This window comes from Nocardiopsis endophytica, assembly GCF_027706725.1.
In the GTDB taxonomy this organism is placed as follows: domain Bacteria; phylum Actinomycetota; class Actinomycetes; order Streptosporangiales; family Streptosporangiaceae; genus Nocardiopsis_A; species Nocardiopsis_A endophytica.
The window spans coordinates 1-44,384 of record NZ_JAQFWQ010000056.1; the positions used below are offsets into that span (position 1 = coordinate 1).

A 44,384-nucleotide genomic window follows, 5' to 3' on the forward strand; every position below is an offset into this window, starting at 1 on the left:
GGCGCCACGAGCGCGGGCGAGCACGCGTCCACCTGGTCGCGTTGCCGCCTGGACCACGAGGGGCCCGCCGGACGGCAGGCAGCGCCGGGGAACCGCCTCGCTCACCCCGTCGCCGCCCTCCACGGTGACCATGCACACGCGCCGCGCCCGACAGCGCTACCCAAAGGGCCGCTGACCTCCGTCGTCGCTGCCCTCCGACCCTGCACCCTGTTGGGCCGCCGGCCGGCTGGGGCCCTGAAGCGGGGTACCGGCCGTGCCGCCCGCCCGCCGACCTGCATCGCGCAGAGCCGAAACGTCAGGGGGCCTTCTCGTCGTGGTCGGTGTCGGTGTGCTCGCCGAGATATAAGCAGTGCTTCGGTGAAAGTGAAGGAGAAATAAGTGGTGCTTTCGCTGGTGCAGTGGCAGAGTACGGGGCATGAGCGAGACCACCGCTCCGGACACGGTTCCGGAGACCGCGACCCTGCACGTGCTGAGCGTCTTCCTGGGCGGCGACGAATCCGCCCCGACCGGCGGCAACGCCCTCGGCGTCTTCCTGGACACCCCCGGCCTTCCCGCGCCGCTGCGCCAGCGGATCGCCGCCGATCTGGGATTCTCCGAGACGGTGTTCGTCGAGGACGCCTCCACGGGGCGGCTGCACATCCACACCCCCGCCATCGAGCTGCCGCTGGCCGGGCACCCCCTCGTGGGCACCTCCTGGCTGCTCGGCCGCCGCGGCGCGCGCCCGGCCGCGCTGCTGCCGCCCGCGGGGCCCGTGCCGACCTGGGCCGACGGCGACGTGACCTGGATCCGCGCGGACCCGGGCACGGCGCCCGAGTTCATCGTGCGCCGCTTCGACACGGTGGCCGAGGTGGACGCGCTGGACGGCGGCGAGGACGGGGAGAACACGCGGGTGTGGGCCTGGGAGGACGAGGCGCGCGGCCTGGTGCGCGTCCGTGTCTTCCCGCGCGCGATGGGGATCGAGGAGGACGAGGCCACCGGGGCGGCCGCCCTGCGCCTGGGCGCCGAACTCGGCCGCCCGCTGTCGATCCGCCAGGGCGTCGGGTCGCGCATCGAGGTCCGACCGGCCCCCGACGGGCTGATCGACGTCGGCGGCCGCACGGTCGCACTGGAGGAGCGCGAGTACCGCCTCCCCGCCGTCGGGTAGGCACCCGCTCCTATGGTGCCCACCGGTGCCCGCCGTCCCGTCGGGATCACCGGGGAGCGGGCATCCTCCGTGGTGGAACCGCCACTGGACCGGAAGAGAGGTGGCGGTTCCACCGCGCGGGACGGGGCGGCGAGGGCGGACGTCCGCTCGGCGGAGTCAGTCCACCAATCGGCCGAAGACGATCAGGTTCTCCTCGTAGTGCCCGGTCGTGGGGTCGAAGGCGCCCGCGCAGGTGATCAGGCGGATCTCCGGGTGCGGCGTAGCGCCGTAGACCTGCTCGGCCGGGAACCCGTCCTTGTCCGCCCGCCGCGTGCGCTCGACCTCGAACTCGGGCGCGCTGCCGTCCTCGCGGGCCACGGTGAACCGGTCACCCGGCCGCAGTTCCTCCAAGCGCATGAACACCGACGGGCCGTCGCTGGTGTCCCGGTGGCCGGTGATCACCGCGGGCCCAGCCTCCCCGGGCGTCGGCCCCAGGGCGTACCAGCCCGCCGACCCGGCGTCCTCCAGCGGCGGATCCTCCAGGGATCCGTCGTCGCGCAGGCCCATCTCCAGCAGCCGCGCCCGCACCCCGATCGCGTCGATGGACAGGGTCACCGGTGCGGCACGGGGGAGGGGCTCGGGTGCGGCCCCTTCGTGGTCGGCCGGCCGGGGCTCGGAGCCCCCGGCCGCCCCGGACGCGGGCGGGCGGTCGGGCGGCGGCTCCTGGGCCCCGGAGAGCACCAGGGCCGCCGCCGCTGCGGCGGCCGCCGCCACCAGGGCACCTGCGGTCCGGAGCTCACCCGGCATTGCGGCGCAGGCGGTGGTGGGCCACCGCGCCCAGCAGGGCGAGCGCTGCCAGGACGCCGAGGGCCGCGCCGACCGGACCGCGCGCCGCGTCGGCGGCGCTCATGGCGATACTCCGGTCGGCGGTGCCCCCTCCGCCGGTCTGCGGCGCTCCGGACGGGGTGGGTGCGGGGCCGTCGGTCACCGTGACCGTCCCCTCCACCGTCTCCCTCCCGGTGGCGGATCCCCCGGTGCAGGTCCCCGTCACCGTGTACGAACCGGGCCCGGCGTCCCCCCGAACCGTCGCGGTGGTGCTGCCGAACGTGTTGACCAGGGGGGCCTCCGCCGGTTCGGCGAAGGCGCCGGAGGTGAACTCCAGGCGCTCGGCCGGGCCCTCGCAGGAGGACTTGACGGTCACCCCGTCTCCCGGGGCGGCGGACGCCGGGAACACGACGACCTCCTCCCCGGCCGCGGCCGGGGAGGGCGCCCCCAGGGCCAATGCGCCCGCCGCCAGGAGGGCGGCGGCGGGTCCGGCGGTGGTCAGTGTCTTCATCTCGGTCGACCCCTCGGCAGGCGGTGCGGGACCGCTCCGTGTGCGGGTACTGCGCTCGGGCCGCACGGGGAACGGCAGATAAGTCACTGCATGTATTGACTATGGTTACCGTAAGTAATCAACCTCTGTCCTCTTTTTCCCGGAACGCGGCCGGTGCTTGACCCGCACGCCCCCGTGCCCGCCCGGCCGCGGGTGGGCGCCGCCGCCCCGGAGAACACCGCCATCTGCGTCGGAGGAGGTCACAAGTGCCCTATCGGGATTAGTGGTGCTACGGTCGTGCCCCAAGATCCACTACAGTTCCGGTTCACTGGAAAGAGTTCCCGACATGCCAAAAGCACACCGCGAGCAGTGGGCGACCCGATCAGGGTTCCTGCTGGCGGCGATCGGGTCCGCGGTCGGCCTGGGGAACATCTGGCGCTTCCCCTACGTGGCCTACGAGAGCGGCGGCGGGGCGTTCCTCGTCCCCTATCTGGTCGCCCTGCTCACGGCGGGAATCCCGCTGCTGATCCTCTCGTACTCCATCGGCCACCGCTTCCGGGCCTCGCCCCCCGTGGCCCTGCGCCGCCTGTCCCGCCCGGCCGAGGCGATCGGCTGGTGGCAGGTCCTCATCAGCTTCTTCATCGCCATCTACTACGCCGTCATCATCGCCTGGGCGATCCGCTACGCCGGGTTCTCCATCGGCGAGCAGTGGGGCGACGACCCCGACGGCTTCTTCGGCGGGACCTTCCTCGGCGTCACCGAGGCGGGCGACTTCGGCACCTACAACGTCGGCGTGGCCGTCCCGCTCATCGCGGTGTGGATCATCGTGCTGCTGCTGCTCGGCTTCGGCGTGCGCCGCGGCATCGAGGTCGCCAACAAGATCTTCATGCCGCTGCTCCTGGTGCTCTTCGGCGCGCTCGTGGTGCGTGCGGTGACCCTGGAGGGCGCCGGCGCGGGCCTGAACGCGCTCTTCGCGCCGAACTGGGCCGCGCTGGCCGACGGCTCGGTCTGGGTGGCCGCCTACGGGCAGATCTTCTTCTCGCTGTCCATCGGCTTCGGCATCATGATCACCTACGCCTCCTACCTGCGCCGCAAGGCCGACCTGACCGGCACGGCGCTGGTCGCCGGGTTCGCCAACAGCTCGTTCGAGCTGCTCGCCGGGATCGGCGTGTTCTCCGCCCTGGGCTTCATGGCGGTGCAGCAGGGCGTGGCGGTCGAGGACGTGGCCGCGGGCGGGATCGGGCTGGCCTTCGTCGCCTTCCCGCAGATCATCTCCGAGATGCCCGCAGGGCCGCTGTTCGGCGTGCTGTTCTTCGTCTCGCTGGTCGTCGCCGGGCTCTCGTCGCTCATCAGCATCGTTCAGGTGGTCGTCGGGGCCGTGCAGGACCGCTTCGGGGTCGGCCGGGTGCCCGCCGTGGCCGTCGTCGGCGGCGCCACCGCCGTGGTCTCCATCGCGCTGTTCCCGGCCGGGCAGGGCCTCATCCTGCTCGACACCGTCGACCACTGGATCAACCAGTACGGCATCGCCCTGGCGTCCCTGGTGCTGGTCGTGGCCGTGGCCTGGGCCCTGCGCGCCCTGCCCGCGATGCAGCGCTACACCGACGCCATCTCGTCGGTGCCGCTGCGCGGCTGGTGGGTCGCCGCCCTGGGCGTGATCACCCCGCTCGTGCTGGGCTGGATGATGTACGACAGCCTCAAGGCCGAGTTCAGCGCGCCCTACGAGGACTACCCGCAGTGGTTCCTCAACGCGGCCGGATGGGGCGTGGCGGGCGGCGTCATCGTCGTCGCGGTCCTGCTCACCGCCGTGCTGTGGAAGCGTGACGTCGGAACCGCCGAGGACGACCTCGAACGCGAACGGCAGGAGGCGGCCGCCGGAAAGGCCGCCGGGGAAGGAGACGCCTGATGTCGACCGGAGCCGTCGTCATGCTGGTCGTGGCCATCGTCATCATCTGGGGCGGGCTGGCCGCCTCTGCGCTGTGGCTGCGCGCCCACCCCGACGCCGAGGACGCGGCCCGCCGCCAGGCGGGCTGACGACCCCGCGCGCACACGGAGGCGCCCGGTCCCGGACGGGGCCGGGCGCCCTTGCGTCCGGCCCCCTCCCGCCTTCCGATCGCAAGGCGCGCCCCGGCGTGCCCCGCCTCAGGGCGGTGCCACCGGCCGCCAGGGCACCGGGGTGGACAGCACCATCGTGCTGGACGGCCGCCCGTGCTCGGCCAGGCGGTCGATCAGGTCCTCGAACCGCTCCATCGAGCGCACCGCCACCAGCAGCACGCAGCAGGCGTCCCCGGTGACCCGGTGCAGCTGCAGGATCTCGGGCCAGGCCATGGCCTCCTCGTCGCGCAGCAGGCAGCGCGCCCCGAAGCACTCCATGCGCACCAGCGCGGTCACCGCCAGCCCGGCCGCCGCGGGGTCCACCCGGGCGTGGTACCCGGTGATGATGCCCCGGTCGGTCAGCCGCCGCACCCGCTCGGCCACGGCGGGGGAGGACATCCGCACCCGCCGCGCCAGCTCGTTGTAGGACAGCCGCCCGTCGGCCTGGAGCTCGGCGAGGATCCGCCGGTCGACCCCGTCCAGCATCGCCTTCCCTTCGCCAAGGTGGACGCCGGAAATCCATTATGACCGCAAAGTCGGACACCGTGGTCGATAGGCGCCGTCCATTCTCATTCCGTGTGATCTGCTGCATGCTGAGGGCTCGGGGACGCCCCCGGCGCCGGGCCGGGGCCTGAGCAGCGAAGAGGTGGGCGACGATGCCGATCCCGTCCGCGGCCGAGCGCAGACGCGAGGAGCGGGCCGCACGCACCGGCGGCGAACCGGAACTCGAGATCGCGGGCACCACCCCCTACGCCCGCTACGGCGCCATCGACACCCTGCTCGACCTGCAGCGCCCGCGCACCGACGAGCCGTCCGAGACCTCCTTCATCATCGCCACCCAGGTGATGGAGCTGCTGTTCACCCTGCTCGCCGGGCACTGGGAGCGGGCCCGGGACGCCATGGAGGACGACGACGTGCCCGCCGCCCTGGCCGAACTGCGCCGGGGCGCGCACGTGCAGGACGTGCTGGTCTCCTCCTGGGACCTGCTCGCCGACCTGAGCCCCACCGAGTTCTCCCGCTTCCGCGACGCCCTGGGCGACGCCTCGGGCTTCCAGTCGCACACCTACCGCAGGCTGGAGTTCCTGCTCGGCAACACCTCCGAGCCGATGCTGCGCCCGCACAAGGGCTCCCCGCGCGCCCGCGCCGAGCTGGAGCGCGCGATGTCCGAGCCCGGCCTGTACGACGCGGCGCTGCGCCTGCTCGCCCGGCGCGGCCTCCCCGTGCCCGGCGAGGCGCTGGAGCGCGACCGGACCCGGCCCTACGCCGAGCACGACGGGGTGCGCGCCGCCTGGGCACGCGTCTACGCCGACGACACCCCGGGCAACGACCTGTTCACCCTGGCCGAGGCGCTGCTGGACACCGCCGAGCGGGTCACCCGGTGGCGGCAGCGGCACCTGGCGGCGGTCAAGCGCTCCATGGGCGCCAAGCCCGGGACCGGCGGCTCGAACGGCCTGCGCTGGCTGGCCGACAACGCCGCCCAGGACGTCTTCCCCGAACTGTGGTCGCTGCGCACCGAGCTGTGAGAGCCACCACCGGAACCCGTGAGCGGAAACGAGAAGGGAACCGCCGCATGGCGCCCGTGACCAGAGAAGAGTGCGCGAAGCGCGACGCCGAGGACCCCCTGGCCGCGTTCCGCGGCGAGTTCCGGCTCCCCGAGGGCGTGATCTACCTCGACGGCAACTCGCTGGGGGCGCTGCCCGCCTCCGTGCCCGGACGCGTCGCCGACATGATCGAGCGCGAATGGGGCCGGGGCCTCATCGCGAGCTGGAACGACGCCGGGTGGTGGGACAAGCCGCGCGAGCTGGGCGCCCTGCTGGCCCCGCTGCTCGGCGCCGCCGGGGACGAGGTGGTGGTCGGCGACGGCGTCTCCGCCAACATCTTCAAGACCCTGGTCGCCGGGCTGCGCCTGAACCCCGGGCGCACCGTGCTGCTCGGCGAGGACGGCAACTTCCCCACCGACCTGTACATCACCCAGGGCGCCGCCGAGATCACCGGCGCCGAGGAGCGGCGCGCCCCCGCCCGCCCCGACGCCCTGGAGGAGGCGCTGTCCGGGGGAGACGTGGCGGTCCTGCTGCTCAGCCACGTGGACTACCGGACCGGTGAGCTGCGGGACATGGCGGCGATCACCGAGATCGCGCACCGCCACGGCGCCCTGGTCATATGGGACCTGTGCCACAGTGCGGGCGCGCTCCCGATCGACCTGGACGGCTGCGGGGCCGACTTCGCGGTCGGCTGCACCTACAAGTACCTGAACGCGGGCCCCGGCGCCCCCGGCTTCGTCTATGCCGCCCGGCGCCACCAGCCGCACCTGCGCCAGCCCCTCAGCGGCTGGCACGGGCACGCCCGCCCCTTCGGCTTCGAGCCCGACTACCGGCCCGCGGACGGCGCCTCCCGCCTGCTCAGCGGGTCCCAGCCGCTGGTCGCCGACGCGGCGCTGGAGGCCAGCCTGCAGGTGTGGTCGCGGGTGGACATGGAGCAGGTGCGCGCCAAGAGCCTGGCCCTGACCGACCTGTTCATCTCCATCGCGGCGCCGGGCGGCACCGGCCCGGACGGGCTGCGCCTGGTCACCCCCGCCGAACCGGAGCGGCGCGGCAGCCAGGTGTCGCTGGCGCACCCGGACGGCTACCCGATCGTCCAGGCGCTGATCGCGCGCGGCGTCATCGGCGACTTCCGCGCCCCCGACGTGCTCCGGTTCGGGTTCACCCCGCTTTACCTGGGGTACACCGAGGTGTTCGACGCGGCGACCGCGCTGGTGGAGGTCATCGAGAGCGGCGAGTGGCGCGATCCCCGCCACTCCAGGCGTTCCCAGGTCACCTGACCGGTCAGGGGCGGCCTTCCGGCGGCCCTGCGGAGGGCGCCCGAGACCAGGGCCGCACGATGGTGTGACGAGCACCGCTTTTTTACCCGATCGAGATGCGAGAGCCCCTGCGGCGCGGGCGGTCCCGACGCCGCAGGGGCTTCACTGTGGCCTCGTTGACCTGCGTTTTTACCATCAGCCCCATCGCGTTTTACTTTTTCGTGGGTTACAGTCCTTCGTGACCGGTTCGTGACCTGGGGGTCGCGGACCGGTGCCCGTCCCGGCCGCGCCCCATCGCGGGCCGGGCAGAACGAGGCCCCCGATCTTCTCGGGGACCGGAGTGGCCGGCGTGCGAGCCGGACTCCTCAAGGCGGCGCCGCCCCCGCGGCGCTCGGGGTCCCAACCCCCGCAAAACGCCGGTCCCCACCCACGCGACCGCAACGCGGGCCGCCCGGCCCGTGTCCGGTCCGCATGCCCCGGATCCGCCGCGCCCTTGATCCGCCGTGCCCGGATTCGCCTGTGCCTCGTTCGGTCCTGTCTCCGACCCACAGTGGTTTCACTCAATGAGCTCTGACAGTCCGATCCAGTACGGCAAGGTGAAGGCGTCCTACTTCTGGGACGACGGCTCCGGTATCAACGGAGACACCGGTGCCCCCGCTTCCGGCGAGCCCATGCAGAAGGGCCTCGCGGCCAGCCCGAGCTGGCCGCTGGGCACCGAGGGCTACGTCCTCCACGACGGCAAGAAGGCCGAGTTCTTCATCGGCGACCGCGGTCCCGGCGACCCGGCCGAGGGCTGCAACGTCCTGCTCGACCTCGATGGCAAGACCTTCGCCGAGCTGACCGGCGAGTCCTGGAACGACTCCAGCTACACCGTCTCCGGCGGCAACGGCCACATCGACGTCGAGTACGTCATCACCAAGTGGGGCGACGGCAACGGCACCGAGGGCGCCCCGCGCCCGATGAGCGGGTCCACCGTCTGCGACAGCGCGGTCTCCTCCATCCCCGACGACCTCCGCTCCGATGAGGAGAAGAAGGCCGACGAGCAGAAGAAGAAGGAAGAGGAGGCCAAGAAGAAGGAGGAAGAGGCGCAGAAGAAGAAGGAGGAGCAGAAGAAGCAGGAAGAGGCCCAGAAGAAGGCCGAGGCCGAGGCCGCGAAGAAGAAGGCCGAGCAGACCGACAAGGAGCTCGCCGCCCACAGCCAGGGCGACTCCGGCGGCGGTTCGGCCACGGGCACCGAGGCCCAGACCGCGGCCAACAGCATGAACGGCTTCACCCTGGCCGGCGCCGACCTGCCGCTCGCGGCCGGCGCGCTGACCCTCGCGGTGCTTCCGGCGCTGCTCATCGCGCTCTTCTTCGCCCGCCGCCCCGCGGCCTCCTACGCCTCCGAGGGCAGCGGCCTGCTGTCCCGGGCCGCCTCCCGCCTGCCCGAGTCGTGGGTGGCCAAGGCCACCGACATGGGCACCCGGGTGAAGGAGTCCTCCGCCTACGCCAAGGCCGCCGACCTGGCAGCCAAGGCCGGCACCGCCGCGGGCGCCGCCCGTGACGGAGTCGTGGAGCGCCTGCGCTCAAAGGGCCGCCACGGCGCCTGACGACCCTCCCGCCCCCTCACCGCGGCGGGTTCCTGCTCCATCCCTCCGGAGCGGGAACCCGCCGCTTCCTCGTTCCTCCCTCGCGATGATCTCGACGAAAGTGCTGTCAAAACCGACGAGGTGGCAGCACTTTCGTCGAGATCATCACGGAAGGGGGAGGGCGCTACAGCTCTCCGAGGAGCAGCTCGGGGGACTCCACGCAGTCGGCGACGAAGCGGAGGAAGCCCCCGGCGGTGCCGCCGTCGCACACACGGTGGTCGAAGGCCAGGGTCAGCTCGGTCACCGGGCGCACGGACAGCTCGCCGTCCACCACCCAGGGGCGGTCGATGATGCGCCCCATGCCCAGGATCGCCGCCTCCGGGTGGTTGATGATCGCCGCCGAGCCGTCGACCCCGAACACCCCGTAGTTGTTCACCGTGAAGGTGCCGCCGGCCATGTCCTCCGGGGACAGGCCGCCGTCGCGGGCCGTGCGCGCCGTATCGGCGATCGCCGCCGACACCTCCCGCGCGTTCATCGCCCCCGTGTCCCGGACCACCGGCACCACCAGGCCGCGCGGCGTCTGCGCGGCCACGCCCAGGTTGATCCGGGAGAAGCGGACCAGCTCCCCGCGTTCGGTGTCGACCCGGCTGTTCAGGTCGGGGAAGCGCTGGAGTCCCAGCGTGCAGAAGCGCGCGAGCAGCCCCAGCAGGCTCACCGGCCGGTCGGGGGCGGCCGCGTTCAGCCGGGACCGCAGCCCCACCAGGCCGGAGGCGTCCACGTCGACCCACACCGTGGCCTCGGGGATCTCCCTCCGCGAGCGGGACAGCCGCTCGGCCATGGCCGCACGCGCCCCGCGCATCGGGATCCGCTCCTCGGGGCCGCGCGGCCCCGAGGCGGTGCCGGCCACGCCTGTGGGCCCGCCGTTACCGTGGGCGCCGTCGGCCACGGGCGACCCGGCGGCCGCGTCGGCGGTGCTCGTCGCGCCGGCGGCGGCCGCCACGCCGGCGGTGCCCGCCGCGCCCGACCCGCGCCGGGCGCGGATCGCCGCCTCAACATCGCGCCGCAGGACCAGACCCCCCTCGCCGCTTCCGGCCAGGTGCGCCACGTCCACGCCGTTCTCCCTGGCCAGCCGCCGTACCAGCGGGGAGACCACGGGGGGCACCCGGCCCGCACGCGGTTCCGGGCCGGAGGGCGGCGCGGCGGCCGGGGACGCCGTCGTCCCCTTCCGGCGCCGCCCCCGGCGGGGCCTGCCTGCCCCGGTTCCGTACCCCACGAGGACCGCGCCCGAGCCCTGGCCCTGCTGCGCGGCGCCGTTGCCGTGCGGACCGGTCTCGGGGGAGGTGCGGGCCTCGGGGACGACGGTCCCCGGTTCGGTGAAAGCCTGATGGTCGGAGGGCTCAGCGGCGGAGGAGCGCCCGGAGTCCGCGGTGTCAGCCGCCGCCGGTTCGGCGGTGCCCCCGGCGCCCCCCGCGGCAACGGTGACCAGCGGCGCTCCTACCGGCACGGTCTGCCCCGGCTCGGCGTGCAGCGCGGTCACGGTCCCCGCGAAAGGGCAGGGCACCTCCACCGCGGCCTTGGCGGTCTCCACCTCTGCGACCGGCTGGTCCACCGTGACCGTGTCGCCGACCGCGACCCGCCACTCCACCAGCTCGGCCTCGGTCAGCCCTTCGCCCAGGTCGGGCAGGGCGAAGTCGCGCCCGCTCACCGGTGCGCTCATGCGCCCACCTCCGCCGGGGCGGGCGCGGAGGTCCAGGTGCGCTCCCACTGGAGCCGGTCGAAGGCGTCCAGGATGCGGTCCACCGACGGCAGGTGGTGCTCCTCCAGCACCGGCGGCGGGTAGGGGACGTCGAGCCCGCACACCCGCAGCACCGGCGCCTCCAGGTAGTGGAAGCACTGCTCGGTGAGGCGGGCCGCCACCTCGGCGCCGTACCCGGCGAAACCGGAGGCCTCGTGGACCACCACGGCGCGGCCGGTGCGCCGCACCGAGGCGGCCGCGGTGGCGTCGTCGAACGGGGACAGGCTGCGCAGGTCGACCACCTCCACCGAGGTGCCCTCCTCGGCGGCGGCCGCGGCGGCCTCCATGGCGGTCTCCACCATCGGCCCGTAGGCGAGCAGCGTCACGTCGTCGCCGGACCGGCGCACCACCGCCCGGTCCATGGGGGCGGTGCGCACGGGCAGCACCGCCTCCTCCTTGGTCCAGTAGCGGCGCTTGGGCTCCAGGAACACCACGGGGTCGGGGGAGTCGATCGCCTCGCGCAGCATCGAGTACCCGTCGGAGGGGGTGGCCGGGGTGACCACCCGCAGCCCCGGCGTGTGCGCCCAGTACGCCTCGGAGGAGTCGGCGTGGTGCTCGACCGCGCCGATGCCGCCGCCGTAGGGGATGCGGATCACCATCGGCAGCTCGAGGCGCCCGCGGGTGCGGTTGCGCATCTTCGCCACATGCGAGACGACCTGCTCGAAGGCCGGATAGGAGAACGCGTCGAACTGCATCTCCACGACCGGCCGCAGCCCGTACATGGCCATGCCCACCGCCGTGCCGACGATCCCGGCCTCGGCCAGCGGCGAGTCGAAGCAGCGCTCCTCGCCGAACTCGGCGGTCAGCCCGTCGGTGACGCGGAACACCCCGCCGAGTGGGCCCACGTCCTCGCCGTAGACGACCACCGAGTCGTCGGCGGCCAGTGCATCGCGCAGCGCCCGGTTGAGCGCCTGCCCCAGGGAGACGGTCCCGGCCATCGTTCAGCCCTCCCCGATCTCGGCCAGCAGGTCCCGGCGCTGGCGCTCCAGCTGTGCCGGGATCGAGTGGTACACGTGCGCGAACAGGTCTTCGGGCGCGGTGTCGTCCTCGCCGGAGTAGCGCTCCCGGACGGCGGCGGCCAGGTTCTCGGCCTCCTTCTCGAAGCCGTCCATCGCCGCGTCGTCGAGGGCGTCCTCGGCGCGCAGCAGCGCCTCCAGGCGGGCGAGCGGGTCGCGCTCCTCCCAGCGCGCGCGCTCGGAGTCGTCCCGGTAGCGGCCCGGGTCGTCGGAGTTGGTGTGCGGGTCCAGGCGGTAGGTGCGGGCCTCGATGAGGGTCGGTCCGCCGCCGTCCCGGGCCGATGCCAGCGCCTGGGAGACCGCCGCGTACACGGCGGCGGCGTCGTTGCCGTCGATGTGCACACCGGCCATGCCGTAGCCGACGGCCTTGTGCGCCAGGGTGGGCGCGGCGGACTGCTTCTCCACCGGGACGCTGATCGCCCACTGGTTGTTCTGCACCAGGAACACCACCGGCGCCTTCCACACGGCGGCGAAGTTGAACGCCTCGTGCGCGTCGCCCTCGCTGGTGGCGCCGTCGCCCATCATCACCAGCGCGGCGGCGTCCTCCCCGGCGCGCCGGGCCGCCCAGGCCAGCCCGACCGCGTGCGGGGCGCTGGTCGCCAGCGGCGTGCACTGCGGGGCGCACCGGTGGCGGCGGGGGTCGTAGCCGCTGTGCCAGTCCCCGCGCAGCAGGGTGAGCACCTCGACCGGGTCGACGCCGCGCGCGACCAGGGAGACGCAGTCCCTGTAGGTGGGGAAGAGCCAGTCGCGGTCCGCCAGGGCCAGTGCCCCGCCCACCTGGCAGGCCTCCTGGCCGCGGGAGGAGGGGTACACGGCCAGTCGGCCCTGGCGGGCGAGGGCACCGGCCTGGCGGTCGAAGCGGCGGCCGATGACCATGCCGCGCAGGAGGGCGAGGAGGGTGCCCGGTTCGGGAGTGTCGTAGGCGGCCCCCTCGGTCCTGCGGCCGGTCGGGTCGACCAGCCCGAGGGGCTCCACGGAGGGGAGGGGTGGAGCCGATCCGCGTGCGTCATCGCTGCGCTTCATGTCTTGAATATGTGCTTCGTCACCCCATACTGTCCATATCCGGCGGGCGACCGCGGACGAACGGGCGGCACGGGCGGTGTTCGGCGGCCGGACGTCCAGCCGGTCCACGATACGGACGGTGTGAGGTGAGACACATGGCCGCGGCCCTCGACGACGTGGACCGGAGGATCATCGCCCTGCTGCGCGAGGACGGCAGGATGTCGATGCGCTCGGTGGCCGAGCGTGCGCACATCTCGCGCGCCAACGCCTACGCGCGGCTGGACCGGCTCCGCTCGGAGGGGGTCATCAAGGGGTTCACCGCGGTGGTCGACCCGGAGAAGTGCGGGTACGGGCTGGCGGCCTACGTGTCGGTGGGCATCCGGCAGGAGTCGTGGAAGGCGTTCCGCGACCTGCTGCGCACCATCCCGGAGGTGCACCACGCGGCGCTGGTGTCGGGCGACGTGGACCTGCTGCTGCTGGTGCGGGTGGCCGACGCGGCGGCGCTGCGCACGTTCGTGCTGGAACGGCTGCAGCGGATCCCGGAGGTGGTGAGCACGCGGACGCTGTTCGTGCTCGACGAGATGGACGTGGCCCCGGCGCTGTGAGTCAGCGCTGTGTGACACGGGGCGGGGGCGCCCCTTGGTCAGGGACGCCCCCGTGGCTTGCAGCCGGATGGTGGAACGACGTGGATCAGTGGAAGACCCTGTAGCTCCGAGTGGGGAAGCCGGCCTCGTTGTCGGACTCCAGGAAGAACACGGGGCCGGTGCAGTCGGGGCCGATGTGCAGAGCCACGGTGTCCACGGTCTCGTTTTGGAAGACGGCCGCCGGGGCGGCGTCTCCGGCGGCGATGGTGTAGCAGCCGGGGGCGGGGTTGACGTGGTCGTGCCACTCCGCGCCATTGAACGTCCACCTGAGCTGTCCAGGGGCGGCCGACGCCGGGGCGGCGGCGGAGAGGGCGAGGGCGGCGGACGCGGCGACGGCGGCGGCGACCAAGGGGATGCGCTTCATGGCACTCCGATCCGTGTTCATTCACTGACGGTGCTTTGACCGGAACGGTTCGTGTCCGAGGGTGGTGGCGCGAAAACCCGAGTCACGCAGCGAATTCGTCGACGACGCCGAGATGTGCCGATTGATACGTGTATGGCCTGCGAGTTCGACCATCGAATCGCTCGTGAAAGGCCGGTTCCTCGATCGATAAGTCGAATCCGGCGTGGCCGGTCGACGGTCCGGGGCAGATCCCAAAAGGCGCTCCTTGACTTCGAGTTAACCTGAAGTTCGAGGATGGCGCCATGGCGAACACACACGACGACGTGGTCCTGTTCCACAACACCATGCGCATCCACGACGGGCACCTCGAGGACTACCGGCGCGCGGTCGACCGCGCCGTGGGCTTCGTCCGCGAGCACGGACCACAGCTCATGGTCGAGGTCTTCATCGACGAGGAGCGGATGCTCGGCCACTCCTTCCAGCTGCACACCGGTTCGGAGTCGATCCGGAGGCACATGGCGATGTCCGACCCCTACATCAAGGACGTCATGGAGTACTGCGAGGTCGCCGACTTCCGGGTCTACGGCGACGTCGACGACGACATCGCCGCCCTGCTCCCCGAAGGCGCCACCGTCCTGCCCCGCTTCACCGGATTCACTCGCATGCCGGTCGGCTGACCCCCCGCCACCTGCTCGTTGATCTCGGGAGAAACGACGCTACCGGCGCTGTTTTAGGGGCGTTTCTCCCGAGATCAACGGGGATCCGCCCCGGCGGCACCGCCCGCCGGGGCGGCGATGCTCCCCGGGTCCTCCGGCAGGGCCGCCTCCAGGGCCGGGGCCAGCGACCGGGAGAACGTCGCGGTCATGTGGTCGTCGTCGCCCATCACCAGCACATTGCCCATCACCGACGGGCACCGCCCCTCCGGGCACAGGTGCCCGGTCATGTCGACCGCCGCGACACCGGGCGGCAGGCGCCCGCCCAGCTCCTCGAGCGGGGAGTGCGGCGCCAGCGTCTCCCCCTGGTCCACCCCGCAGGCCGCACGGCCCTCGGTGTCCACGCACTCGGGGGCGTCGAAGTCCAGCCGGGGCGTGTCCCGCACCGCGATCACGCCCACGCCCAGGTCGCCCATCTCCTCCCAGCGCGCCAGGTACCCCTCCGGGACCCGCTCGGCCCCCGGCTCCCCGGGCACGACGCTGCGCGTGCCGTTGGTGAACACCGCGTCCGGCGGCGCGCTCCGCAACTCCTCGTCGACCTGGGCCTTCCACTCCTCGCAGGACCCGGCCGCCTCCCCGCCGCCCGGACGCGGCTCGGTGCTGAACGCGCACCCGTTCTTGGTCATCACCTCCAGGCGCCAGCCCCGCCGCTCGGCCACCTCGAGCAGCGCGGGGAACCACTGCCCGACGTGCGAGTCGCCCACCATCGCCACCGTCCGCCCAGCCGACTCCGGGCCGAATCCGCACACCACCAGCTCCCGGTCGGTCAGCTCGGCGTTGCAGCCGTTGGTGTGCGTCAGCCACGGGTCGACCGGGTCGGTCAGGTCCGGGTAGACCGGCAGCTCCGGCAGGGACGCGGCCAGGCGCGCGTCGTCCACCACCCGGGCGCCCGGGTAGGAGCCGAAGTCCGCCGCCTGCTCCGCCAGGCGCTCCTGCCCGGCCGCCAGCCGCGCCTGCCACACGGGCACCAGCGCCAGCACCGGCACCAGGAACGCCGCCCCCGTGGCCGCGGCGAACCCCGGTCCCGGCCGGGCGGGCAGCCGCCGGAGCACCCCGCCGTCGAGCACGCGCTCGGTGGCCGCTGCCAGCGCGTAGGCCAGCACCAGCACGAGCGCCCCGCCGAGCGGACCGGCCTGGTCGCGCCCGGTCGCGGCCAGGAAGAAGATCAGGACCGGCCAGTGCCACAGGTAGAACGGGTAGGCCAGGGCGCCCAGGCGCCGCAGCGGCGGCAGCTCCAGGAGCGCGCCCGCACCCCGCGGCGGCGCGCCCCCGGCGCCCGCCACGACCACCAGTGCCGCGGCCAGGACCGGCCACAGGGCGATCCAGCCGGGGAACATGCGGCCGGCGTCCAGCACGGCCCCGCAGGCCACCAGCGCCGCCACCCCGGTCCACCCCATCACCGCGCGCAGCCGTGCGGGCGGCCGCACCCACGGCAGCACCGCGGCCAGCAGCGCCCCCAGGGCGAGCTCCCACAGCCGGGCGCCGGTGTCGAAATAGGCCCACCGCTGGTCGGCCGCGGTGGCCTGCACCGAGTAGGCCAGCGACGCGGCGAACACCACCGCGGCCGCGCCCGCCATCAGCGGGCGCGCCCCGATCCGGGCGCCCGCCCGGGTGCGGGCGGCGGCCAGCGCCGCGAGCGCCGCCACCACCGGCCACAGCAGGTAGAACTGGCCCTGGACGGCCAGCGACCAGAAGTGCTGCACCGGGCTCGCCTGCGACACCGACCCCAGGTAGTCGACCGCGTTGGCGGCCAGCTTCCAGTTCTCGAAGTACAGCGCCGAGGCCGCGACCTCCTCGGACACCTGCCTCCAGGCCGGGCGCGGCAGCAGGACAGGCGTCGCCGCCGCCACCGCGAGCAGCACCGCCCCGGCGGCCGGGGACAGCCGCCGCACCAGCCGGGACCAGAACCGCGCGAACGGCACCCGGCCCTCCCGCTCGATCGAGCGCAGGAGCGAGGCGGTGATGAAGAAGCCGGTGAAGAAGAGGAAGACGTCGACGCCGCCGGACACCCGGGTCGACCACACGTGGTAGACGGCGACCAGCAGCGCGGCCAGGCCGCGCAGGCCGTCGAGGTCGGTGCGCCGCTCGGGGGCGGGCGTGCGGGCGTCGGTCATGGCGGGTGCGCGTGGAGAGGGGAAAGGGGCGGAACGGACACGGGCCAGCCTACGTGGCGCGGGACGCGGAGGGCGCCCGGCCCCGGACCGCGCGCCCTTGCCCTCCAGTGCACTCGAGGAATTACCGTCGGTGGCATCCGGCCGCAGACGGCGGCACGACGGACAGGAGGCGGAGCATGGCCATCGAGCTGAACCACACCATCGTCCTCTCCAGCGACAAGGAGCGGTCCTCCCGGTTCCTCACCGAGCTGTTCGACCTGCCCCCGGCGAAGCCGTTCGGCCCGTTCATGGCGGTCGAGGCCGCCAACGCGGTGACGCTCGACTACATGGACACCGCGGAGGCGATCGTGCCGCAGCACTACGCCTTCCTCGTGGGCGAGGACGACTTCGACCGGATCTTCGGGCGCATCCGCGACCGGGGGATGGAGTACTGGGCCGACCCGGGCAAGAGCCGGCCCGGCGAGATCAACCGCAACGACGGCGGGCGCGGGGTGTACTTCGACGACCCCGACGGGCACCGCCTGGAGATCATCACCCGCCCCTACGGCAGCGGCGGCTGACCCGCCCCGCCCGGCGCCTCACCCCACGATCGGGCGCTCCTGCGGGTACTCGAACCGGCGGCTGCGGCGCCGCAGCGCCAGGGCGGTCGCCACGGTGATCGGCCCCAGCCGCCCGGTGAACATCAGCACGATGACGATCACCTCGCCGGACGGCGGCAGGTCGCCGGTGATCCCGGTGGACAGGCCCACCGTGGAGAACGCCGAGATCACCTCGAAGAGGACCTGGTCCAGGGTGAACGGGGTGATCGTCATCAGCGCCATCGTGGCGGTGAAGATCAGGCCGATCGCCAGCAGCACCACGGTGATCGCCTGCTGGATCACGCCCTCGGTCAGCCGCCGCCGGGCGATGTGCACGCTCGACTCGCCCCGCACGTTGGCGTAGATGACGAACGCCAGCAGGGCGAACGTGGTCACCTTGATGCCGCCGGCGGTCCCGGCGCTGCCTCCGCCGACGAACATCAGCATGTCGGTCATGAACAGCGTCTGGGTGTGCATGTCGCCGAACGGCAGCGAGTTGAATCCGGCGGTGCGCGGCATCACCGTCTGGAAGAAGCCGGTGAGGATCTTGCCGCCGACCGACAGCGGCCCCATGGTGTCCGGGTTGCGCCACTCCAGCAGCAGGAACCCGGCCCACCCGGCCGCCAGCAGCACCGCCGTGGTCACCAGGGTGATCTTGGCGTGCAGGGTCCAGTGGTGGGGCTCGTGGCGGCGGCGCGCGTGCCGGTAGAGCTCCACCCACACCGGGAAGCCCAGACCGCCGGCGATCACGGCCAGCGCGATCGGCACGGTGATCCAGGGGTCGGTCGCGAACGACTCCATGCTGTCGCTGTAGAGGGCGAACCCGGCGTTGTTGAACGCCGAGACCGCGTGGAACAGGCCCAGCCGCAGCCCGGGCAGCGGGTGTTCCCCGTAGGCCAGGATCAGCCGCGCCGACAGGACCGCCGTCAGCAGCACCTCGAAGACGACCGTCACCTGCAGGATGCCCAGAAGCAGCTGGCGCACCTCGCCCAGGGTGACGCTCTTGGTCTCCGCGCCCGCGCGCAGCTGCATGCGCAGCCGCACCCGGCGCGTCACCAGCAGGCTCAGCACCGTGGCCAGCGTCATGATCCCGAAGCCGCCGATCTGGATCAGGCCCAGGATCACCCACTGGCCGAACGTCGACCAGTACACCGGCGTGTCCACCACGATCAGGCCCGTCACGCAGACCGCCGAGGTGGAGGTGAACAGCGCGGTCAGCAGCGGCGCCGCGCCCGGCCCGGCGGTGGCCGCGGGCAGGCTCAGCAGGCCGGTCCCCACCAGGATCACCAGGGCGAAACCGCCCACCAGCAGCTGCGGCGGCTTGGCCCAGGTCCGGACCGGCGGCACCGAGGACGGGCGCAGCGGACGCAGCGCGCGCCTCAGGCGTGAACGCAGCCGTGCGGCGGCCCCGACCGGTCGGGGTGCGGGCGGCCACGTGCCGCCGGGAACGGTGCGGGGACTCAACGGGCTCCTCGGATCGCTCGGCATCGGGTCGGCCCGTGTGTCGGGCGGCCGTAGCGATCCTAAGTGTGCCCGCTCCCCGCCCCGACGCCGGAGGCGCAGATCAGCGTGTTGCATTCCGGACACCGCGCGCGGGCGGGCACGGCCGATAGCATCCGCAGACGGGCCGCCCCGGGCCCGCGGACGGTCGGTGACCGGTCCGCCACGGGCCCGCGGCGGACCGGAACCTGCCGGAACCGGCCACGGGAAGAGGGGGCACATCCATGCCGGGACGCTACGGCGGCGACCGCGGATACGGCGGTCGCGGAGGCGGACGCGGGGGAGACCGCGGAGGCGGGCGGGGCAGGCCCCCGGCGCCCCGGATCACCGGCGTGCGCGACGCGGCCCGGCTCGCCGAGGAGCTGGGCCGCATGGACGGCGCCTCCTACGGGCGCTACAAGTCCCTCGTCGGCGAATGGGAGTTCGACGACTTCACCCTGGACGTGGAGAAGGTGCAGGCCGACCCGTTCGCGCCGCCCTCCCGCATCGCGGTGCGCATCCCCGCCGACGTGGCCGGGCTGCCCGAGCACGCCTGGGCCGACCCGGTGCGGCGCCGGGCCACCGCCGACTACCTGCTGCGGGTGGCGCACCACGCCCTCAAGGGCGCCCGGCTGCGCATCGACGCCGGCGGCCAGCAGGTGCTGGACCGCGCCTCGGGCCGCATCCGCGACGGAGAGGTACTGCTGCGCCTGGGGATCGAGATGCCCGGGCACGGCCGCCGCATCGACGGCCGGTCGGCGCGCACCGAGTTCTGCGAGCGGCTGCCGGAGATGGTGGAGGCGCTGCGCTGGGACGCCCTGGACACCGCCGAGGCCACCGCCTTCGCCGACAGCGTGGAGGACTCGGCGGCCCTGCGGGACGCCCTGCCCGGCCTGGGGCTGGTGGCGTTCGTCGCCGACGGGTCGGTGCTGCCGCGGGCCAGCGGGGTGAGCGACCGGCCCATGGAGGGCGACTTCGTGCCGTTCGCCTCGCCGCCGAGCATGCGGGTGTCCGTGCGGCTGCCGCACGCCGGGGAGGTGGCCGGGCTCGGCATCCGCGAGGGCATCACGCTCATCGTCGGCGGCGGCTTCCACGGCAAGTCGACGCTGCTGCACGCCCTGGAGCGGGGGGTCTACGACCACGTGCCGGGCGACGGGCGGGAGCTGGTGGCCACCCGCGCCGACGCGGTCAAGATCCGCGCCGAGGAGGGGAGGCGGGTGGAGCGCACCGACGTGAGCGCGTTCGTGCGCAACCTGCCCACCGGCGCCGACACCTCCGACTTCCGCACCGACAACGCCTCGGGGTCCACCTCGCAGGCCGCCAACATCGCCGAGGCGCTGGAGGCGGGCGCGGGGGCGCTGCTCGTGGACGAGGACACCACCGCCACGAACCTGATGATCCGCGACGCCCGCATGCAGGAGCTGGTGCACGGCGACCGGGAGCCGCTGACCCCCTTCGTCGACCTGGTGCGCCCGCTCCACCGGGACCAGGGCGTGTCCACGGTGCTGGTCATGGGCGGCAGCGGGGACTACTTCGACGTGGCCGACCAGGTGGTGATGCTGGACGGGTACCGGCCCTACGACGTCACCGAGCGGGCGCGGGAGCTGGCGTCCGAGCGGGCCGACGCCGACTTCCCGGCCCCGGCGCCGCGGGTGGTCGACCCGCGGTCGGTGGACGCGACGGCGCGCGGCCGGATGCGCCTGAAGCGGCGCGACATGGACGTTCTGACCTTCGGGGAGAACGAGATCGACGTGCGGGGCCTCACCCAGCTCGTCGACCCCGGCCAGGTGATCGGTGTGGGGCTGGCGATGCGCACCCTGACCGAGCGGGGCCTGGCCGACGGCCGGACGACGGTGGCCGAGGCGCTGGACGCACTGGACGCACTCCTGGCGGAGGCCGACGACGACGGGACCGGGGCGGCGTCGGTGCTGGGCCGGGGGTACCTGGGCGACTTCGCGCTGCCGAGGAGGTTCGAGGTCGCGGCGGCGCTGAACCGCCTGCGGTCCCTGCGCGTCCGCCGGACCGGCTGAGGAGGGGAGGGCCCGGGGGCGGCCCCGGCCGCTCACGGGCCCTCCCCGGGCTGTCCACGGTCCTGTTGCGTGCGTCCCGGGGCCTTGTCGGCGGGCGGCGCGGAACGTGCGGGCCGGTCGGCCGAAGGGACGTCGTGCCCCGGTCGTGTGTCCCGGAGCGGTGTGGTCCCCACCCGCCCAGGCCGGACCGGTCACGTCGGCTCCCGGTCGAACCGACCCGGCTACTCCACCCCTTGACCGGACACCGTTCACGCCCCGCCTCGTGAGTGCTGGAGTTCGGCCGCACACGAAATGCGCGGGCGGGGAAGCGGTGTTGAGGGGAGAGACGGCCGCACCCGGGCGGCGGGCCCTCGGGTCCACCGGCCGGTCCGCGGCGGCCGCCCCGCACCCGCGCGGTGCCGCCTCCGCGGCTCGGCGCACTCGGTGCGGTCCCGCCAGCACCACGCGGGCGTGTCGCCCAGGTCGTCTATCCTGGAGCGCGGACCCGGGCCCGGCCAGAGGGCGCCGGGTGGCCCCATCCCTCGGAACGGAGATCCCCACTGGTGCCCGACCCCGCAGACCTGTACGAGCTCCGCCCCGGCGCCGAGACCGGCGGGGGATCGGTGATGCTCGTCGTCCTCGACGGCTACGTGGACGCCGGTGCCGTGGGCCGGCAGGCGGCCGAGGCGCTGTTCGCCGAGTCCAGCGCCGAAGAGGTCGCGGTGTTCGACGTGGACCGCCTGCTGGACTACCGCTCCCGGCGCCCGGTGATGACGTTCGTGGAGAACGCCTACACCGACTACAACCCGCCCCGGCTGGCGCTGTACCGCATGCACGACGCCGAGGGCACCCCCTTCCTGCTGCTGCACGGCCTGGAGCCGGACCGGGAGTGGGAGGGCTTCGTCGCCGCGGTGCGCGGCCTGGTGGAGCGCCTGGGCGTGGACCTGACCGTCGGCGTGCAGGGCATCCCCATGGCCGTGCCGCACACCCGCCCGGTGACCGTCACCGCGCACGCCACCCGCCCCGAGCTGGTGGCGGCGCACAGCCCGTGGCTGGGACGGGTGCAGGTGCCCGCGGGGGCGGCGTCGCTGCTGGAGTACCGCCTGGGGCAGGCCGGGAAGGACGCCACGGGGTTCGCCGTGCACGTGCCGAGCTACCTGGCCCAGTCGGAGTACCCGAGGGCCGCCATCGCCGCCCTGGACTACATCGCCGGGGCCACCGGCCTGTCGCTGCCGGTGACCCGCCTGGAGGAGTCGGCCCGCGAGACCGACACCGAGATCGCCGCGCAGGTCGAGGAGTCCGACGAGGTGCAGAGCGTGGTGGGGGACCTGGAGCGCCAGTACGACGAGTTCATGTCGGCCCGCGAGGGCCTGGACGCCCAGGAGCTGCTGGACGGGGAGTCGGCCCTGCCGACGGCAGAGGAACTCGGCGACGAGCTGGAACGCTTCCTCGCCGACCGCGAACGCGGGGACGGCTGAGGGGCCGCCCGCCCGGCCGGTGCCGCCCCGGGCCGGGCCCCGCCGCGGGCGGGGCCGAGAGAGACGAGGCCGTCCGCCGGGGCGGCGAGGGGGAGAGACCGTGCTGTACCAGCTGCTGTTCCATGCCGTCCTGCGGCGCACCGACGCCGAGTCGATCCACCGGCTCGCCTCCGTCGGCCTGCGCGGACTGGCCTCGGTGCCCGGGGCGGCCTCCGCCGCCCGCGCCGTCCTGGGGCCGCGCGAGCCCGAGCTGACCGTCACGGCCTTCGGCCGGGAGTTCCCCGGGCCGCTGGGCATGGCCGCCGGGTTCGACAAGGACGCCGAGCTGGCCGAGGGGCTCACGGCGGTCGGCTTCGGGTTCGTCGAGGTCGGCACGGTCACCGCGCACGCCCAGCCGGGCAACCCCGCCCCGCGGCTGTTCCGCCTGGTCCCGGACCGGGCGATCGTCAACCGCATGGGCTTCAACAACCACGGCGCCGCCGCGGCCGCCGGCCGGCTGCGGGAGCTGCGCGAGCGCCACACCGCGAAGGGGCGGCGCGGGCCCGTGGTGGGGGCCAACATCGGCAAGACCAAGGTGGTGCCCGAGGAGGAGGCCGCGGCCGACTACGCGGCCAGTGCGCGGGAGCTGGCGGGTCTGGCCGACTACATGGTGGTCAACGTCAGCTCGCCGAACACCCCGGGGCTGCGAAGCCTGCAGGCGGTGGAGCACCTCCGGCCCATCCTGGAGTCCGTGCGCACGGCCTTGGACGCCGATGGGGCGGGCGACATGCCGCTGCTCGTCAAGATCGCCCCCGACCTGGCAGACGAGGACGTCGACGCCGTCGCCGACCTGGCCCTCGAACTGGGGCTTGACGGGATCATCGCCACGAACACCACCATCTCCCGGGAGGGGCTGGCCACCGACCAGGAGACCGTGGAGGCGGCGGGCGCGGGCGGGCTCTCGGGCGCGCCGCTGAAGGCGCGCGCGCTGGAGGTCCTGCGCCGGCTGCGGGCCCGGACGGGGGACCGCCTGGTGCTCATCGCGGCCGGGGGGATCGAGACGCCGGAGGACGCCTGGGAGCGGATCCGCGCGGGGGCGACCCTGGTGCAGGGGTACACCGGCCTGATCTATGGCGGGCCGATGTGGCCGCGCAGGATCCACCGGGGTCTGGCCCGCCTGGTGCGGCGCTCGGGGCTGCTGTCGGTCCAGGAGGCCGTCGGCATCGACGCGCCACCCGCCAAGAAGGCGACGTCGGCAGGCAGCGCACTGAGCTGAGCGGCCGCAGCGGACGAACGGAGGCGGGCAGCGGTCGCCCGCCTCCGGGCTGTCGGGTGCCGGGCGTGTACGTGGTCACTGTTCTTGGCGGCGACGGAGTGAGCGGGGCGGTTCCCGGGCCCTGGCTGCCGGGCGGTGGGCCCCCTCGCGGTCCGGGTGGTGGGGCGGCAGAGCAGGTCCCCCGCTTGAGGCCGTGGCCGGGCGAGGAGGCTGCCGGAGTGCGGGGTTGATGGCAGCGGCGACAGAGGTCGGCGGTCCTTGCGGCAGCGTTGTCGGGCGCGGCGTGTGCGGGTGGTCGCCGTGTTTGGCGGCGACGGAGTGAGCGGGGCGGTTCCCCGATCCTGCTTGCCGGGCGCGAGGCTTCTCGTGGTCCAGGTGGGCGGCGCGGTGGACAGGGTGCGTGGTCGTCCGCATTCGTGGCGCCCCACTCAGCGGTGCGCCCCTGTCCCGCGATGATCTCGACAAGGGTGCTGCCATTCCGGCGGTTTTGACAGCACTTCCGTCGAGATCATCGCGGGGAGGGCCGCCCGGGTGGCGCATACCGGGCATACCGGACGGCGCGAGAGGGGGTCGGGCATCCTGCGTCGTGAAATCGACGCTTTTTGGCTGATCAGGCGTCGGTTTTACGACCCAAGATGGCCCCGGGGTGCCCGAGGCGCCTGGAAGGCGGGTCGTGCCGCCCCCGACCTGTCCGGGGGACCGCGAGGGGCCTCGCGTCCGGCAGGCAGGGTCCGGGAACCGCCCCGCTGCTGCCGTCGCCGCTCACTACGGCGACCACGCACACGCCGGGCGGCCGACGGCGCTGCGGTGGGGGCCGCCGGCCTTCGTCGTCGTCGCCCTCCACCTCATGCCCCGGCGGGCTTTCGCCCGGCCGGGGGCCTTGAGCGGGGGACTTGCTGGGCCGCTGCTCTTCCCTGTCGTGCCGGGTGTGGGGGTCAGCGGGCGGGGAGCGGCACTCCGGTGTCCAGTTCGGCGCCCAGGAGGGGGCCGTCCAGATGGCTCGGGCGGATCCGTACGCCCGTCACGCGCTCGGCCAGGGCCAGCACCGACGCCGACGGGTCGTCCGGCTCGCCGTTCGACAGGCCCACCGAGCACATCTCCGCGTCCAGGGCGTCCGGGCGGGTCCCCCGGCGCAGCTGGGGCTCGCGGGCGTCGAAGAAGGTGCGCAGCACACCGTCGGCCACCCACCGGAACTCATAGCGCCGGTCCATCAGCACGCGCACCGACACCAGCTCGGTCTGGGCCGACAGCGCCCGGTAGCAGTCCGGGCGGGTCGCCCGGCAGCCGGTCGGCTCCACCACGACCGCCCATCCGTTGAGGGTCAACGCGTGCGCCGTCGGCGGCGGGCCGTCCTCGCAGCACAGGCCGGCCTCCACCGCGTCGGCGATGGGCAGGGAGCGCAGCCGCTCCTGCGGCGCCCCCAGGCGCCGCAGAGACTCGGTCTTGGTCAGACCGCGCACGTAGGAGAGGCAGAACGCCTCGGCCAAGTCGGGCTGGGTCTCCTCAAGCCAGGCGTAGTCGGCTGCGCATGCGCCCATCGACATCTCCCTTCCCCGTGTTCGGGTGGTGCCGTCGCCGAACCCGTTCCCGGTAGGGGAGGGCTCCATAGATGGGACGAGGGGCGCATCGTGCCGAGTTCCCCTGCGGAACACCGGATACCGGGCCATGTCAGGCCTCCGCCGCGGGGGCGCCTTCGGGCGCGCTGATGCGCGCCGACCGGAACTTCTTCACCACGGCGTCCGAGCATACGACCCTGCGGAGAGTGTCGCCGCACGTGGTGGGGGGTCTTGGCCGTCAGGTGCGACACAGTGCCTCCGACGCGGGACTTGCGGCCCGCCTCCGCCCGTGCGGCGCCGGGCGTGGCGCACGCCGAGAGGGCGTGCCGGACTCGTCCGAGGGCATCAGTGGAGCTGAAGACGCGACGGCGCGACGCCCTCGCAGCGCCCCGGGCTGCGACGCCATGCGGGGTGGCCAGGGCGAACGCAGGCGGGCTTATCCCGATCGGTGAGCGGAGCTCACGAAGCCCGAAGGGCGCCGGTCGACTGCGTAACGTCTGGGCATCGACTCGGTCGCCGAACGGGAACCCCCCGAGAGCGAAGGGCCCCGTCCTGTCGTGCAGCCGGTCGGCCGCTGCGGCGGGACGGGGCCCGAACGGGCGCCGGGGCCTCCAATGGGCGCTTCTCGCATGCGAATCCGGGTCCGGCCGGTGGCATTGGCGCTGGCGCCTCAGCGGCGGAAGCGCGGTCACTCCAGTAGGGGATTCCGGGCCGCCAAAGCGGCGTCTGGGGGCGGGCCTCGCCGCCTCGGCCTCACCGTGGCCGCATCCGGACGCCGCCGGAGTGGAAGGGGACCGGGGCTGCGCGGGGTGGGTTGCTCCCACCCGGCCGTTCGCGCCCCCCGGCTCGGCGCGTGTCCCTTGCCCTTCGGGCCGGGCGGGGAGGAGGGGCCGCGGCCGGGGTCGGCCGCGGCCCGCAGGGCTCCTGAGAGCGTGCCCTAGTCCTCGTCCTTCTTGCCCTCGCCCTTGTCCGAGTCCTTGTCGTCCTTCTTCTCGTCCTTCTTGTCGGACTCGTCCTTGCCCTTGTCCTCGTCGTCCTTGGACTCGGACCCCTTGTCGTCCTTGCCGCTCTTCTCGCCCTTGTCGCCCTTGTCTTCCTCGGGCTCGTCCGGTGCCCCGTCGAGGTAGCTCTTCCCCGGCTCGGTCTCGCCCAGGAGCTGGGAGACCGTGACCATCGTGTAGCCCTTCTCGTCCAGGCCCTTCACGATCTCCGGCACGGCGTCGATGGTCGTGCCGTGGATGTCGTGCATCAGGATGATCGCGCCGGGCGCCGCACCCTTCAGCGCGCGGTCGGCCACGACCGACGCGTTGCGGTCCTTCCAGTCGTTGGTGTCGACGTTCCAGATGATCTCGGCCAGCCCGAGGTCCTTGGAGACCGACGCGACGTCGTCGTTGGTCGCCCCGTACGGCGGGCGCATGAGCACCGGGCGCTCCCCGGTCTCCCTGGCCACCAGGCCGTTGACCTCGGTCAGCTCCTTGCGCACCTCGTCCTTGCCCAGCGTGGTCAGGTCCGGGTGCGTCACCGTGTGGTTGGCGACCTCGTGCCCCTCGGCGTACTCCCGGCGCACGGTCCGCAGGTTCTCCCGCACCGGCTCTCCGGTCACGAAGAACGTGGCCTTGGCGTCGTACTCGGCCAGGGTGTCCAGCACCTCGGGCGTGCGTCCCCCGGGGCCGTCGTCGAACGTCAGCGCGATGCACTTGCTCTCGGGGTCCGAGCAGTCCACGTCCCCGGGCGCATCCGGGGCGAGCCGGCCGGGCACCTCGGCCGCGCCGCCGTCCTTGGGCGAGCCGGAATCCTCCAGCTCCAGGTCCGGCGTCACCTGCGTGGCGGTCTCCTGCGCCCGCCGCCCGAAGTCCGACAGCAGCGGCTCGGCGTCCTCGCGGGGCACGACCGCGTGCAGCGCCCCCTCGGAGGCCGGCGCCACCTGCCCCTGGTCGAACTCGACCACGACGTCGCCGTCGGGGTTGAATCCGACCGAGTCGTACAGCCCGGCGATCGGGTAGAGCGCCTCCGGCTCCACCCCGTCCTCCTCCAGCCGCTCCTTGACCAGCTTGTTGAGCTCGTCCAGCCCCTTCTGCCCGTCCAGCAGCTCGGTGGAGTAGGCGGTGTGCGCCGAGGCGGTGTCGTACCAGTAGGTGGAGGAGCCCGAGTGCTCCCCGTCGGAGTTCTTCTCCTTCAGCGCCAGGCGCACCGCGAGGACGTCCGGCCCGGCGGCGCTCAGCGCGCCCTTCACGTCCAGCCCCTCGGCCCCGGACACCGCCGCGCGGTAGTCGTCGGCCTTCTCCTCGGCGATGGAGGCCAGCTCCTCGGCGAACGGCTCGGCGCCGGGGACGGTCGGGTAGGCGATCTCAACGTCGACGCCGCCCTCGTCCTCGGAGCGCTTCTCCTCGCCGAGGTCGGCGACGGTGTCCGGGGCCACCTGTGTGAGGGCGTCCGGCTCGCCCTCGGGCTTGCGGTGGTGCTCCTCACTGCCGTTCGCGTTCTCGCCGTCGCTGGGGCTGCAGGCGCAGAGCAGCGTGGCGAGCGCGACCGGGACGGCGAGCGCGGCACGTGCGGGAAGCGGTCGGGATTCGGCGCGGGAATGGCGGAGCAACGGCCTTCGACTTTCGCTTATATCGGAACAAGCAGGACACGACGGATGGATCATCGCATCCGACGCGGCGAACGGTTCCGGAGTTCGGTCACAGGAGGGGAAAACCTCGGGACGGATCGTCCCAATCGGCTCGGGGCAGCGGGGGAGGGTGGTGCTGCCCCGGACTCGGGGCCGGGGAGGGCCGCCTCCTATACTTCCAAACGCGGTCGGTACGCGCACGGTGAAACGCCGCGCGCGTCGAAAGAGGGAACCCGGTGCGAATCCGGGACTGCCCCGCAGCGGTGAGCGGGAACGAAAGCCGTCATGAGCACTGGACGCGCACGCGTCTGGGAAGCGGCGGCCGGTAGGCCGGCTCCCTCCCCGGCAGGGGAGGGGCCACGCCCGCGAGTCCGAATACCTGCCCTCCGCCCGCGGGCGCGCCGTGCCCGCGGAGGTCCGCGAGCCCCGAGGGAGGGCGGCGACCGGCGGGAGCGGCCCGTGCCCCGGGCGGCCCCGCCGCGCGCTCTGCCTCGCCTCGCGGCCGCACGGCTGATCGACGAGGGAGAGACGACGCCAGTGACGACCACCGTCCACGGATACCCGCGCATCGGACCCGACCGGGAGCTCAAGCGCGCCTGCGAGGCCTACTGGGCCGGGCGCTGCGGCCCCGCCGACCTCGACGCCGTCGGGGCGCGCCTGCGCCGCGCCGCCTGGGAGGCCTACGCCGCGGCCGGGATCGACGAGATGCCGTCCAACACCTTCTCCTACTACGACCACATGCTGGACACGGCGGTGCTGTTCGGCGCCGTCCCCGGCCGCTTCGGCCGCCCCGCCGAGGGCGAGGACCGCGGCGCCGAGCTGGACCGCTACTTCGCCATGGCCCGCGGCGCCCGGGACACCGCGCCGCTGGAGATGACCAAGTGGTTCGACACCAACTACCACTACCTGGTGCCGGAGCTGTCCCCGCACACCGCCTTCCGCCTGGCCGGAGGCAAGCCGCTGGCCGAGTACACCCAGGCCAAGGGGCTGGGATACGAGACCCGGCCGGTGCTGGTCGGCCCGCTGACCTTCCTGCTGCTGTCCAAGCCCGCGGCGGGCGCCCCCGACGGGTGGAGCCCGCTGGAGCTGCTGGAGGGCCTGCTGCCCGCCTACGCCGAGCTGCTGCGGGTGCTGCGCGCCGCCGGGGCCCAGGGGGTCCAGCTCGACGAGCCGGTGCTGGCCACCGACGCCGGCCGCGCCGCGGTCGCCGGGTTCGAGCGCGCCTACCGGGAGCTGGGCGCCTTGGACGACCGCCCGGAGATCACCGTCGCCGCCTACTTCGGGCCGGTCGGCACGCAGGTCCTCGAGGCGTTCAAGCGCACCGGCGCCGAACGCATCGCCCTGGACCTGGTCAGCGGCCCCGAGGCCGCCGACGAGCTGGCCGCCGTGTCCGGCCTGGGCGACAAGGCCCTGGTCGCCGGGGTGGTCGACGGCCGCAACGTGTGGCGCACCGACATGCGCGCCGCGCTGTCCCGTCTGGGCCCCCTGCTGGGCCTGGCCCGGGAGGTCGTCGTGGGCACCTCCTGCTCGCTGCTGCACGTGCCGGTCGACCTGGACGCCGAGACGGACATGGACCCCGCCCTGCGGGCCCGCCTCGCGTTCGCCCGACAGAAGCTGGACGAGGTGGCGCTGCTCGGGCGCGCACTGAGCGACCCCGAGGGCGCCGCCGCCGAACTGGAGCGCGCCCGCACGGCGCCCCCGGAGCCGGAGGGCTTCCGCAACCCCCGGGTGCGCGCCCGGCTGGAGGCCCTCGGGCCTCAGGCGCCCGAGCGCGCCCGCGGCGGCCGCCGGGGCGGCGGGGACGCCCCGCACTACCTGCCGACCACGACCATCGGCTCGTTCCCGCAGACCGAGGACATCCGCAAGGCGCGCGCCGAGCACCGCTCCGGGGCCATCGGCGGCGAGGAGTACGAGCGCCGGATGCGCGCCGAGATCGACAAGGTCATCGCGCTGCAGGAGGACATCGGCCTGGACGTGCTGGTGCACGGCGAGCCCGAGCGCAACGACATGGTGCAGTACTTCGCCGAGCGCCTGGGCGGCTACACCACCACCGCCAAGGGGTGGGTGCAGTCCTACGGGTCCCGGTGCGTGCGCCCGCCGATCCTCTTCGGCGACGTGCACCGGCCCGAGCCGATCACCGTCCGGTGGACCACCTACGCCCAGTCCCGCACCGACAAGCCGGTCAAGGGCATGCTCACCGGCCCGGTCACCATGCTCGCCTGGTCGTTCGTCCGCGACGACCAGCCGCTCGCCGACACCGCCCGCCAGGTCGCCCTGGCGCTGCGCGACGAGGTCGCCGACCTGGAGCGGGAGGGCATCCGGCACATCCAGGTCGACGAGGCGGCCCTGCGCGAGCTGCTCCCGCTGCGCGCGGCCGACCGCCCGGCCTACCTGGACTGGGCGGTGGGCGCGTTCCGCCTGGCCACCTCCGGGGTGGGCGAGCGGACCCGGATCCACACGCACATGTGCTACTCGGAGTTCGGCGACATCGTCGGCGCGATCGAGGCGCTGGACGCCGACGTCGCCAGCGTGGAGGCGGCCCGCTCGCACATGGAGCTGGTCGGGGACCTGGACCGGGCCGGCTACCGGCGCGGCATCGGCCCGGGGGTGTACGACATCCACGCCCCGCGGGTGCCCACCGCCGACGAGATCGAGGCGGCGCTGCGCACCGCCCTGCGGGCGGTCGACCCCGAGCGGCTGTGGGTGAACCCGGACTGCGGGCTGAAGACCCGCGGCTACCCCGAGGTGGAGCCGGCGCTGCGGAACATGGTGGAGGCCGCGCGCCGGGTGCGCGCCGACCTCACCGGCTGACCCGGGGAACGCGGAGCCGAGGGAACCGCGGACCCGAGGGGGAACAACGCGAGGGGGCGCGGGCCGTCAGGCCCGCGCCCCCTTCGTGCGCTCACTCGGTGCGCGCGTCCGCGCCCCGCCCGCTCGGGCTCAGGAGCCGACCAGGCTCAGGGCCTCCTCGCCGATGCCGGGGACGACGTCCTTGACGTCGTCGTACTTGAGCGGCGGCGGGGTGTCCTCGTCGGCCTGGTAGCCGGGCGAGAGCATGTACTCGACGGTGATGTTGATGTTGCCCTGCCGGATCAGCAGCGTGGTGAGCGAGTCCCGGCTCTGCAGCACCTTCTGGGTGCCGAACACCATGGTCGCCTCTTCACCGAGGTCGATGTTCTCGTCGACCTTGTCGACCTTGGTCTCGATGATCTCGCTGCTCTCCTCGGAGGCGCGCTCGACGTTGGACTTGAAGTCCTCCTTGGCGCCCTCGACCGAGTCCGAGCCGCCGTAGGGCACGTCGTAGGTGACCGTCAGGTTGCCGTACTGGTCGCCTTCGCCCTTGACGCTCCACATGCAGTACGAGGAGGTGTCGGTGAGCGACTTGCTGCCGTCGGTGGCGCCGAGGTCGGCCAGGGTCCCCTCGGACACCGAGGAGCAGGGGTCCTCGGGCAGCGCGTAGGGCGGCTCGCCCTGCGGGCCGCCGCCGGCCTGGGTGTCCTCGGTCTCCTCCGGCTCGGTGGGCTCGTCGGTGGTGCTCTGGGCACCGCCGCCGCCCGGCTCGCCGCCGCCGCCCCCGCCGCCGCTGCCGTCGTTGCGCAGCAGCATGAAGATCACGGCGATCACGAGGATCACGATGATGACGCCGCCGCCGATCACGATCCACAGGCCCGCGCTGCTCTTCTTCGGCGGCGGGTATCCCGGGGCGCCGCCGGGGCCGGGGGCGCCGGGGGGCGGCCCACCCGGACCAGGTCCGTACGGGGGCGGGCCGCCTCCGTACATCGGCTGGTCGTGAGGGGCGTACTGCGGCCCGGACCCCCCGTAGGGGGGTTGGTAGCCGGGCTGCTGTCCGTAAGGTCCGTTTTCGCTCATGACTCCCCTCGCCACCTGCGTGACTGAAACGTTTCGTGAGACGCACGACGGCGCCCTCACGGTTCCCCTTCCGGTGGGAAACGTGGAGCCGGGCGCCGATCGCGCCCGTCCACGGGCGTCCCTCCGCGTCTGGTCGGCAGGAGGCGGGCCCCGGGTTCGGCATCCTAGCGGTCGGCCCGGGAACGGGAGGAGGGCGGGAGGGCGGTTGGACCGCATCGTCACGGTTTCGTGGCGGATCCGTGCCTGGCCCGCCTCTGTCGGGCGCCCCGATCGTTGCCGGAATGAGACCCCTCCGCCGCCGTGCGCGGCGTTACCGTGGCCCGGTGACCGACGGTGCAGACAACGGTGCGAACGGCGGCGTGGACGACGTCCCCCCGGACGCCGCGGGGTCCGCCGAGGCGGCCTCCGGCCCGACCGTCCCGCCCCGGAACGGCTTCTGGGCCTGGCTCGTGTTCATCCTGGCCGTGGGGGCGGTGCTGGCCCTGGCCGGCGGCTGCATGGCCTATATGTACGGCCCGCTCTTCACCGGCTGACCCGCACCGGCCGACCCGCTCCCCGGCCGCCGACCGGACCGGACGGACGCGCCCCCGCGCGGCTCAGAACATGCTGATGTGCACGTGGTCGAAGTGGTTCTCGGTGATGGACCCGCGGTCCTCCATGTCCCGCCAGCCCTCGGAGCCGCGGCGCACGTCCCAGATCTGCTGCCGGTAGATGATGTACATGATGCCCAGCCGCTCGGCGTTGTCCTGGGCCCAGTGCGCGATCTCCCAGCCGTGGTCGATCATCTTCTGGGAGGGCATCTGCCCGTCCCCGTTGACCATGAAGTCGCAGGCGCGGCCCTTGGGGTGCTCGCCGACGACGTAGCCGCCGTCGGGCCGGTAGCACCCGTACCCGCCGTGCTTCTTGTTCTCCCCGAACTTCTCCAGCACGATGTCGCGCATCTGCCGGGTCCGCGGGGTGAGGCTGTCCGGCGGCCCCATCTCCTGCACGGGGTGGTCGGCGATGAGCTCTTGGACCTCCTCGCGGCGGCCCTCCAGCTCCTTCAGGTCCTCCTCGACCGCCTCGGCCTTCTCCTCGGCGTTGGCGCTCGCCTTCTCGTCGCGCTCGACCGCCCGCTGCAGCTCGTCGATGCGCGCCTGGTGGTTGCCGGACAGGTGGCCGATGAGCTGGGCCTGGTCGATCAGGAGCTGGGGGTCCTCCTCGACGAAGACGGTCAGCGAGGGGTCCAGGCCCGAGGCGGTGTACCCGGCGATGGCCAGCTGCCGCACCTTGTCCCGGGCCTCCTCGACCTCCTCGCGGGTGGAGTCGGCGCGCTCCTGCGCCTTCTCCGCGTCCTCGAAGACGGCCTCCATGTCGTGCAGCTCGCCGTTGTACTCGTCGCTGAGCTCGTCCGCCCGCTCCTGCAGCTCCTCCAGGCTCTCCGCGGGGCGCGGCACCGGGACGGCCGCGGCGGGGGAGACGGCGGCCGGAAGCGCCAGCACCGCGGCGAGGGCGGCCGCCCCCAGGCGCACGGCCCGGCGGCGGGCGGTGCCGTCGGAGGGGCACGGCGGGTCGGGGGCCCAGAAGTCGGCGTACGGGTCGCCGCCGCCGGTCCTCTCGTCCTCCACGTCCACGGCCTCCTCGGCCCGATAGCTCCGCGGTCCGACGACCGCGCATACGTACGGAGACATTAAAGGGAGATTCGGGCGCACGCCAACGGAACGCCGGTTTGTGGTGAACCTAACGCCCCATTCGTCGGGTTCGTTCTCGTTTTCCGGTTTCTGGTGTGGTTACGTGGGGGGCGTGGACGCAACCGAGCACGCCAGCCCCGCCCTCCGCGCCGAGCCGCGCGGTCGTCGGCTGTGCCCCGCGTGGCACCGCCCGGCAGGCGGCTGTTGCCTGATGCCGGTCTGACACCCCGTCCCGCGACCGGGGCGCCGCGGGGACACGATCCCCGGTGCCCAGCGCGTCGCCGCCTCTTTCCACACCTCCGGTACCCCATGCTCTGACGTGGGCCCATACGCGGGGCCACCGCGGCAGTGCCGGGCCGCCGCCGGTCCGTGCCGCGCCCGCCCCGGAGCCGTCCGCCCTCCCGACCGGAGGGCCGAACGTCGAGGAAACCCGTGATAGAAGCAGTGGACCTGCACAAGGTCTACCCCGTGAACAAGCGCAGGGTCGTCGCCCTGGACGGCGTCGACCTGTCGGTGGAGCAAGGGGAGGTCTACGGCGTCGTCGGGCAGAGCGGCGCCGGCAAGAGCACCCTGCTGCGCTGCGTGAACCTGCTCGAGCGCCCGACCTCGGGCCGGGTGGTGGTCGACGGGCGCGACATGACCGCGCTGGGCGCCGCCGACCTGCGCCGCGCCCGCCGCCGCATCGGCATGGTGCACCAGCACTTCGCGCTGCTGTCCTCGCGCACGGTCGCCGGGAACATCGCCTTCCCGCTGGAGAACGCCGGGGTCCCGCGCCGCCGCCGCGGCGCCCGCGTCGCCGAGCTGCTCGACCTGGTGGGCCTGGGCGACAAGGCCAAGGCCTACCCCGCCCAACTGTCCGGCGGCCAGAAGCAGCGCGTCGGCATCGCCCGCGCCCTGGCCTCCGACCCCGCGGTGCTGCTCAGCGACGAGGCCACCTCCGCGCTGGACCCGGACACCACCGAGTCGATCCTGGAGCTGCTCCGCGACCTCAACCGCGAGCTGGGGCTGACCATCCTGCTGATCACCCACGAGATGGACGTGATCAAGCGGATCTGCGACTCGGCCGCGATCATGGAGTCCGGCACCTTCCTGGAGTCCGGCAAGGTCCTCGACCTCATCGCCACCCCGGGGTCGCGGCTGGCCTCCTCGCTCTTCCCGCTGCCGCCCACCGACGCGCCGGACTCGGTCGCCGTCACCTACCCGCGCGCCTACGACGAGCCGCTGATGTCCGAGCTCACCCGCCGGTTCGGAGTGGACGTCAACATCCTGGCCGGCGCGGTCGAGCAGGTCGCAGGGACCTCCGTCGGCCGGCTGAACGTGCAGATCCAGGGGGAGCGCCGGGACGGCGCGCTGCGCTTCCTCACCGACAAGGGCCTGCTGGTCCAGGAGGCGGGCCGATGATCGACGCCCTGACCGAGTTCGCCGACCGCCTGCCCGGCATGCAGGAGACGCTCTACTACGGCACCCTCGACACCCTGTACATGGTGCTCTGGGCCACCGTGTTCAGCGTGCTGTTCGGCCTGCCGCTCGGCGTGCTGCTGGTGACGACCGAACGCGGCGGCCTGACCCCCGCCCCCTGGCTCAAGCCGGTGCTCGGCGCGGTGGTCAACATCGGCCGATCGCTCCCGTTCATCGTGCTGATGGTGGCGGTGCTGTCGCTGACCCGGCTGCTCACCGGCACCACCCTCGGCCCCACCGCCGCCATCGTCCCGCTGAGCATCGGCGCCGTGCCGTTCTTCGCCCGCCTGGTGGAGACCGCCGTGCGCGAGGTCGACCGGGGCGTGGTGGAGGCCGCGCACGCCATGGGCACGCGCAAGAGCGCCATCGTCGGCAAGGTCCTGCTGCCCGAGGCGCTGCCCGGCCTCGTCGCGGCGCTCGTGATGACCGTCGTCACGCTGGTCTCTTACTCGGCCATGGCCGGGGCCATCGGCGGGGGCGGCCTCGGCGACGTCGCCATCCGCGAGGGCTACCAGCGCTTCGACGACCACTACCTGTGGGCCACGGTGATCCTCCTGGTGGTCATCGTCCAGGCCGCGCAGACCATCGGCGACCTCGTCATCCGCCGGGTCTCCCACCGCTGAGACCGGCCCGCGACCCGTATCACCCGACCGACACCGGCCGTCCGCCGCGCCCGCGGCGGACGGCGACCCGACAGCAAGGAGCACCAAGGTGCGTAGGACTCTGGCGATCATCGGCGCGACGGCCCTGGCGGCGACCGCCGCGGCCTGCGGCGCCCCCAGCGAGCGCGCCGCCGAGGACGGGGGCGGCGACGGGGACGCCACCACCATCACCGTGGGCGCCACTCCGGTGCCGCACGCCGACGTCCTGAACTACATCCAGGAGAACCTGGCGGCGGACGCCGGACTGAACATCGAGGTCACCGAGTTCACCGACTACAACCAGCCCAACACGGCGCTGGTCGAGGGCAGCCTGGACGCCAACTACTTCCAGACCGTGCCCTTCATGGAGGACTTCCTCGAGGGGAACCCGGACGCCGACCTGACCTACGTGGGCGACGTGCACCTGGAGGCCTTCGGGCTGTACTCGCAGAAGGTCGGCGACGTGGAGGAGCTGGAGGACGGCGCGCAGGTGGGCGTCCCCAACGACGCCGCCAACATGGGGCGGGCGCTGAAGCTGCTGGAGGACCAGGGGCTGCTCACCCTCGCCGAGGACTCCGGGGACAACCCGTCCGAGGACGACATCGAGGACAACCCCAAGGACCTGGACATCGTCCCGACCGAGGCGGCGCAGCTCCCGCGGTCGCTGCCGGACCTGGACGCGGCGGCGATCAACGGCAACTACGCCATCGAGGCGAAGGTGGCCGACAGTGCCGAGGCGCTGGCGTTCGAGGAGACCGAGGGCAACCCGTACGCCAACGGGCTGGTGGTGCGCTCGGAGGACGCCGACGACGAGGCGGTGGCCAAGCTCGACGAGCTGCTGCACAGCGACGAGGTGAAGCAGTACATGGAGGAGCAGTGGGACGGGGTCGTCATCCCCGTCGAGGGGGACGGCGGGCAGGGCTGAGCCCTGCGCCGGCCGGGCCCCGAGGGGCCCGGCCCCCCTGGTCACGCTGCGCGGCGGCCCGCACCCCGAACGGGGTGCGGGCCGCCGCGCTTGTAACGCTTGCGTAACCACATACGGCTTGAGGATTGACGGCGGACGGGGCGGCGGCGTCCCCTGTATGGGAGCGCTCCCACGCCGGGGGGAGGGAGCGCCCGTTCCCCGAAGCACCTGCGACGAGCGAGGCCGGACATGACCAGCACCCCGAACCGCGGAGGGCGCGCACGGCGCGCCGTCTCCGGCAGACCCACCTACCGCGCGTCCCTGACGGCGGCGGCCGCAGGCGGCGCGCTGCTGCTGGCCACCGCCTGCGGCGGTGGCGGCGAAGGATCCGACGGAGACGTCACCCTCACCATCGACACCTTCGGCGTGATGGGCTACGACGCCCTCCTCCAGCAGTTCGAGGAGGAGACCGGCATCGCGGTCGAGGAGCGCAACGTCACCGACCTCGCCGACTACACGCCGCAGCTGCAGCAGAACATCGCGGCCGGGTCGGGCGCCGGTGACGTGGTCGCCATCGAGGAGGCCAACATCGCCCAGTTCCTCTCCCAGCCCGACCGCTTCGTCGACCTCGCCGAGTACGGGGCCGAGGACCTGCAGGGCGACTTCCTCGAATGGAAGTGGGAGCAGGGCACCACCCCCGACGGCAAGATCGTCGGCCTGGGCACCGACATCGGCAGCATGGGCATGTGCTACGACACCGTCCTGTTCGAGGAGGCGGGGCTGCCCACCGACCGGGACGAGGTCTCCGAGCTCTGGCCCACCTGGGACGACTTCGTCTCCACCGGCGAGGAGTTCGGCGAAGCCGAGACCGGGGCCTCCTTCGTCTCCACCATCCAGCCCTACTTCCGCGCGGTGATGTCGCAGAACGGCGGCGCGCCCTACCAGGACGAGGAGGGCAACCTCGTCTTGGAGTCCAACCAGGACACCCGTGAGGCCTACGACACCGTCGTGGGCATGTCGGACCTGTCGGCGAACCTGCCCATCTGGTCGGAGGAGTGGAACGCCGGCATCCAGAACAACGCCTTCGCCACCCTGCCCTGCCCGTCCTGGATGCTCGGGCACATCGAGAACACCGCCGGCGACGGCGGCGCGGGCCGCTGGGACGTGGCCGCGGTGCCCGGCGGCGGCGGCAACTGGGGCGGCTCCTTCCTCGCCGTTCCCGAGCAGAGCGAGCACCCCGAGGAGGCCGCGCAGCTCGCCCAGTTCCTGACCAGCGTCGAGGGCCACCTGGGCGCCTGGGAGGAGGCCAACACGCTGCCCTCCACCACCGAGGCGCTGGAGTCCGAGGAGGTCACCGGGTTCACCCGGCCCTACTTCAACGACGCCCCGGTCGGCGAGATCTACGCGACCACCGCCATGGAGCTCGAGCCGGTCTACTACGGGCCCGACACCCAGGCCATCGACGACGCGTTCCGCGCCGCACTGGAGTCGGTCGAGCAGGGCCAGGCCGACGCCGACGAGGGCTGGGACACCGCGGTCTCCGAGGCGGAACGGGCCGCCGGGTGAGACGTCTGACCCGTCTGGGCGCCGCGGCGGACACGAAGGGGGCGCCGTACCTGTTCATCGCCCCCTTCTTCCTCCTCTTCGGCGTCTTCGGACTGTTCCCGCTGCTGTACACCGCCTGGGTGTCGCTGCACGACTGGAGCCTGATCGGCGGCAACGAGGGGTTCGCGGGGCTGGACAACTACGCCCGCCTGCTCTCCGACGAGAAGTTCTGGAACGCCCTGGTCAACACGCTGGGCATCTTCGCGGTCGCGGTGGTGCCCCAGCTGATGCTGGCGCTGCTGCTCGCCGACACCCTCAACCGCGCCATCCGGGGCCGGAGCCTGTTCCGGATGGCGCTCATCATCCCCTACGTCACCTCGATCGCCGCGATGGCGATCGTCTTCTCCACCCTGTTCGGAACCGAATTCGGGCTGATCAACCAGCTCCTCGGCACGGTGGGCATCGAGCCGGTCAACTGGCGCGGCGGCCGCTTCTCCTCGTGGGCGGCCATCGCGGTGATGATCGACTGGCGGTGGATCGGCTACAACACGCTGATCTACCTGGCCGCCATGCAGGCGGTTCCGCGCGACCTGTACGAGGCGGCGGCGCTGGACGGCGCGTCCCGGGTGCGCCAGTTCTTCCAGATCACCATCCCGATGCTGCGCCCGACCATCCTGTTCACCGTCATCGTCTCCACCATCGGCCAGATGCAGCTCTTCACCGAGCCCGCCGTGTTCGACACCGGCGGCGCCATGCAGGGCGGCACGCAGGGCCAGTTCCAGACCGTGATGATGCTCGTCTTCCAGGAGGCGTTCCGCTACGGCGACTACGGCTACGGAGCCGCCATCTCCTGGGTGCTGTTCTGGATCATCGTGGTGCTGGGCGCGGTCAACGCCCTGCTGGCCCGGACCATCAAGGGGGCGCCGTGACCACCCCGTCCGCGACCGCACCGCACGCGCCCCGGCCCACACGGCCCCGCCGGCCCGGGCAGGGGCCGGTCCAGCGGCGCCTGCGCGCGCTGCGCCAGGCGGCGCCGCTGACCTACGCCGGACTGCTGCTGGCGGTGTTCGTGTCGGTCTTCCCGCTGTGGTGGATGTTCGTCATCGCCACGCGCACCACCGACGCGGCGTCCCGCTTCCCCCCGGTGCTGCTGCCGGGGGACCGCTTCGACGACAACCTGACCCGGCTGTTCGGGGAGGCCTCGGCCAACTTCGGGACCGGCCTGCTCAACTCGTTCATCTCCGCGGGCACCGTCGCCGTCTCGGTCGTCCTGTTCTGCTCGATGGCCGGGTTCGCCCTGGCCAAGCTCCGCTTCAAAGGGCGCAACCTCTTCACCGTGGCCGTGGTGCTGACCATGGCCGTCCCGGTGCAGGTGGGCATCGTCCCGCTGCTGGTGCTCATGGAGTGGCTGGGCTGGCGCGGCGAGCTGCAGGCGGTGATCGTGCCGTTCCTGGTCAGCGGCTTCGGCGTGTTCATGATGCGCCAGTACGTCTCCCAGGGCGTGCCCGACGAGCTGCTGGAGGCGGCCCGCATCGACGGCTGCACCACCTTCCGCTCCTACTGGAGCGTGGTGCTGCCCGCGCTGCGCCCGGCGATGACCGTGCTCGGCCTGCTCACCTTCATGACGGTGTGGAACGAGTACGTGTGGGCGATCGCCGTGCTCACCCCCGACAACCCGACCGTCCAGTTCTCCATCAACCAGCTCCAGGAGTCGGCCTACGCCCGCGACTTCGCGCTCATGTTCACCGGCGCGACGCTGGCGACCCTGCCCCTGCTGATCCTGTTCGTCCTGCTCGGCCGCCAGCTCGTCGGCCGCATCATGGAAGGTGCCATCAAGGCGTGACCGCTTCGACGCAGACCCCGCAGACCCCGCACGCCACCGCCGACCCCGCCGGGGCCCAGAACACGGCCCCGGGCGCGATGCCCGACGGCTTCGTCTGGGGGGCCTCCACCTCGGCCTTCCAGATCGAGGGCGCCACCGGCGCCGACGGGCGCGGCTCCAGCATCTGGGACGACTTCTGCGCCCGCCCCGGCGCGGTGCTCGGCGGCGACACCGGGGAGCCCGGGGCCGACCACTACCGCAGGACGGACGAGGACATCGCCCTGATGCGGGAGCTGGGGCTGGGCGCCTACCGGTTCTCCATCTCCTGGCCGCGCGTGCAGCCCGGCGGGAGCGGGGCCGCCAACCGGGCGGGGATCGACTTCTACGACCGGCTCACCGACGGCCTGCTGGAGGCGGGCGTCACCCCCTGGCCCACGCTCTACCACTGGGACCTGCCCTCGGAGCTGGAGGCCGCAGGGGGGTGGCCGGTCCGCGACACCGCCCTGCGCTTCGCCGAGTACGCCGCCCTCATGGGCGAGGCGCTCGGGGACCGGATCGGGCACTGGACCACGCTCAACGAGCCGTGGTGCTCGGCGTTCCTGGGCTACGCCGCCGGGATCCACGCCCCCGGGCGCACCGAGCCCGCCGCGTCGCTGGCCGCCGCCCACCACCTGATGCTCGCGCACGGGCTGGCCGCACGCGAGCTGCGCCGGGCCACCGGGGCACAGGTCGGCATCGTGCTCAACCCCGGTGAGCTGGTGGCGCACCGCCCCGTCCCCGAGGACATCGACGCCGCCCGGCGCGCCGACGGGGTGCGCAACCGGCTGTTCACCGGTCCGCTGCTGAACGGCGCCTACCCCGCCGACGTGCTGGCGGACCTGGCCGGGATCAGCGACTTCGGCTTCGTCGCCGACGGCGACCTGGAGGCGATCGCCCAGCCGCTCGACTTCATCGGGGTGAACTACTACTCGGCCGAGCGGGTCGCGGCGGACCGGGAGGCCGCCGGCGAGGCCGCGGCCGAGCCGGACCCCGCCCTGGTGGGCACCGCGCCGGCGGTGAACCTGCCGAGGGGGGAGGGGCGCACCGGCATGGACTGGGGCATCGACCCGCGCGGCATGTACGGCGTGCTCACCCGGATGGCCGCCGAGGCCCCCGGGGTCGACCTGTACGTCACCGAGAACGGCGCCGCCTACCCCGACGAGGTCGGGGCGGACGGGCGGGTGCGCGACTCCGAGCGGGTGTCCTACCTGCGCGACCACCTGCTGGCGGTGCGCGCGGCGGCGCGCGCGGGAGCGCCGGTCAAGGGGTACTTCGCCTGGTCGCTGTTGGACAACTTCGAGTGGGCCTGGGGATACTCCCAGCGGTTCGGCCTGGTGCACGTGGACTTCGCGACCCAGCGCCGGACCGTCAAGGACAGCGGCCGCTGGTACGCGGCGGCCGCGGCGGCGGGCGCGGTGCCCGGCGCGGGGGCCGCGGAGGGGTGAACCATGGGTGAGGAGCGCAGGCCGACCCTGGAGATGGTGGCGCGACGCGCCGGGGTCGGCCGGGGGACGGTGTCCCGCGTGATCAACGGGTCGAGCCGGGTCAGCCCGGACACCCGGGAGGCGGTGCGCGCCGCCATCGCCGAGCTGGGCTACGTGCCCAACCGGGCCGCCCGGGCACTGGTCACCCGCCGCACCGACACCGTCGCCCTCGTCGTCTCCGAACCCGAGGAGCGCCTGTTCGACCAGCCGTTCTTCTCGGGGATCGTGCGCGGGGTCAGCGCGGTGCTGACCGACCGCGGCCTGCAGCTGCTGCTGGCCACCGCGCGCACCGCCGCCGACCACGAGCGGCTGGGCGACTACCTGAGCGGCGGGCACGTGGACGGGGTGCTGCTGGTGTCGCTGCACACCGACGACCCGCTGCCGGACCGGCTGGCGGGGGCGGGGGTGCCGGTCGTGCTGGGCGGGCGGCCGCTCTACCCGCCCCGGCACCCGGTGCACTACGTGGACATCGACAATGTCGGCGGGGCGGCCTCGGCCACCCGCAGGCTGATCGAGGGCGGCCGGCGGCGCATCGCCACGGTGGCGGGGCCCGCCGACATGGCGGCCGGGCAGGACCGGCTCCGGGGGCACCGGGAGGCGCTCGCGGAGGCGGGGCTGCCGGACGCGCCGGAGCTGACCGTGCACGGCGACTTCAGCCACGACGGCGGGGCCAGGGCCATGCGGGAGCTGCTCGACGCGGCGCCCGACCTGGACGCGGTGTTCGCGGCGTCCGACGACATGGCGCTGGGGGTGCTGCGGACCCTGCGGGAGTCGGGCAGGAGGGTGCCGGAGGACGTGGCGCTGGTCGGGTACGACGACACCGCCGCCGCGGCGCACACCGACCCGCCGTTGACGACGGTGCACCAGCCCACGGAGCGAATGGGGGGCGAGATGGCGCGGCTGCTGGCCGACACGGCCATAGCCGAGGGCCCGGACGCGAAGCCGCAGGCGGTGGTTCTGGACACCCGCCTGGTGGTGCGCGAGTCGGGGTGAGCCCCGCATCGGGGAGGGGCCGGCCGATCGCCCCCGGGGCTGGTGTCCCTCCCCGCCCGCGCCGTCCGCGCGCCGTCCGCGCGCCGTCCGCGCGCCGTCCGCGCGCCGTCCGCGCGCCGCCCGCGCGCCGCCCGCACGCTGCCCGCGCGCCGCCCGCACGCTGCCCGCGCGGCTGCCGAGGTAAGGGGCGTCCCGACGGACCCGGATCGGATCGGCCCCTCTGGACTGGTGGTGAGCCGCTGTGCAACGCTGAACACGCTTCCGCGCAGAGGGCGGGAGAGGCGCGCCGCAGGGCGGGAAGCGGTGCGGCGCGGCCGACGGGATCCTTGCGGGGGGACGGGCTATGGCGGTTGGGCCTGAGCGCTCGCCGGAGTGGCGCCCGCGCTCGCAGTGCGCCATCGAGCGCTGCCGGTGGTGTGCGCGCGAAGGGCCCGCCTGCCGCTTCTGCGCGGGGACGGGGACCTGGTGCGCCGAGCGCCCGGTGGCCGACGGCGGCGTCGTGGAGTGGACCGCCGTACAGGAGCCGTGCCGCATGTGCGCGGGCACGGGCAAGGAGCACAACCCACCGGGCGAGCCGCCGGAGGCACCCCTCCGCCGCCGCGGCACGCCGGGCCGCTGAAGGCCGCTCCCGGAGGGAGCGCCGTCCTGACGCTGTGCGCGTGGGGGACGCTGAGGCGTTACACCCGAGTCCCGACGCCGCGCCCGTGCGGGGCTGAGGCCGTCCCCCGAAGGGAGCGCCGTCCTGACGCTGTGCCCGTGCGGGCCGCTGAGGCGCCCCGGAGAGAGCGCCGTCCCGACGCCGCGCCCGTGCGGGGCTGAGGCCGTCCCCCGAAGGGAGCGCCGTCCTGACGCTGTGCCCGTGCGGGCCGCTGAGGCGCCCCGGAGAGAGCGCCGTCCTGACCCGCGCCCGTGAGGGGCGCGAGGCGTCTCCTGAGGGGGAGCGCCGTCCTAACCCGCGCGTCCGTGAGGTGCGCTGAGGCGTCTCCCAAGGGGGGGAGCGCCGTCCTGCCGCTGTGCCCGTGAGGGACGCGAGGCGTCCCCGAGGGGAGCGCCGTCTTGACGCCACGCCCGTGAAGGGGCGCGAGGCGGGCGCGTCCCCGCCTCGTGGAGCGCTCGCGCGGGCGGCCCTCCTGACCTGCCGCTTGCACAGAGCCAGCACCGCGGGGCGGTGGGGCCGTCCCTCCATGGAGCGATAGGTTCGTCGTGCGGCGCGCCGGGCGCCGCTGCCGCGACGACCACGGGGGACACGTGCGCTGGGTGAGCTACCTTCCGCCGACGGGCGGTTCCGAGCGGGCCGGGGCCATCGACGACGGGTGCGTCTTCGGGCACCCGGGAGGCCGGGAGCTGGCCGGGCTGCTGGACGCCGACACCGAGGCGGTACGGGCTGCGCACCATGAGGCGCTGGAGCACCCCTCCGAGATCATCGTCGAGTTCGAGACCCGGCTGTGCGCCCCGCTGCGGCCGACGGGCCCGGTGCCGATCGCGGTCTCGGGCGCGCCGCAGACCGAGGGCACGGTGGACGCCGCCCTGGTGCGCGGCACCGACGACGGCGCCCCGATGCCCAAGGGGGCGCGGACGCTCACCGCGATGCTCGGCGCTGCCGCGCTCGTGGGGGAGTCCGGACGGCTGCTCGGCTTCACGGCGGCCTGCCTGTGGCGCGCCGACGACGGCCGGACGGCGGCCCTGAGCACCGGCCCGGTCCTGGTCACCCCGGAGGAGCTCGCAGAGGGTGCGTCGGTGCAGATCGAGGCCGAGGTTGACGGCGAACAGGTCACCCGAGCGCAGGTCGCGCTGCCGGACGCGGGGCTGGTGGAACAGCGCCCCGGCCTGGCGGTGAACCTCACATCCGCGACCCGCCCCCTGGAAGAGGGGGAGGAACTCAACGTGGACGCGGGAGAACTCGGCATCTTCGAGATCCGCGTAGGCGCCCAGGCCTAGTAGGCGCCCAGGCCAAGCGCCCACGACGCCGGAGCGTGGCCACCGGCGACGACGGCGAGGCGGGTCGGCGGCCCATGCGGTGGCGCTGTCGTGCGCGGCGCGTGTGCGTGGTCGCCGGGGAGGGGCGGCGACGGCCGGAGCTCGGCGGTTCCCGGGCCCTGCCTGCCGGGTGGCAGGCCTCTGGTGGTGCGGGGGCCGCTGGGCTGGTGCCCCGCTTCCGGGCCTCGGCCGGGCGGCGGGCCGGCGGGGTGTGGCGTGTTGGGCGGCGACGACGGAGGTGGGCGGCCTGTGCGGCAGCGCTGTCGGCTGGCGGGCGTGTGCGTGGTCGCCGCCGATGGCAGCGACGGGGGAGCGGGTCGCTTCCCCGGCCCTGCCTGCCGTCCGTCCGGCCACTCGCGGTCCGGGCGGCGGCGCGGGCGGGTGGGTGCGCGTCGCCTGCGCTCGTGGCGCCCGCACCCCCTCCGCGTTGATCTCGGGAAAAACGCCCCTACCGGGCCGGTTTTAGCGTCGTTTCTCCCGAGATCAACGAGGGG

At 73.7% G+C, this 44,384-nt stretch carries 37 protein-coding genes and 1 riboswitch; of the genes, 24 read left to right on the forward strand and 13 right to left on the reverse strand.

Annotation, left to right across the window (positions count from 1 at the left end; all coding sequences use genetic code 11):
• The first annotated feature begins 415 nt into the window (after nt 1-415).
• Nucleotides 416-1,144, forward strand: a complete 729-nt coding sequence (locus O4J56_RS18635; protein WP_270687301.1) for a PhzF family phenazine biosynthesis protein — start codon at nt 416-418, stop codon at nt 1,142-1,144.
• Nucleotides 1,145-1,300: 156 nt separating this feature from the next.
• Here the strand turns inward: O4J56_RS18635 and O4J56_RS18640 are convergent, their stop codons facing one another.
• Both O4J56_RS18640 and O4J56_RS18645 read right to left on the reverse strand, forming a co-directional pair.
• Nucleotides 1,301-1,930 carry a class F sortase gene (locus O4J56_RS18640; RefSeq protein ID WP_270687303.1) on the reverse strand — a complete coding sequence of 210 codons (630 nt, stop codon included), beginning with the start codon at nt 1,928-1,930 and terminating at the stop codon, nt 1,301-1,303.
• Entirely contained in the window at nt 1,920-2,459 is a 540-nt protein-coding gene (locus O4J56_RS18645; RefSeq protein WP_270687305.1) for a hypothetical protein, read from the reverse strand. The genes O4J56_RS18640 and O4J56_RS18645 overlap by 11 nt, the downstream gene beginning before the upstream one ends.
• A gap of 325 nt (nt 2,460-2,784) precedes the next feature.
• On the opposite strand from O4J56_RS18645, the gene O4J56_RS18650 reads away from it, so the two are divergent.
• Both O4J56_RS18650 and O4J56_RS18655 read left to right on the forward strand, forming a co-directional pair.
• Nucleotides 2,785-4,341 carry a sodium-dependent transporter gene (locus O4J56_RS18650; RefSeq protein WP_270687306.1) on the forward strand — a complete coding sequence of 519 codons (1,557 nt, stop codon included), beginning with the start codon at nt 2,785-2,787 and terminating at the stop codon, nt 4,339-4,341.
• Nucleotides 4,341-4,469, forward strand: a complete 129-nt coding sequence (locus O4J56_RS18655) for a methionine/alanine import family NSS transporter small subunit (protein ID WP_270687307.1) — start codon at nt 4,341-4,343, stop codon at nt 4,467-4,469. Before O4J56_RS18650 ends, O4J56_RS18655 begins: the two co-directional genes overlap by 1 nt.
• Nucleotides 4,470-4,577: 108 nt before the next feature.
• On the opposite strand, the gene O4J56_RS18660 is transcribed toward O4J56_RS18655, so the two are convergent.
• Nucleotides 4,578-5,015, reverse strand: a complete 438-nt coding sequence (locus O4J56_RS18660) for an Lrp/AsnC family transcriptional regulator (protein ID WP_270687308.1) — start codon at nt 5,013-5,015, stop codon at nt 4,578-4,580.
• A gap of 170 nt (nt 5,016-5,185) precedes the next feature.
• Between O4J56_RS18660 and O4J56_RS18665 the strand changes: the two genes are divergently transcribed.
• The 3 genes from O4J56_RS18665 to O4J56_RS18675 all read left to right on the forward strand — a co-directional run bounded on the left by O4J56_RS18665 (nt 5,186) and on the right by O4J56_RS18675 (nt 8,915).
• Entirely contained in the window at nt 5,186-6,052 is an 867-nt protein-coding gene (locus O4J56_RS18665; RefSeq protein WP_270687309.1) for a tryptophan 2,3-dioxygenase, read from the forward strand.
• Between the two features lie 47 nt (nt 6,053-6,099).
• A complete protein-coding gene (gene kynU, locus O4J56_RS18670; RefSeq protein WP_270687311.1) occupies nt 6,100-7,347 on the forward strand; it encodes a kynureninase in 1,248 nt (415 codons plus the stop codon).
• Nucleotides 7,348-7,889: 542 nt separating this feature from the next.
• Nucleotides 7,890-8,915, forward strand: a complete 1,026-nt coding sequence (locus O4J56_RS18675; RefSeq protein WP_270687313.1) for a hypothetical protein — start codon at nt 7,890-7,892, stop codon at nt 8,913-8,915.
• A 163-nt stretch (nt 8,916-9,078) separates the two neighbouring features.
• On the opposite strand, the gene O4J56_RS18680 is transcribed toward O4J56_RS18675, so the two are convergent.
• From O4J56_RS18680 to pdhA, 3 genes are read right to left on the reverse strand one after another with little or no spacing between them, the layout of a single operon-like run.
• Nucleotides 9,079-10,611, reverse strand: a complete 1,533-nt coding sequence (locus O4J56_RS18680; protein WP_270687314.1) for a dihydrolipoamide acetyltransferase family protein — start codon at nt 10,609-10,611, stop codon at nt 9,079-9,081.
• Complete coding sequence (locus O4J56_RS18685; RefSeq protein WP_270687315.1) at nt 10,608-11,627, reverse strand: alpha-ketoacid dehydrogenase subunit beta; 1,020 nt, start codon at nt 11,625-11,627, stop codon at nt 10,608-10,610. Before O4J56_RS18685 ends, O4J56_RS18680 begins: the two co-directional genes overlap by 4 nt.
• Before the next feature lie 3 nt (nt 11,628-11,630).
• The gene (gene pdhA, locus O4J56_RS18690) at nt 11,631-12,728 is read right to left on the reverse strand and encodes a pyruvate dehydrogenase (acetyl-transferring) E1 component subunit alpha (protein WP_270687316.1); all 1,098 of its coding nucleotides are present in this window, start codon (nt 12,726-12,728) and stop codon (nt 11,631-11,633) included.
• A gap of 134 nt (nt 12,729-12,862) precedes the next feature.
• Here pdhA and O4J56_RS18695 point away from each other — a divergent pair, with 134 nt between their 5' ends.
• The gene (locus tag O4J56_RS18695) at nt 12,863-13,312 is read left to right on the forward strand and encodes an Lrp/AsnC family transcriptional regulator (protein WP_017625813.1); all 450 of its coding nucleotides are present in this window, start codon (nt 12,863-12,865) and stop codon (nt 13,310-13,312) included.
• A gap of 85 nt (nt 13,313-13,397) precedes the next feature.
• Here the strand turns inward: O4J56_RS18695 and O4J56_RS18700 are convergent, their stop codons facing one another.
• Nucleotides 13,398-13,715 (reverse strand): hypothetical protein, encoded by a 318-nt coding sequence (locus O4J56_RS18700; protein WP_270687318.1) that lies wholly within the window; start codon nt 13,713-13,715, stop codon nt 13,398-13,400.
• Nucleotides 13,716-13,996: 281 nt separating this feature from the next.
• Between O4J56_RS18700 and O4J56_RS18705 the strand changes: the two genes are divergently transcribed.
• A complete protein-coding gene (locus tag O4J56_RS18705) occupies nt 13,997-14,371 on the forward strand; it encodes a hypothetical protein (protein ID WP_270687320.1) in 375 nt (124 codons plus the stop codon).
• Nucleotides 14,372-14,445: 74 nt separating this feature from the next.
• Here O4J56_RS18705 and O4J56_RS18710 read toward each other — a convergent pair whose 3' ends face one another.
• Nucleotides 14,446-16,521, reverse strand: a complete 2,076-nt coding sequence (locus O4J56_RS18710; protein ID WP_270687322.1) for an acyltransferase family protein — start codon at nt 16,519-16,521, stop codon at nt 14,446-14,448.
• 176 nt (nt 16,522-16,697) lie between these two features.
• Between O4J56_RS18710 and O4J56_RS18715 the strand changes: the two genes are divergently transcribed.
• Nucleotides 16,698-17,081 (forward strand): VOC family protein, encoded by a 384-nt coding sequence (locus O4J56_RS18715; RefSeq protein ID WP_270687324.1) that lies wholly within the window; start codon nt 16,698-16,700, stop codon nt 17,079-17,081.
• Between the two features lie 18 nt (nt 17,082-17,099).
• On the opposite strand, the gene O4J56_RS18720 is transcribed toward O4J56_RS18715, so the two are convergent.
• Nucleotides 17,100-18,404: a TrkH family potassium uptake protein gene (locus O4J56_RS18720; protein WP_333563811.1), complete on the reverse strand. Its 1,305-nt coding sequence runs from the start codon at nt 18,402-18,404 to the stop codon at nt 17,100-17,102.
• 419 nt (nt 18,405-18,823) lie between these two features.
• On the opposite strand from O4J56_RS18720, the gene O4J56_RS18725 reads away from it, so the two are divergent.
• The 3 genes from O4J56_RS18725 to O4J56_RS18735 all read left to right on the forward strand — a co-directional run bounded on the left by O4J56_RS18725 (nt 18,824) and on the right by O4J56_RS18735 (nt 23,320).
• Complete coding sequence (locus O4J56_RS18725) at nt 18,824-20,608, forward strand: ABC-ATPase domain-containing protein (protein ID WP_270687326.1); 1,785 nt, start codon at nt 18,824-18,826, stop codon at nt 20,606-20,608.
• 542 nt (nt 20,609-21,150) lie between these two features.
• Nucleotides 21,151-22,065, forward strand: coding sequence for a proteasome assembly chaperone family protein (locus tag O4J56_RS18730; protein ID WP_270687327.1), 915 nt, complete (start codon nt 21,151-21,153; stop codon nt 22,063-22,065).
• A 100-nt stretch (nt 22,066-22,165) separates the two neighbouring features.
• Nucleotides 22,166-23,320, forward strand: coding sequence for a quinone-dependent dihydroorotate dehydrogenase (locus O4J56_RS18735; RefSeq protein ID WP_270687328.1), 1,155 nt, complete (start codon nt 22,166-22,168; stop codon nt 23,318-23,320).
• 935 nt (nt 23,321-24,255) lie between these two features.
• Here O4J56_RS18735 and O4J56_RS18740 read toward each other — a convergent pair.
• Both O4J56_RS18740 and O4J56_RS18745 read right to left on the reverse strand, forming a co-directional pair.
• On the reverse strand, nt 24,256-24,858 hold the full coding sequence (locus O4J56_RS18740; RefSeq protein ID WP_270687329.1) for a DUF6461 domain-containing protein: 603 nt from the start codon (nt 24,856-24,858) through the stop codon (nt 24,256-24,258).
• Between the two features lie 955 nt (nt 24,859-25,813).
• Nucleotides 25,814-27,523 (reverse strand): polysaccharide deacetylase family protein, encoded by a 1,710-nt coding sequence (locus O4J56_RS18745; RefSeq protein ID WP_408639140.1) that lies wholly within the window; start codon nt 27,521-27,523, stop codon nt 25,814-25,816.
• A gap of 136 nt (nt 27,524-27,659) precedes the next feature.
• Nucleotides 27,660-27,888, forward strand: a riboswitch (cobalamin riboswitch).
• A 136-nt stretch (nt 27,889-28,024) separates the two neighbouring features.
• Here O4J56_RS18745 and metE point away from each other — a divergent pair.
• Nucleotides 28,025-30,298, forward strand: a complete 2,274-nt coding sequence (metE, locus tag O4J56_RS18750; protein ID WP_270687332.1) for a 5-methyltetrahydropteroyltriglutamate--homocysteine S-methyltransferase — start codon at nt 28,025-28,027, stop codon at nt 30,296-30,298.
• A gap of 129 nt (nt 30,299-30,427) precedes the next feature.
• Here metE and O4J56_RS18755 read toward each other — a convergent pair whose 3' ends face one another.
• Complete coding sequence (locus O4J56_RS18755; RefSeq protein WP_270687333.1) at nt 30,428-31,357, reverse strand: DUF3558 domain-containing protein; 930 nt, start codon at nt 31,355-31,357, stop codon at nt 30,428-30,430.
• A gap of 323 nt (nt 31,358-31,680) precedes the next feature.
• Here O4J56_RS18755 and O4J56_RS18760 point away from each other — a divergent pair, with 323 nt between their 5' ends.
• Nucleotides 31,681-31,890: a hypothetical protein gene (locus tag O4J56_RS18760; protein ID WP_270687334.1), complete on the forward strand. Its 210-nt coding sequence runs from the start codon at nt 31,681-31,683 to the stop codon at nt 31,888-31,890.
• Between the two features lie 63 nt (nt 31,891-31,953).
• Here the strand turns inward: O4J56_RS18760 and O4J56_RS18765 are convergent, their stop codons facing one another.
• On the reverse strand, nt 31,954-32,970 hold the full coding sequence (locus tag O4J56_RS18765) for a coiled-coil domain-containing protein (RefSeq protein ID WP_270687352.1): 1,017 nt from the start codon (nt 32,968-32,970) through the stop codon (nt 31,954-31,956).
• Between the two features lie 501 nt (nt 32,971-33,471).
• Here O4J56_RS18765 and O4J56_RS18770 point away from each other — a divergent pair.
• From O4J56_RS18770 to O4J56_RS18815, 10 genes are all read left to right on the forward strand, one after another.
• On the forward strand, nt 33,472-34,428 hold the full coding sequence (locus tag O4J56_RS18770; RefSeq protein ID WP_270687353.1) for a methionine ABC transporter ATP-binding protein: 957 nt from the start codon (nt 33,472-33,474) through the stop codon (nt 34,426-34,428).
• Entirely contained in the window at nt 34,425-35,108 is a 684-nt protein-coding gene (locus O4J56_RS18775) for a methionine ABC transporter permease (RefSeq protein WP_270687336.1), read from the forward strand. Before O4J56_RS18770 ends, O4J56_RS18775 begins: the two co-directional genes overlap by 4 nt.
• 88 nt (nt 35,109-35,196) lie before the next feature.
• Nucleotides 35,197-36,051 (forward strand): MetQ/NlpA family ABC transporter substrate-binding protein, encoded by an 855-nt coding sequence (locus tag O4J56_RS18780; RefSeq protein ID WP_270687338.1) that lies wholly within the window; start codon nt 35,197-35,199, stop codon nt 36,049-36,051.
• A gap of 228 nt (nt 36,052-36,279) precedes the next feature.
• Nucleotides 36,280-37,596: an extracellular solute-binding protein gene (locus tag O4J56_RS18785; protein ID WP_270687340.1), complete on the forward strand. Its 1,317-nt coding sequence runs from the start codon at nt 36,280-36,282 to the stop codon at nt 37,594-37,596.
• Complete coding sequence (locus O4J56_RS18790; RefSeq protein ID WP_270687342.1) at nt 37,593-38,504, forward strand: carbohydrate ABC transporter permease; 912 nt, start codon at nt 37,593-37,595, stop codon at nt 38,502-38,504. Before O4J56_RS18785 ends, O4J56_RS18790 begins: the two co-directional genes overlap by 4 nt.
• Nucleotides 38,501-39,418, forward strand: coding sequence for a carbohydrate ABC transporter permease (locus O4J56_RS18795; protein WP_270687344.1), 918 nt, complete (start codon nt 38,501-38,503; stop codon nt 39,416-39,418). The genes O4J56_RS18790 and O4J56_RS18795 overlap by 4 nt, the downstream gene beginning before the upstream one ends.
• Entirely contained in the window at nt 39,415-40,881 is a 1,467-nt protein-coding gene (locus O4J56_RS18800) for a GH1 family beta-glucosidase (RefSeq protein WP_270687346.1), read from the forward strand. Before O4J56_RS18795 ends, O4J56_RS18800 begins: the two co-directional genes overlap by 4 nt.
• Before the next feature lie 3 nt (nt 40,882-40,884).
• Entirely contained in the window at nt 40,885-41,913 is a 1,029-nt protein-coding gene (locus O4J56_RS18805; protein WP_270687347.1) for a LacI family DNA-binding transcriptional regulator, read from the forward strand.
• 343 nt (nt 41,914-42,256) lie between these two features.
• Nucleotides 42,257-42,532 (forward strand): hypothetical protein, encoded by a 276-nt coding sequence (locus O4J56_RS18810; protein WP_270687349.1) that lies wholly within the window; start codon nt 42,257-42,259, stop codon nt 42,530-42,532.
• Nucleotides 42,533-43,116: 584 nt separating this feature from the next.
• Nucleotides 43,117-43,851: a hypothetical protein gene (locus O4J56_RS18815; protein ID WP_270687350.1), complete on the forward strand. Its 735-nt coding sequence runs from the start codon at nt 43,117-43,119 to the stop codon at nt 43,849-43,851.
• Nucleotides 43,852-44,384 lie beyond the last annotated feature (533 nt).

What these genes read in the sequence shown, in the direction of transcription:
- O4J56_RS18635 (WP_270687301.1), top strand. Translation starts at nt 416, where the DNA reads ATGAGCGAGACCACCGCTCCGGACACGGTTCCGGAGACCGCGACCCTG.
- O4J56_RS18640 (WP_270687303.1), bottom strand. Translation starts at nt 1,930, where the DNA reads ATGCCGGGTGAGCTCCGGACCGCAGGTGCCCTGGTGGCGGCGGCCGCC.
- O4J56_RS18645 (WP_270687305.1), bottom strand. Translation starts at nt 2,459, where the DNA reads ATGAAGACACTGACCACCGCCGGACCCGCCGCCGCCCTCCTGGCGGCG.
- O4J56_RS18650 (WP_270687306.1), top strand. Translation starts at nt 2,785, where the DNA reads ATGCCAAAAGCACACCGCGAGCAGTGGGCGACCCGATCAGGGTTCCTG.
- O4J56_RS18655 (WP_270687307.1), top strand. Translation starts at nt 4,341, where the DNA reads ATGTCGACCGGAGCCGTCGTCATGCTGGTCGTGGCCATCGTCATCATC.
- O4J56_RS18660 (WP_270687308.1), bottom strand. Translation starts at nt 5,015, where the DNA reads ATGCTGGACGGGGTCGACCGGCGGATCCTCGCCGAGCTCCAGGCCGAC.
- O4J56_RS18665 (WP_270687309.1), top strand. Translation starts at nt 5,186, where the DNA reads ATGCCGATCCCGTCCGCGGCCGAGCGCAGACGCGAGGAGCGGGCCGCA.
- kynU (WP_270687311.1), top strand. Translation starts at nt 6,100, where the DNA reads ATGGCGCCCGTGACCAGAGAAGAGTGCGCGAAGCGCGACGCCGAGGAC.
- O4J56_RS18675 (WP_270687313.1), top strand. Translation starts at nt 7,890, where the DNA reads ATGAGCTCTGACAGTCCGATCCAGTACGGCAAGGTGAAGGCGTCCTAC.
- O4J56_RS18680 (WP_270687314.1), bottom strand. Translation starts at nt 10,611, where the DNA reads ATGAGCGCACCGGTGAGCGGGCGCGACTTCGCCCTGCCCGACCTGGGC.
- O4J56_RS18685 (WP_270687315.1), bottom strand. Translation starts at nt 11,627, where the DNA reads ATGGCCGGGACCGTCTCCCTGGGGCAGGCGCTCAACCGGGCGCTGCGC.
- pdhA (WP_270687316.1), bottom strand. Translation starts at nt 12,728, where the DNA reads ATGAAGCGCAGCGATGACGCACGCGGATCGGCTCCACCCCTCCCCTCC.
- O4J56_RS18695 (WP_017625813.1), top strand. Translation starts at nt 12,863, where the DNA reads ATGGCCGCGGCCCTCGACGACGTGGACCGGAGGATCATCGCCCTGCTG.
- O4J56_RS18700 (WP_270687318.1), bottom strand. Translation starts at nt 13,715, where the DNA reads ATGAAGCGCATCCCCTTGGTCGCCGCCGCCGTCGCCGCGTCCGCCGCC.
- O4J56_RS18705 (WP_270687320.1), top strand. Translation starts at nt 13,997, where the DNA reads ATGGCGAACACACACGACGACGTGGTCCTGTTCCACAACACCATGCGC.
- O4J56_RS18710 (WP_270687322.1), bottom strand. Translation starts at nt 16,521, where the DNA reads ATGACCGACGCCCGCACGCCCGCCCCCGAGCGGCGCACCGACCTCGAC.
- O4J56_RS18715 (WP_270687324.1), top strand. Translation starts at nt 16,698, where the DNA reads ATGGCCATCGAGCTGAACCACACCATCGTCCTCTCCAGCGACAAGGAG.
- O4J56_RS18725 (WP_270687326.1), top strand. Translation starts at nt 18,824, where the DNA reads ATGCCGGGACGCTACGGCGGCGACCGCGGATACGGCGGTCGCGGAGGC.
- O4J56_RS18740 (WP_270687329.1), bottom strand. Translation starts at nt 24,858, where the DNA reads ATGGGCGCATGCGCAGCCGACTACGCCTGGCTTGAGGAGACCCAGCCC.
- O4J56_RS18745 (WP_408639140.1), bottom strand. Translation starts at nt 27,523, where the DNA reads ATGATCCATCCGTCGTGTCCTGCTTGTTCCGATATAAGCGAAAGTCGA.
- O4J56_RS18755 (WP_270687333.1), bottom strand. Translation starts at nt 31,357, where the DNA reads ATGAGCGAAAACGGACCTTACGGACAGCAGCCCGGCTACCAACCCCCC.
- O4J56_RS18775 (WP_270687336.1), top strand. Translation starts at nt 34,425, where the DNA reads ATGATCGACGCCCTGACCGAGTTCGCCGACCGCCTGCCCGGCATGCAG.
- O4J56_RS18785 (WP_270687340.1), top strand. Translation starts at nt 36,280, where the DNA reads ATGACCAGCACCCCGAACCGCGGAGGGCGCGCACGGCGCGCCGTCTCC.
- O4J56_RS18805 (WP_270687347.1), top strand. Translation starts at nt 40,885, where the DNA reads ATGGGTGAGGAGCGCAGGCCGACCCTGGAGATGGTGGCGCGACGCGCC.
- O4J56_RS18810 (WP_270687349.1), top strand. Translation starts at nt 42,257, where the DNA reads ATGGCGGTTGGGCCTGAGCGCTCGCCGGAGTGGCGCCCGCGCTCGCAG.